General features: G+C 65.0%; 50 protein-coding genes (2 of these 50 running past the window's edge). 28 read left to right on the forward strand and 22 right to left on the reverse strand.

What is annotated here, in order from left to right:
- Positions 1-111, reverse strand: partial view of an efflux RND transporter periplasmic adaptor subunit gene (locus FLQ03_RS07605; RefSeq protein WP_144371383.1) — the 5' end (the start) only. Its footprint begins 990 nt before the window's first position; 111 of the gene's 1,101 nt are visible here — the first part of the coding sequence; it begins with the start codon at positions 109-111; its stop codon lies beyond the left edge, outside the window.
- Positions 108-1,493 carry an efflux transporter outer membrane subunit gene (locus tag FLQ03_RS07610; protein WP_144371384.1) on the reverse strand — a complete coding sequence of 462 codons (1,386 nt, stop codon included), beginning with the start codon at positions 1,491-1,493 and terminating at the stop codon, positions 108-110. The genes FLQ03_RS07605 and FLQ03_RS07610 overlap by 4 nt, the downstream gene beginning before the upstream one ends.
- A 282-nt stretch (positions 1,494-1,775) precedes the next feature.
- Here FLQ03_RS07610 and FLQ03_RS07615 point away from each other — a divergent pair, with 282 nt between their 5' ends.
- On the forward strand, positions 1,776-2,522 hold the full coding sequence (locus FLQ03_RS07615) for a substrate-binding periplasmic protein (protein ID WP_144371385.1): 747 nt from the start codon (positions 1,776-1,778) through the stop codon (positions 2,520-2,522).
- A 35-nt stretch (positions 2,523-2,557) separates the two neighbouring features.
- Here FLQ03_RS07615 and FLQ03_RS07620 read toward each other — a convergent pair whose 3' ends face one another.
- Together FLQ03_RS07620 and FLQ03_RS07625 are read right to left on the reverse strand one after the other, a co-directional pair.
- A complete protein-coding gene (locus tag FLQ03_RS07620; RefSeq protein ID WP_144371386.1) occupies positions 2,558-3,130 on the reverse strand; it encodes a DNA-3-methyladenine glycosylase I in 573 nt (190 codons plus the stop codon).
- A complete protein-coding gene (locus tag FLQ03_RS07625) occupies positions 3,123-3,434 on the reverse strand; it encodes a TfoX/Sxy family protein (RefSeq protein ID WP_206210888.1) in 312 nt (103 codons plus the stop codon). Before FLQ03_RS07625 ends, FLQ03_RS07620 begins: the two co-directional genes overlap by 8 nt.
- A gap of 45 nt (positions 3,435-3,479) precedes the next feature.
- Between FLQ03_RS07625 and FLQ03_RS07630 the strand changes: the two genes are divergently transcribed.
- From FLQ03_RS07630 to katG, 11 genes are all read left to right on the forward strand, one after another.
- A complete protein-coding gene (locus tag FLQ03_RS07630) occupies positions 3,480-4,058 on the forward strand; it encodes an ANTAR domain-containing response regulator (protein ID WP_144371387.1) in 579 nt (192 codons plus the stop codon).
- 244 nt (positions 4,059-4,302) lie between these two features.
- The gene (locus FLQ03_RS07635) at positions 4,303-5,565 is read left to right on the forward strand and encodes a CmpA/NrtA family ABC transporter substrate-binding protein (protein ID WP_144371388.1); all 1,263 of its coding nucleotides are present in this window, start codon (positions 4,303-4,305) and stop codon (positions 5,563-5,565) included.
- 11 nt (positions 5,566-5,576) lie between these two features.
- Positions 5,577-6,455 (forward strand): nitrate ABC transporter permease, encoded by an 879-nt coding sequence (ntrB, locus tag FLQ03_RS07640; RefSeq protein ID WP_144371389.1) that lies wholly within the window; start codon positions 5,577-5,579, stop codon positions 6,453-6,455.
- 1 nt (position 6,456) lies between these two features.
- Positions 6,457-7,248, forward strand: coding sequence for an ABC transporter ATP-binding protein (locus FLQ03_RS07645; RefSeq protein ID WP_144371390.1), 792 nt, complete (start codon positions 6,457-6,459; stop codon positions 7,246-7,248).
- A 351-nt stretch (positions 7,249-7,599) separates the two neighbouring features.
- Positions 7,600-10,032, forward strand: coding sequence for a nitrite reductase large subunit NirB (gene nirB / locus FLQ03_RS07650; RefSeq protein WP_144371391.1), 2,433 nt, complete (start codon positions 7,600-7,602; stop codon positions 10,030-10,032).
- Between the two features lie 167 nt (positions 10,033-10,199).
- Positions 10,200-10,514 carry a nitrite reductase small subunit NirD gene (nirD, locus tag FLQ03_RS07655; protein WP_144371392.1) on the forward strand — a complete coding sequence of 105 codons (315 nt, stop codon included), beginning with the start codon at positions 10,200-10,202 and terminating at the stop codon, positions 10,512-10,514.
- A gap of 30 nt (positions 10,515-10,544) precedes the next feature.
- On the forward strand, positions 10,545-13,238 hold the full coding sequence (locus tag FLQ03_RS07660) for a nitrate reductase (RefSeq protein ID WP_144371393.1): 2,694 nt from the start codon (positions 10,545-10,547) through the stop codon (positions 13,236-13,238).
- Positions 13,239-13,348: 110 nt separating this feature from the next.
- Entirely contained in the window at positions 13,349-14,107 is a 759-nt protein-coding gene (gene cobA / locus FLQ03_RS07665; protein ID WP_144371394.1) for a uroporphyrinogen-III C-methyltransferase, read from the forward strand.
- A 119-nt stretch (positions 14,108-14,226) separates the two neighbouring features.
- The gene (locus FLQ03_RS07670) at positions 14,227-15,291 is read left to right on the forward strand and encodes a porin (protein WP_240802223.1); all 1,065 of its coding nucleotides are present in this window, start codon (positions 14,227-14,229) and stop codon (positions 15,289-15,291) included.
- 265 nt (positions 15,292-15,556) lie between these two features.
- On the forward strand, positions 15,557-16,753 hold the full coding sequence (locus tag FLQ03_RS07675) for an amino acid aminotransferase (RefSeq protein ID WP_144371395.1): 1,197 nt from the start codon (positions 15,557-15,559) through the stop codon (positions 16,751-16,753).
- Positions 16,754-16,942: 189 nt separating this feature from the next.
- Complete coding sequence (katG, locus tag FLQ03_RS07680) at positions 16,943-19,153, forward strand: catalase/peroxidase HPI (protein WP_144371396.1); 2,211 nt, start codon at positions 16,943-16,945, stop codon at positions 19,151-19,153.
- A gap of 132 nt (positions 19,154-19,285) precedes the next feature.
- On the opposite strand, the gene FLQ03_RS07685 is transcribed toward katG, so the two are convergent.
- From FLQ03_RS07685 to FLQ03_RS07695, 4 genes are all read right to left on the reverse strand, one after another.
- On the reverse strand, positions 19,286-19,555 hold the full coding sequence (locus FLQ03_RS07685; RefSeq protein WP_144371397.1) for a hypothetical protein: 270 nt from the start codon (positions 19,553-19,555) through the stop codon (positions 19,286-19,288).
- Positions 19,556-19,564: 9 nt separating this feature from the next.
- On the reverse strand, positions 19,565-19,942 hold the full coding sequence (locus FLQ03_RS19550) for an aldehyde dehydrogenase family protein (protein WP_276607762.1): 378 nt from the start codon (positions 19,940-19,942) through the stop codon (positions 19,565-19,567).
- Positions 19,834-20,958, reverse strand: a complete 1,125-nt coding sequence (locus tag FLQ03_RS07690) for an aldehyde dehydrogenase family protein (RefSeq protein ID WP_206210889.1) — start codon at positions 20,956-20,958, stop codon at positions 19,834-19,836. The genes FLQ03_RS19550 and FLQ03_RS07690 overlap by 109 nt, the downstream gene beginning before the upstream one ends.
- Positions 20,959-21,020: 62 nt before the next feature.
- On the reverse strand, positions 21,021-21,797 hold the full coding sequence (locus FLQ03_RS07695; protein ID WP_144371398.1) for an SDR family oxidoreductase: 777 nt from the start codon (positions 21,795-21,797) through the stop codon (positions 21,021-21,023).
- Positions 21,798-21,901: 104 nt separating this feature from the next.
- On the opposite strand from FLQ03_RS07695, the gene FLQ03_RS07700 reads away from it, so the two are divergent.
- Positions 21,902-22,825 (forward strand): LysR family transcriptional regulator, encoded by a 924-nt coding sequence (locus FLQ03_RS07700; protein WP_144371399.1) that lies wholly within the window; start codon positions 21,902-21,904, stop codon positions 22,823-22,825.
- 106 nt (positions 22,826-22,931) lie between these two features.
- On the opposite strand, the gene FLQ03_RS07705 is transcribed toward FLQ03_RS07700, so the two are convergent.
- From FLQ03_RS07705 to FLQ03_RS07715, 3 genes are all read right to left on the reverse strand, one after another.
- The gene (locus FLQ03_RS07705) at positions 22,932-24,059 is read right to left on the reverse strand and encodes a branched-chain amino acid ABC transporter substrate-binding protein (protein ID WP_144371400.1); all 1,128 of its coding nucleotides are present in this window, start codon (positions 24,057-24,059) and stop codon (positions 22,932-22,934) included.
- 259 nt (positions 24,060-24,318) lie between these two features.
- Entirely contained in the window at positions 24,319-25,572 is a 1,254-nt protein-coding gene (locus tag FLQ03_RS07710) for an FAD-dependent oxidoreductase (protein WP_144371401.1), read from the reverse strand.
- Between the two features lie 2 nt (positions 25,573-25,574).
- The gene (locus tag FLQ03_RS07715; protein WP_144371402.1) at positions 25,575-26,576 is read right to left on the reverse strand and encodes a 4-hydroxyproline epimerase; all 1,002 of its coding nucleotides are present in this window, start codon (positions 26,574-26,576) and stop codon (positions 25,575-25,577) included.
- Between the two features lie 314 nt (positions 26,577-26,890).
- Between FLQ03_RS07715 and FLQ03_RS07720 the strand changes: the two genes are divergently transcribed.
- The 4 genes from FLQ03_RS07720 (at position 26,891) to FLQ03_RS07735 (ending at position 31,605) form a co-directional block, all read left to right on the forward strand.
- Positions 26,891-27,793, forward strand: coding sequence for a dihydrodipicolinate synthase family protein (locus FLQ03_RS07720; RefSeq protein ID WP_144371403.1), 903 nt, complete (start codon positions 26,891-26,893; stop codon positions 27,791-27,793).
- Positions 27,794-27,873: 80 nt separating this feature from the next.
- Positions 27,874-29,301, forward strand: coding sequence for an aldehyde dehydrogenase family protein (locus FLQ03_RS07725; protein WP_144371404.1), 1,428 nt, complete (start codon positions 27,874-27,876; stop codon positions 29,299-29,301).
- Positions 29,302-29,462: 161 nt separating this feature from the next.
- Complete coding sequence (locus FLQ03_RS07730) at positions 29,463-30,176, forward strand: GntR family transcriptional regulator (RefSeq protein WP_144371405.1); 714 nt, start codon at positions 29,463-29,465, stop codon at positions 30,174-30,176.
- 181 nt (positions 30,177-30,357) lie between these two features.
- Complete coding sequence (locus FLQ03_RS07735) at positions 30,358-31,605, forward strand: GGDEF domain-containing protein (RefSeq protein ID WP_144371406.1); 1,248 nt, start codon at positions 30,358-30,360, stop codon at positions 31,603-31,605.
- 145 nt (positions 31,606-31,750) lie between these two features.
- On the opposite strand, the gene FLQ03_RS07740 is transcribed toward FLQ03_RS07735, so the two are convergent.
- The 5 genes from FLQ03_RS07740 to fliW form a co-directional block, all read right to left on the reverse strand.
- A complete protein-coding gene (locus FLQ03_RS07740; protein ID WP_144371407.1) occupies positions 31,751-33,955 on the reverse strand; it encodes a TonB-dependent receptor in 2,205 nt (734 codons plus the stop codon).
- 282 nt (positions 33,956-34,237) lie between these two features.
- Positions 34,238-34,666 carry a BLUF domain-containing protein gene (locus FLQ03_RS07745; RefSeq protein ID WP_144371408.1) on the reverse strand — a complete coding sequence of 143 codons (429 nt, stop codon included), beginning with the start codon at positions 34,664-34,666 and terminating at the stop codon, positions 34,238-34,240.
- A gap of 8 nt (positions 34,667-34,674) precedes the next feature.
- Positions 34,675-35,391 (reverse strand): GTP cyclohydrolase I, encoded by a 717-nt coding sequence (gene folE / locus FLQ03_RS07750; RefSeq protein ID WP_144371409.1) that lies wholly within the window; start codon positions 35,389-35,391, stop codon positions 34,675-34,677.
- Between the two features lie 137 nt (positions 35,392-35,528).
- Positions 35,529-37,631 carry a methyl-accepting chemotaxis protein gene (locus tag FLQ03_RS07755; protein ID WP_144371410.1) on the reverse strand — a complete coding sequence of 701 codons (2,103 nt, stop codon included), beginning with the start codon at positions 37,629-37,631 and terminating at the stop codon, positions 35,529-35,531.
- Between the two features lie 284 nt (positions 37,632-37,915).
- Complete coding sequence (gene fliW / locus FLQ03_RS07760; protein ID WP_144371411.1) at positions 37,916-38,356, reverse strand: flagellar assembly protein FliW; 441 nt, start codon at positions 38,354-38,356, stop codon at positions 37,916-37,918.
- A 109-nt stretch (positions 38,357-38,465) separates the two neighbouring features.
- On the opposite strand from fliW, the gene FLQ03_RS07765 reads away from it, so the two are divergent.
- From FLQ03_RS07765 to argS, 6 genes are all read left to right on the forward strand, one after another.
- Positions 38,466-39,317, forward strand: coding sequence for a ferritin-like domain-containing protein (locus tag FLQ03_RS07765; RefSeq protein WP_144371412.1), 852 nt, complete (start codon positions 38,466-38,468; stop codon positions 39,315-39,317).
- Entirely contained in the window at positions 39,301-39,510 is a 210-nt protein-coding gene (locus FLQ03_RS07770) for a hypothetical protein (protein WP_144371413.1), read from the forward strand. Before FLQ03_RS07765 ends, FLQ03_RS07770 begins: the two co-directional genes overlap by 17 nt.
- 158 nt (positions 39,511-39,668) lie before the next feature.
- Positions 39,669-40,088 (forward strand): hypothetical protein, encoded by a 420-nt coding sequence (locus tag FLQ03_RS07775; RefSeq protein WP_144371414.1) that lies wholly within the window; start codon positions 39,669-39,671, stop codon positions 40,086-40,088.
- Positions 40,089-40,103: 15 nt separating this feature from the next.
- Complete coding sequence (gene trhP, locus FLQ03_RS07780; RefSeq protein WP_144371415.1) at positions 40,104-41,453, forward strand: prephenate-dependent tRNA uridine(34) hydroxylase TrhP; 1,350 nt, start codon at positions 40,104-40,106, stop codon at positions 41,451-41,453.
- A gap of 84 nt (positions 41,454-41,537) precedes the next feature.
- Positions 41,538-42,578 carry an MBL fold metallo-hydrolase gene (locus FLQ03_RS07785; protein WP_170252345.1) on the forward strand — a complete coding sequence of 347 codons (1,041 nt, stop codon included), beginning with the start codon at positions 41,538-41,540 and terminating at the stop codon, positions 42,576-42,578.
- Positions 42,579-42,693: 115 nt separating this feature from the next.
- Positions 42,694-44,412, forward strand: coding sequence for an arginine--tRNA ligase (gene argS / locus FLQ03_RS07790; protein ID WP_144371417.1), 1,719 nt, complete (start codon positions 42,694-42,696; stop codon positions 44,410-44,412).
- A gap of 51 nt (positions 44,413-44,463) precedes the next feature.
- On the opposite strand, the gene FLQ03_RS07795 is transcribed toward argS, so the two are convergent.
- The 6 genes from FLQ03_RS07795 to FLQ03_RS07820 form a co-directional block, all read right to left on the reverse strand.
- A complete protein-coding gene (locus tag FLQ03_RS07795) occupies positions 44,464-45,318 on the reverse strand; it encodes a substrate-binding periplasmic protein (protein WP_170252346.1) in 855 nt (284 codons plus the stop codon).
- Positions 45,319-45,364: 46 nt separating this feature from the next.
- Positions 45,365-46,132 carry a substrate-binding periplasmic protein gene (locus tag FLQ03_RS07800; protein WP_144371419.1) on the reverse strand — a complete coding sequence of 256 codons (768 nt, stop codon included), beginning with the start codon at positions 46,130-46,132 and terminating at the stop codon, positions 45,365-45,367.
- A gap of 224 nt (positions 46,133-46,356) precedes the next feature.
- Positions 46,357-48,156: an aminopeptidase P family protein gene (locus tag FLQ03_RS07805; RefSeq protein WP_144371420.1), complete on the reverse strand. Its 1,800-nt coding sequence runs from the start codon at positions 48,154-48,156 to the stop codon at positions 46,357-46,359.
- Between the two features lie 206 nt (positions 48,157-48,362).
- Positions 48,363-49,544 carry an acetyl-CoA C-acetyltransferase gene (locus FLQ03_RS07810; RefSeq protein ID WP_144371421.1) on the reverse strand — a complete coding sequence of 394 codons (1,182 nt, stop codon included), beginning with the start codon at positions 49,542-49,544 and terminating at the stop codon, positions 48,363-48,365.
- 73 nt (positions 49,545-49,617) lie between these two features.
- The gene (locus tag FLQ03_RS07815) at positions 49,618-51,387 is read right to left on the reverse strand and encodes a PHA/PHB synthase family protein (protein ID WP_144371422.1); all 1,770 of its coding nucleotides are present in this window, start codon (positions 51,385-51,387) and stop codon (positions 49,618-49,620) included.
- A gap of 298 nt (positions 51,388-51,685) precedes the next feature.
- A complete protein-coding gene (locus FLQ03_RS07820; RefSeq protein ID WP_144371423.1) occupies positions 51,686-53,296 on the reverse strand; it encodes a methyl-accepting chemotaxis protein in 1,611 nt (536 codons plus the stop codon).
- Between the two features lie 115 nt (positions 53,297-53,411).
- Between FLQ03_RS07820 and FLQ03_RS07825 the strand changes: the two genes are divergently transcribed.
- The 5 genes from FLQ03_RS07825 to FLQ03_RS07845 form a co-directional block, all read left to right on the forward strand.
- Positions 53,412-54,056 carry a fumarylacetoacetate hydrolase family protein gene (locus tag FLQ03_RS07825; RefSeq protein ID WP_144371424.1) on the forward strand — a complete coding sequence of 215 codons (645 nt, stop codon included), beginning with the start codon at positions 53,412-53,414 and terminating at the stop codon, positions 54,054-54,056.
- Positions 54,053-54,460 carry an RNA-binding S4 domain-containing protein gene (locus tag FLQ03_RS07830; RefSeq protein ID WP_144371425.1) on the forward strand — a complete coding sequence of 136 codons (408 nt, stop codon included), beginning with the start codon at positions 54,053-54,055 and terminating at the stop codon, positions 54,458-54,460. Before FLQ03_RS07825 ends, FLQ03_RS07830 begins: the two co-directional genes overlap by 4 nt.
- Positions 54,461-54,624: 164 nt before the next feature.
- Positions 54,625-55,788 (forward strand): MFS transporter, encoded by a 1,164-nt coding sequence (locus FLQ03_RS07835; protein WP_144371426.1) that lies wholly within the window; start codon positions 54,625-54,627, stop codon positions 55,786-55,788.
- Complete coding sequence (locus FLQ03_RS07840; RefSeq protein ID WP_144371427.1) at positions 55,785-56,207, forward strand: VOC family protein; 423 nt, start codon at positions 55,785-55,787, stop codon at positions 56,205-56,207. Before FLQ03_RS07835 ends, FLQ03_RS07840 begins: the two co-directional genes overlap by 4 nt.
- A 3-nt stretch (positions 56,208-56,210) precedes the next feature.
- On the forward strand, positions 56,211-56,473 hold the 5' portion of the coding sequence (locus FLQ03_RS07845; RefSeq protein ID WP_144371428.1) for a nuclear transport factor 2 family protein. 115 nt of this gene lie beyond the right edge of the window; the window shows 263 of its 378 coding nt (coding positions 1-263); it begins with the start codon at positions 56,211-56,213; the stop codon falls past the right edge of the window.

Consider the following 56,473-nt stretch of genomic DNA (forward strand, 5'->3'; position numbering starts at 1 on the left):
GGCGCGTGCCGGCGTAGCCTGGGCGGCACGCGCCGGGGTTTGCCACAGGGCGACGGGCAGGAGCAGGGCGGCGCCGACCAGACCGGCGAGGGCGAGATGCTGCTTTTTCATGAGGCTTGGCTTTCACTTGGGGTGGTCCAGCCGCCGCCCAGCGCCTTGTACAAGGCCAGGGTATACAGCAGGCGGTCGCGCTGGAGGGTAATCAGGTCTTGCTGGCTGCTGATGCTGCTGCGCAGGGCGCTGCCCAGCTCCAGCACGCTGGCGCTGCCGGCTTGCCACTGGCGGTTGACGGCCGTCAGCTGGCCGCTGGCCAGGCGATAGCGGGCGGCCAGCGCACTTTCACGCTGCCGGCTGCTGTCTACGCGTACCAGTGCTTGTTCTACTTCTTGTACCGCGCTGCGGACGCTGCTCTGGTAGCTGGCCAGCGCCTGGCGGTAACTGGCCTGTGCCTGGGTGACGGCGGCCTGACTGCTGCCACCATCGAACAGGGGCAGGCTAAGGCCGGGGCCCATCTGCCAGCTGCTGTGTTGCTTGCCCTGGCTGCGGCTGACGCTGAGCGTGCCGCTGAGGCTGAGCTGCGGGTAGCGGGCGGCCTCGGCCACGCCGATGTCGGCGCTGGCGGCGGCCAACTGGCGCTCGGCGGCTTGCAGGTCGGGGCGCTGGCGCAGCAGGTCGGTCGGCACGCTGTCTACCTGCAGGTTGGCCGCAGCGGGTAGCCGTGCCGGTTCGCTGGCCAGCAGCGCGCGCAGTTCGGCTTCCGGCATGCCGCTGATGGCGACCAGCGCTTTCAGGTACACCTCGGTCTCGGCTTGCTGCGCCAGCAGGGTGTTGTCGGCGCTGGCCAGCGCGGCTTCGGCATCGGCACCGTCTACCGCCGAGGTAAAGCCGGCGCTTACCAGTCCGCGGGTCGCCTCGGTGCTGGCCTGTTGCGACTGCCGCGCCAGCTGGGCCAGTTCCGCCAGTAGCTGGCTGGCACGGTAGTTCACGTAGTAGTTGGCCAGCTCGGCCGCCAGGCTGGCGCGGGCGTCGTGCCAATCGGCCTCGCTGGCTTGCAGGCGGGCGCTGGCCGCTTCGCGGTTGCGCTGCAGCTTGCCCCACAGGTCGATTTCCCAGCTGGCGTCCAGCGCGCTGCTGCGGGTAGTGCCGCTGCCGCGCTGGCGGGTAGCACTGGCACTAAGGCTGGCCGTCGGCACGCCGGCCAGCGCCGCACTGTCGACGTCGGCACGGGCGCTGTCGATGGCGGCCAACGCGCTCTGCAGCGACGGATGCTGTTGTTCGGTGACGGTCAGCAGGCGGTGCAGTACCGGGTCGTCCAGTTGCTGCCACCAGTCCAGCAGGCTGGCCAGCTTGCCGTCGTGGGCTTGCGGTGCTTGCCACTGGCTGGCCAGCGGCGGGGTTGGGGCGGTATAGGCCGGGCCAACCGTGGCGCAGCCGCCCAGCAGGGTGAGTGCAGCCAGTAGCGGCAACAGCCGGTAGCAGGCGGGTATGGTCATGCAGTGCTCCTTGGCGTGCGGCAGGGGGAAGCCCTGCGCGCGACGAAGGCGCCAGTGTGCATGGCCGGTTTATGGCGTTTACGTCGGCTTTGTATCGGTATTGAAACATGCCGGCAGTGCCGCCGGCATGGCGCGTGCCAGCGGGTTTGAGCATGACATGCTGCACTGGCACAGCTGTCAGCCACTGGTGGACTAGTATTATCGAAAGCGGCGCGCCATCTGGCGGACGCGTGGCCGGCGGGGGTATACCGGCTACAGCATGTCGTGAACGGGGGGCAGATCATGAACAAGCCAAGGCCGCTTTGGCGGTGCATCATCTTGCTGGCCGGTTTGCTGGCGGTTTGTCTGCCAGCTGCACAGGCGGTGGAAGCGCCGCCGCCGCTGCGCATCCTGCTGCGCGAAAAGCCGGCAGCGGAGGGGCAGACGCCGCAAGGGGAAGGCTTCCAGCCAGCGCTGGGCCGTTTGCTGGCGGACCGGCTGGGCTACGCGCCGGTACTGCTGTCGCTGCCGCGCAAGCGGCTGGCCACCGCGTTGGAAAGTGGCGAAGGCGACCTGCTGTGCGGCTATATGCCGGACTGGTTGCCGGGGCCGTTTCGCTGGAGCCAGGGCTTTATCGATGTCAGCGATCTGCTGGTGAGCACCACGCGAACCCGGGCGCCAGCGCAGCTCCGCCAACTGGCCGGCAAGCCGGTGGGCACGCTCAGCGGCTATCGTTACCCGTTGCTGGAGCAGCAACTGGGCCGCCACTTCGTACGCAGCGACAGTACGTCGGTGAAGACCAGCCTGCAGCGGCTGCTGGCCGGTCGTTACGATTACGCGGTGGTGGGCGAGGCGGCGTTGCGCTACTACCTGCAGCACGACTTTCCGCGCCTGCCGCTGAACCCGCCACAGGTGATACAGCGGGTGCAGGCGCGCTGTGCCTTGTCGCCGCAGGCGCCGTTGCAGTTGGCGGAACTGGAACAGGCGATCGAGCGCATCCAGCGCGACGGCAGCTACGCGGCGCTACTGGCGGCCAACCCCTGGCATTAGGGCTGGCGCATGCACGGTGCCGCTTGGGGGCTGCCCTAGCGGCGGTTGGCCGGGTGTTCGGGGCAGCTGAGCAGGTGGTCGTTCACCACGCCGGTAGCCTGCAGGAAAGCGTAGATCACGGTGCTGCCGACAAAATTCATGCCGGCTTTTTTCAATGCCTTGCTGATGCTGTCCGATAGCGGCGTGCTGGCCGGGCAGTCTTTCAGTGTGGCCCAGTGGTTCTGTACCGGCTGGCCGTCCACCTGCGCCCACAGCCAGGCGGCAAAGCTGCCGTGCTCGCGCTGCATGGCCAGAAACACCCGTGCGTTGCGGATGGCGCTGTTCACTTTCAGTCGGTTGCGCACGATGCCCGGGTCCTGCAACAGGCGCTCGACGTCGGTGTCGGTCATCGCCGCCACCTTCACCGGGTCGAAGTCATGGAACACGCGGCGGTAATGCTCGCGCTTGCGCAGGATGGTGATCCACGACAGCCCGGCCTGCGCGCCTTCCAGTATCAGCATCTCGAACAGCTTGTGGTCGTCGTGTACCGGCTTACCCCATTCGTGGTCGTGGTAGGCCATGTATAGCGGGTCGTCGCCGCACCAGCCGCAGCGTGTCAGTTCAGTCATGCATTTTCTCCAGGTCTTCCAGTGCCAGCAGCAAGCGCAGGCGGTCGTCGCGCGCTACCTGCTGCCAGTGGCGGCCGCTCAGCGCGCCTTCCAGCGCCCATAGCAGGTTCAGGCTGGCGTGTTGCCCGCTGCGCTTCACTTGCAGGTAAGCAGCAACGGCGCCCAGCTGGCGCAAGGCGGCAAGGTCGGCAATGCCGGCGGCCTGCAACAGCCGCCACGAGGCCGGGCCGAGGTTGGCGGTAGCGTTCATGCCGCCAGTGTAACGCGGCGCTGCTGCCAGCGTGCTGTCAGTGGCATGGCACAAACCTTGCTGCGTGTGTGGCCAATCCACCCGAAGGACAGGTTACCCATGTTAAGCGTCATGCTGGTCAACGATGGCTCCGGCAAGGCCGCCGCGCTGAAGGAAGCGCTGGCGGCAGCAGGCGTGCGCGTGGTGGCCGAGGTGGCGGCCAACCTGCAGCTGGCCGACATGCTGGCTGCCGCCCGGCCCGACGTAGTGCTGATCGACAGCGACGCGCCGTCGCGCGACATGCTGGAGCAGGTGTGCGTGATGGGCGCCCGCCACGGCCAGCCGGTGGTGATGTTCACCGACGACAGCCGCCGCGACACCATCCGCGCTGCGCTGTCGGCCGGCGTGGCCGCCTACGTGGTGGGCAGCGTGGAAGCGGCACGCATCCAGCCCTTGCTGGAGGTGGCCATCGAGCGTCACCAGCTGGAGCAGACACGGCGTAGCGAGCTGGCCAGCGCGCAGCAGCAGCTGGCCGAGCGCAAGGTGATCGAAAAAGCCAAGGGCCTGCTGATGCAGATGAAAGGCCTGGACGAGCAGACTGCCTACAAGCAGCTGCGCGAACGCGCGATGCAGCAGCAAAAGCGGCTGGCCGACGTGGCGCAGGAGATCATCAGCCTGGCCGAATGGCTGCAAGGCTGAGCTGCGCTGGTGCGTGGCCGCGCTATTGCGGTGCACAAACTACGCCGGCAGGCAGCAAAACACGGTTTCAAGGCTGGCACGGCACTTGCTGACGTGACAGCAGGCGCAAGGTAGCGCCAACACATTCAACAGGAAGGTGCCAACGGCGGCGCAAGCCTGGGAGTACGGACAACGGCGTCCGTTGCCCTTTCTGACGAGAGGGCGACGGACGCTTTTCTTTTGTGGCTACCGCTTAGGAGCAAACATGAAAACGCGTCAGCAACCCGATACCCAAACCCTGGCGGCCGCCCGCCGCGACTTTCTCAAGGGAGCCTTGTCACTGATGGCCTCTACCGCCTTGCCCGCCGGCTTTGCCCTGCAAGCGCTGGCTGCCCCTGTGGGCAAACCGGAAAAAACCGAAGTCAAGGTGGGGTTCATCCCGCTGACCGACTGTGCTTCGGTGATCGTGGCCTCGAAGATGGGCTTCGACAAGAAATACGGCATCACCATCGTGCCGTCCAAGGAAGCCAGCTGGGCGGCAGTACGCGACAAGCTGGTCAACGGCGAGCTCGACGCCTCGCACGCGCTGTACGGCATGATCTACGGCGTGCACCTGGGCGTGGGCGGCCCCAAGAAAGACATGGCGGTGCTGATGACGCTGAACCAGAACGGCCAGGGCATCACGCTTTCCAACCAGCTGAAAGAGAAGGGCGCCACCACCGGCCCGGCGCTGGCCAAACTGATCAAGGCCGAGCCGCGCGAGTACACCTTCGCCCAGACCTTCCCCACCGGTACCCACGCCATGTGGCTGTATTACTGGTTGGCCGCGCACGGCGTCAACCCGCTGACCGACGTGAAAACCATCGTGGTGCCGCCGCCGCAGATGGTGGCCAATATGCGCGTAGACAATATGGACGGCTACTGCGTGGGCGAGCCGTGGAACGCCCGCGCCATCGCCGACGGCATCGGCTTCAGCGTGGCCACCACGCAGCAGATCTGGCCCGATCACCCTGAAAAAGTGCTGGGCACCACCGGCGACTGGGTGAAACAGAACCCCAATACCGCCCGCGCGCTCGTGGCAGCGCTGCTGGAAGCCTCGCGCTACATCGACGACGTGAAAAACCGCGCTGCAGTAGCCAAGCTGATTTCCGACAAGGCCTATGTCAACGCGCCGGAGCCGGTGATCGAAGGCCGCTTCCTGGGCGCCTACGAAGATGGCCTGGGCAAGAAATGGCAAGACCCCAAGCTGATGAAGTTTTTCGACGGCGGCAAGGTCAACTTCCCCTACCTGTCCGACGGCATGTGGTTCCTGACCCAGCACAAGCGCTGGGGCCTGCTGAAAGCCGACCCCGACTACCTGGCGGTGGCCAGGCAGATCAACCAGATTGCGGTCTACAAGGACGCCGCCACCATGGCCCGCGTGCCGGTGCCGGCCAGTGACATGCGCAGCAGCAAGCTGATCGACGGCGTGGTGTGGGACGGCAAGAATCCGGCGGCCTACGCCGCCAGCTTCAAGATCAAGGCCTGAGGAGGTGTGACATGACCGTTGCCAAACCCGTTGCGGCCAACCTGGCATTGCCGCGCCGCCGCAAGCCGGCGTCGCCGGTAGCCCGCCTGGCCGCCACCCCGCTGGTGGCACCGCTGGTGCCGCTGCTGCGCGCCGTGGTGCCGCCCTTGCTGGGCCTGCTGGCCTTTCTGTTGCTGTGGACGCTGGTGTCGCAACTGAGCAAGGGCAGCCTGCCCGGCCCGGTCAGCACCTGGGCCTCGGCACGCGAACTGTTTGCCGACCCGTTCTACCAGAACGGCCCCAACGACCAGGGCATAGGCTGGAACATCCTGATGTCGCTGGGCCGTGTCGGCGCCGGTTTCGGCATGGCGGCGCTGGTGGGCATTCCGCTGGGCTTCATGATCGGCCGCTTCGATTTTCTGGCGCGCATGACGGCGCCGGTGATCAGCCTGCTGCGCCCGGTCAGCCCGCTGGCCTGGCTGCCGATCGGCCTGCTGGTGTTCAAGGCCGCCAGCCCGGCATCGATCTGGGTGATCTTCATCTCCAGCATCTGGCCGATGATCCTCAACACCGCCGCCGGCGTGCGCGCCGTACCGCAGGACTACCTGAACGTGGCGCGCGTGCTGCGGCTGTCGGAGTGGAAGGTGTTCAGCGTCATCCTGCTGCCGGCCACGCTACCGCACATGCTGACCGGGGTGCGGCTGGCGGTGGGCACGGCCTGGCTGGTGATCGTGGCCGCCGAAATGCTCACCGGCGGCGTGGGGCTGGGCTTCTGGGTGTGGGACGAATGGAACAACCTGAACGTGGAGCACATCCTGATCGCCATCTTCGTGGTGGGGCTGGTGGGCTTGTTGCTGGAACAAGCCCTGGTATGGCTGGCGCGCAAGGCCAGCTTCGGGCAGGAGAACTGACATGGACCGCTTTGTCGAGCTGGAAAACATCCACAAGCACTTTGATACCAAAAAAGGCCGCTTCGTCGCGCTGCAGGACGTCAACCTCACCATCCGCCAGGGCGAGTTCGTGTCGCTGATCGGTCACTCCGGTTGCGGCAAGTCCACGGTGCTCAACATCATCGCCGGCCTGCTGGACCCGAGCGACGGCATTGCGCTGTGCAACGGCCGCGAAATCGACGGCCCCGGCCCCGAGCGCGCGGTAGTGTTCCAGAACCACAGCCTGCTGCCATGGCTCACTTGCTACGGCAACATCCTGCTGGCGGTGGAGCGCGTGTTCGGCAGCAAGGAAAGCAAGGCACAGTTGGCCGCACGCACCGATGAGGCGCTGGCGCTGGTGGGCCTGCAGCATGCCCGCGAGAAGCACCCGCACGAGATCTCCGGCGGCATGAAGCAGCGGGTGGGCATTGCCAGGGCGCTGGCGATGGAGCCCAAGGTGCTGCTGATGGATGAGCCGTTCGGCGCGCTGGACGCGCTGACCCGTGCCAACCTGCAGGACGAGATGGTGAAGATCGTCGACAAGACCGGCAGCACGGTGGTGATGGTGACGCACGACGTGGACGAGGCGGTGCTGCTGTCCGACCGTATCGTGATGATGACCAACGGCCCGGCCGCCACCGTGGGCGACATCCTGCACGTCGACCTGCCACGGCCGCGCAACCGGTTGGCACTGGCCAGCGACCCGGCCTACCACGCCTGCCGCAGCGCGGTGCTGGACTTCCTGTACCAGAAGCACAAACGGGAAGCGGCCTAGCCGGTAATAGTTTGTCCCGCCAAGCGCGTTGATACCGGGCCCTGTGCCCGGTTTTTTCATTGGCGTGTCTGGCTGCGCCGCCTCGGGGCAAGCAGGGTGGCATGCCGCAAACTGGTGCGGCCGTGCACCAGCCACAGGCCAGGTTGGCCGCAAAAGCGGCGGAAACGGACCTGCCAGGCTGGCACGGCAGTTGCTGTAGCAATAATACGCAAAGGTCTCTTGCGCCAATGGCGGCGCAGGAGCGGGACAAGGAAGTCCGCTGCCGTGGGGGTGCCCACGGTAGCGGGCTTTTTTTTTGGCCTGTGCCGCAGCAAAGCCGCGGTGGCGCAGCCGGCTGGAAAGGACGCAACAATGGACAAACCCAAACTGGTCATGGTGGGCAACGGCATGGCCGGCGTGCGCACGCTGGAAGAGCTGCTGCGGCTGGCGCCCGACGCCTACGACATCACCGTGTTCGGCGCCGAGCCGCACCCCAACTACAACCGCATCATGCTGTCGCCGGTGCTGACCGGCGAACAGACGCTGCCCGATATCGTGCTGAACGACCTGGACTGGTACGCCGGGCACGGCGTCACGCTGCACCTAGGCCAGCCGGTGGTGGCCATCGACCGTGCCCGCCGTGTGGTGCACGCCGCCGACGGCCACAGCGTGCCGTACGACCGGCTGCTGCTGGCTACCGGTTCCAGCCCGTTCATCCTGCCGGTGCCGGGCAAAGACCTGCCCGGCGTGGTGACCTTCCGCGATATTGCCGACGTGGAAACCATGATCGCCGCTGCGGCCAATCATCGCCACGCGGTGGTGATCGGCGGCGGCCTGCTGGGGCTGGAAGCCGCCAACGGCCTGCTGGCGCGCGGCATGCAGGTAACGGTAGTGCACCTGGGCGAATGGCTGCTGGAGCGGCAGCTGGACCGCACGGCGGCCAACTTGCTGCAACAAAGCCTGGAAGCCAAAGGCCTGCGCTTTTTGCTGCAAACGCAGACCGCAGCACTAGTGGCCGGCGCCGACGGCCGTGTGGCCGAGGTGCAGTTCCGCGACGGCAGCAGCGTGCCGGCCGAGCTGGTGGTGATGGCGGTGGGCATCCGCCCCAACTACGCACTGGCCGAAGCCAGCGGCCTGTACTGCGACCGTGGTGTGGTGGTGAACGACCACCTGCAAACCTTCGACCCGCGCATCTACGCGGTGGGCGAGTGCGTCAGCCACCGTGGCGTCAGCTACGGCCTGGTGGCGCCGCTGTTCGACATGGCCAAGGTGGCGGCCAACCATCTGGCGCGCTTCGGCATTGCCCGCTACGTACCGGCGGCCACCAGTACCAAGCTGAAGGTCACCGGCATGGACGTGTTTTCGGCCGGCGATTTCATGGGCGGCGACGGTTGCGAGGACATCACGCTGTCTGACCCGGTAGGCGGCATCTACAAGCGGCTGGTGGTGAAGGACGACAAGCTGGTCGGCGCCTGCCTGTTCGGCGACACCGCCGACGGCGCCTGGTACTTCCGCCTGATCCGCGAGCAGCAGCCGGTACACGCCATCCGCGAACAACTGATGCTGGGCGAGGGCGCGGTGGGCGACACCGGCCACCAGGGCCAGAACCGTGCCGCTGGCCTGCCGGACGACGCCGAAGTGTGCGGCTGCAACGGCGTGTGCAAAGGCACCATCGTCAAGGCCATCCAGGAAAAAGGCCTGTTTACCGTCGACGACGTGAAGAAGCACACCAAGGCGGCCAGCTCCTGCGGCTCGTGCAGCGGGCTGGTGGAGCAGATCCTGATCAGTTGCGTCGGCGGCGCCGCCGACGTGAAGCCCAAGTCGGAAAAGCCGGTCTGCGGCTGCAGCGACATCACCCACGGCCAGCTGCGGACCGCCATCCGCGAACAGCATCTGACCAGCCTGGCCGACACCTTCCGCGTACTGGGCTGGCGCAGCCCGGACGGCTGTGCCACGTGCCGCCCGGCGGTGAACTACTACCTGATTTCCAGCTGGCCCGGCGAGGCGCGCGACGACCCGCAGGCGCGTTTCATCAACGAGCGCGTGCACGCCAACATCCAGAAGGACGGCACCTACTCGGTGGTGCCGCGCATGTGGGGCGGCGTCACCAACCCGGCCGAATTACGGCGTATTGCCGACGTGGCCGACAAGTACGCCATTCCACTGGTGAAGGTGACCGGCGGCCAGCGCATCGACCTGCTGGGCGTGAAGAAGGAGGACCTGCCGGCGGTGTGGCGCGAGCTGGACATGCCGTCCGGCCACGCCTACGGCAAGAGCCTGCGCACGGTGAAAACCTGCGTCGGCAGCGAGTTCTGCCGCTTTGGCACCCAGGATTCCACCCAGATGGGCATCGACCTGGAAAAAGACCTGTTCGGCATGTGGAGCCCGGCCAAGGTGAAACTGGCGGTGTCCGGCTGCCCGCGCAACTGCGCCGAATCCGGCATCAAGGACGTGGGCATCATCGGCGTGGACTCCGGCTGGGAGCTGTACATCGGCGGCAACGGCGGCATCAAGACCGAGGTGGCCGAGTTCTTCTGCAAGGTGAAAACGCACGACCAGGTGATGCAGTACAGCGGTGCTTTCCTGCAGCTGTACCGCGAGGAAGCGTTCTACCTGGAGCGCACCGTGCACTTTTTGCAGCGGGTAGGCATGGACTACATCAAGCAGCGCGTGCTGGACGATGCGGTCAACCGCAGCGAGCTGTACGCGCGGCTGAAGTTTGCGCTGTCGTTCGAGCAAGACCCGTGGGCCGAACGCTACCAAGGCGGCGTGGCGCAGCACGAGTTTGCGCCGCTGACGGTGTAGAAAATCTGATGTCGCCACGGAAGCACACCGACAGCACGGAAAAAAGCACAGGCCTGTTGCTGCGCTAGGGGAAACGGCTGCCATGCCTGCCTCGTCACCATTGACATCAGTGGTGCCGTTTTCGTGTTCTTTCGTGTGTTTCCGTGGCCAAAAAAAGGAAAGCAAACATGAGCAACTGGAAAGCCGTCTGCCGCCTGGCAGACATCCCGCCGCAGGGCGCGCGGGTACTGAAACGGGCAGGGCAGGTCGATATCGCCGTGTTCCGCACCGTGGACGACCAGGCCTTTGCGCTGCTGGACCGCTGCCCGCACAAGGGCGGGCCGTTGTCGCAGGGCATCGTGTCCGGCCATCGCGTGGCCTGCCCGCTGCACAACTGGCACATCGATCTGGCCACTGGCCAGGCCTGCGCGCCGGACGAAGGCTGTAGCGGCCACATCCCGCTGAAGCTGGAAGACGGCACCGTCTATCTGGCGCTGGACTGAGCACGGCAAGGTTGGCCGCAAGGAGCGAGCATGAATGACACAAGCGCATCGGATGGCGACATCGCCACTGTCTGCTGTTACTGCGGTACCGGTTGTGGCGTGCGGGTAAGCCCGCAGCCGGATGGCAGTCTCCGGGTGGTGGGCGATGCGCAGCACCCGGCCAACTTCGGCCGCCTGTGCAGCAAGGGCCGTACGCTGGGGCAGAGCGTGGGCGTGGCCGGCAGCCGCCTGCTGCAGCCACAGCTGCGCACCGGCAAGGACGAAGCGCGCCAGCCGCTAAGCTGGGACAGCGCGCTGGACGCGGTCAGCAGCCGGCTCGCCACCACCCTTGCCGAGCATGGCCCGGACGCGGTGGGCTTTTACCTGTCCGGCCAGCTGCTGACCGAAGACTACTACCTGTTCAACAAGCTGGCGCGGGCGCTGGTGGGCACCAATAACGTCGATACCAACTCGCGGCTGTGCATGTCCAGTGCGGTCAGCGGTTATAAGCGCACGCTGGGCGCCGACGCGCCACCGGCTTGCTACGAAGACTTCGACCACGCCGGCTGCGTGTTCATCGCCGGCGCCAATATGGCGGTGGCGCACCCGGTGCTGTTCCGCCGGCTGGAGGCGGCGCGTGCGGCCAACCCGGCCATGAAAATCATCGTGGCCGACCCGCGCCGTACCGACACCGCCAGCCTGGCCGACCTGCACCTGCCGGTGTTGCCGGGCACCGACGTGGCGCTGTTCCACGCCATGCTCAACGTGATGATCTGGGAAGACCTGATAGACCGTGACTACATCGCGCAGCACACCGCGGGCTTTGCCGCGCTGCGGGCGCGCTTGCGTGAGTACACGCCGCGCGCCGCCAGCCAGCTGTGCGGCGTGCACGAAGACGACATCGTCACCGCCGCGCGCTGGTTTGCCGCCAGCCCGGCCACGCTGTCCTGCTACACCATGGGGCTGAACCAGTACAGCAACGGCAGCGACAAGAACGCGGCGCTGATCCACCTGCACCTGGCCACCGGCCACATCGGCCGCCCCGGCGCCGGGCCGTTTTCGCTGACCGGCCAGCCCAACGCCATGGGCGGGCGCGAGGTAGGCGCGCTGGCCACGCTGCTGCCAGGGCACCGCGACCCGGCCAGTGCTGCCGACCGTGCCGAGTTGGCCGCGTTGTGGGGTGTGCCGGCGCTGCCGGCCAACCCCGGTCTGCCGGCCGTGGCGCTGTTCGAGGCTGCCGCCGCCGGGCGTATCAAGGTGTTGTGGATCGCCTGCACCGACCCGGCGTTTTCGCTGCCGGACCAGGCGCTGGTGCGTGCCGCCTTGCAGAAAGTGGAGTGCGTCATCGTGCAGGAAGCGTTTGCCAGCAGCCACACCCTACCGTTTGCCGACATCGTGCTACCGGCCGCCACCTGGCCGGAAAAAGACGGCACCGTCACCAACAGCGAGCGCCGCATCAGCCGCGTGCGTGCCGCGCTGCCACCGGCGGGGCAGGCGCGCGAGGACTGGCGCATCGTGGCCGACGTGGCGCAGCGCCTGGCTGCCTGCATTGCCCCGGAGCGGGCGGGCTTGTTTAGGTTTGCCGACGTGGCCGCCGTGTTTGCCGAGCACGCTGCCACCACCGCCGGGCGTGACCTCGACTACAGCCGGCTGGACTACGCGCTGCTGGACCGGCTGGGGCCGCAGCAATGGCCGTTTGACGGCCAGCTTGGCCGCAGCAGGCTGTACGGCGATGGCGTCTACCCCACGCCCGATGGCCGCGCCCGCTTTGCCGACATCGGCTGGCAGCCGCCGGCCGACAAGGTGTCGGCGCACTTCCCGCTGCGCTTGACTACCGGCCGCCTGCGCGACCACTGGCACAGCATGAGCCGTACTGCACTGGTGCCGGGTCTGACCCGCCACCAAACGTTGCCGCAGCTGGCGATGCACCCGCGGGACATGGCCCGCCACGGTGTGCAGGCCGGCATGCTGGCCACGCTGCGCAACAAGCGCGGCAGCGCGGTACTGCCGGTGGTAGCCGACGAGGGCCTGCGCCCCGGCGTGGTATTCGTGCCGATGCATTGGGGCAGCGCCACGCTGGGCGGCCATGGCATCAATGCGCTGACCAGCCGCGCGGTGGACCCGCATTCGCAGCAGCCGGAGCTGAAGTTGGCCGCGGTCAGTGTGGCCCCGGCACGGCTGCCGTGGCGGGCTTCTTTGCAGCTATTGGGCGATGCGGCCAACTTGCGGCCGCGGCTGGACACGCTGCGCGCGGCGTTCCCTTACGCGGTGGCGGTGGCCATCAGCCTGGACGGCAAGCCCGGCCTGCAGCTGGAGCTGGCCGCGGCCGAGGCGCCGCCACCAGACGTATTGCAGCAGCTGGCCAGCGTGCTGCAGCCAGCCGGCGCCGTGCTGGCCGCGTTCGACGACCCGGCGCGCGGGGTGCTGCGCCGTGTGTGGCTGGCCGGGCGTACGCCGCTGGGCTATCTGCTGGCCGGCGACACGGCCACCGCCCCGGCCTTGGGGGCGTGGCTGGATGGCGGCGCCGCGCCGGCCAGCCTGGCGGCGCTGCTGCAGGGCAGGGCGGGCGGGCCGGCGCTGGCACGGGTGGTGTGCAGCTGCGAGGGCGTGCGTGAAGACGCCATCGTGGCCGGCGCGGCGCGCGGGCTGGACGTGGCCGGCCTGCAGCGCGAGCTGCGTTGCGGCACTGGCTGCGGCAGCTGCGTACCGGAGCTGAAGCGCTTGTGTCAGCGTGCGACGGTGTAAGTACCGGATATGGCTATTTGGTTATAAGAAAACGGTCTGGCAGAACTTTTGGCTTGATGTATCGTGCAAAGCGGCCCGCGCCCCGGGCCCGATGCAGAAAGGAAAGCAGCATGAGTGGCAAAGTATGGTTGATCGGCGCCGGCCCCGGCGATGCGGAATTGCTGACGCTGAAGGCGTTGCGCGTGCTGCAGGCCTGTGACGTCTGGCTGGTGGACGACCTGGTGGGGCGCGACATTCTGGATTTTGCCCGCCCCGGCACGCGTATTGTGCCGGTGGGCAAGCGCGGGGGCTGCAAGTCCACGCCGCAGGCCTTCATACTGCGGCTGATGGCGCGCTACGCCCGCCAAGGGCGGCAGGTGGCGCGGCTGAAAGGCGGCGACCCGTTCATCTTCGGCCGTGGCGGGGAGGAATGGGCATGGCTGGCCGAGCGCGGCGTGGCGGTAGAGGCCGTCAACGGTATTACCGCCGGTTTTGCCGCCGGTGCCGACCTGGGCCTGCCGCTGACCCACCGTGGTGTGGCGCGGGGCGTGGCGCTGGTCACCGCACACACGCAGGACGGCAGCCAGCCGGATTGGGTGGCCCTGGCGCACAGCCGGCTGACTGTGGTCTGTTACATGGGCATGGCCGGCTTGCCGCAGCTGGTGCCGCAGCTGCTGGCCGCCGGTTTTGCGGCCAACTTGCCGGTGGCGGTGGTGCACCGCGCCGGCTGCCGTGAGCAGCAGCACCTAGTCACCACACTGGCGCATCTGCAAGCCGACGTGGCCGCCAGCGGCCTGGCCAGCCCGGCGGTGATCATTCTGGGCGAGGTGGTGGCGCACGCGATGCAGCTGGCGTTGCCGGCTGCGGAGGCGGGTAGTGCGGTAGCGTGACGGCAGAGATGGGGCATTCAATTCATGATTGTTGGCCGCAGGTAACAGTGTTTACATAATTGGCAGGTAAATTGCCGGCTTGTGTTTGAAACCACTTCATCATCAACCGGAGTTTTACCGTGCTGAATAAAAAACTGCTTGCTGCTGCTGTTGCTTCTACCCTGATCGCCCCGTTTGCCCTGGCGGACGTTACCATCTACGGCACCATGAACGCTTCCGTGGAAAACGTGAAGGCTGATGGCGCCACCAATGCAGCCAACAACCTGGGTTCGGTTAACCGCCTGAGCTCCAACACCACCAAGCTGGGCTTCAAGGGTACTGACGATCTGGGCGACGGCATGAAGGCGCTGTGGCAGATCGAGCAAGAAGTCTCCATCGACGACGGCGGTACCCGCAAAGGCACTTTTGCCACCCGTAACAGCTTTGTTGGCGTGGAAGGCGGTTTTGGCCGCATCCTGCTGGGTAACAACGACACCGTTTACAAGTCGATCGCCAAGGCTGGCATGGTCAACACCATGGGTGACACCATCGCCGACGTATGCTCTGACAAAGCGGTGTTCTGCCGTGGCGACGCCCGTCTGCAGAACTCCATCCACTACTACACCAAGAACTACAGCGGCTTCCAGGGCGGCGCTTCCTACGGTTTTGACGAAGTCCGTACCACGGTTGGCGGTGCGCGCACCAACAAGGCGCGCTGGAGCCTGGCTGCCAGCTATACCGATGGTGGTCTGAGCGCCGGTTTCGGTTACGACGTTCAGCAGCAAAAGAACGCCGTTGCCGGTAACACCAATCTGGACCAGACCTTCATGAAGCTGTCGCTGGGTTACAAGTTTGGCGATACCAAACTGGGCCTGGGTTACGAGCACGAGAAGAACGAAAAATCCACCGGTGACCTGAAGCAGTCTGCCTGGGCTGTAGGCGCCGAGCAGAAATTCGGCAAAGTAGCCGTTGGCCTGATCTACGCCACCATGGGTGAGTCCAAGTCGGGCGCCAAGGATGGCGCCGACCAGCTGACCCTGGGCGCTACCTACGATCTGTCCAAGCGCACCCAGACTTACGCTTACTACACTCGCATCACCAACGAAGACGCCGCAACCCGTACCTTCGGCGGTGCCGGCCTGAGCGGTGTGGGCGCCGGCTCCAACCCGACCGGCCTGGGTATCGGTATGAAGGTAAACTTCTAAGCCAAACCTTGCCAATAAGGCAAGCCAGCCTTCGGGCTGGCTTTTTTATTGAGACTGGTTAGCAGGCAGGTTTGGTCCGGGTGATTGGGTGTTGATGGCAATCCTGTGGCTGGTTTTGGTTGTTATGGATAGTTTTATTGCACATTTTTGTATCTTTGCTGCCGTGGTCTGGCGCTGCGGCGCCAATGTGTTACTTTTATCGACGGATACCCCGTGTACTGCACCTTGCGCAGTGCCAGACGTTAGAGAGAGAAACCACAAGATCATGTTTGCACACGTTGAAGCCTATGCAGGCGACCCCATCCTCACCCTGGTGGAAACCTTCAACAAGGACAGCCGCAGCCCGAAAGTGAACCTGGGCATCGGCCTGTACTACGACGAGGAAGGCCGCATTCCGCTGCTGCCGTCGGTGCAGAAAGCCGAAGCGCGCCGCGTGGCCGAAGCCGGCCCGCGCAGCTACCAGCCGATGGAAGGTGCGGCCAACTACCGCACCGCCGTACAGCAGCTGCTGTGGGGTGCCGAGCACGAAGCTGTGCAGGCTGGCCGCATTGCCACCATCCAGACCATTGGCGGCTCCGGCGCGCTGAAAATCGGTGCCGATCTGCTGAAGCGCTACTTCCCGCAAGCGGAAGTCTGGGTGAGTGCCCCCACTTGGGATAACCACCGCGCCATGTTTGAAGGCGCCGGTTTCACCGTGCACGACTACCCGTACTACGACGCTGCCACGGGCGGTGTGAAGTTTGACGACATGATCGCCTGCTTCAACCAGCTGCCGGCCAAAACCATCGTGCTGCTGCACCCGTGCTGCCACAACCCTACCGGCGTGGATCTGGACAATGACCAGTGGCGCAAGGTGATTGAGGTAGTCAAAGTACGCGACCTGCTGCCGTTCATGGACATCGCCTACCAGGGCTTTGGCGATAGCCTGGACGACGACGCCTTTGCCATCCGCGCCATGACCGAAGCCGGCGTCAGCTTTGTGGTGAGCAACTCGTTCTCCAAAAACCTGTCGTTCTACGGCGAGCGCTGTGGCGGCCTGTCGGTGGTGTGCGGCACGGCCGAAGAAGCCGGCCGTGTACTGGGCCAGATGAAGGCCACCGTACGCCGCAACTATTCCAGCCCGCCGACGCACGGTGGCCAGGTGACTGCCATCGTGATGAACGACGCCGCGCTGCGTGCCGAATGGGAAGGCGAAGTGACCGAAATGCGCGTGCGCATCAAGGCTATGCGCCAGAAGCTGTACGAAGTGCTCACCGCCAAGGTGCCGGGGCGCGATTTCAGCTACTTCATCAAACAGCGCGGCATGTTCAGCTACACCGGCTTGAGCCCGGAGCAGGTAGACCGCCTGCGTGAAGAGTTTGCCGTGTACCTGGTGCGCTCCGGCCGCATGTGCGTGGCCGGCCTGAACAGCCGCAACGTCGAGTACGTGGCCGATGCGATGGCCGAGGTGCTGAAGGGCTGAGCCCGCCGTTAGCCTGGCCAAGGAACCCCGCCGCAGAGGCGGGGTTTTTTGTGTTTTTATTATTGCTATTTGCTATGCGATAGTAAATTTCCATTGCTTCCATTAAATCAATTCAATAGTCATGGCGGCCGCAGGCAACTATGCTGATCTCACCAAGTCAGACCGATACCCCAAGCAAGGAGAGACAGCATGAGCAACGAACAGAAATGCCCCTTCCACCGCGCCTCTGCCACCAAAGCCACCTTCGGCGCCCGCGCCAACCGTGACTGGTGGCCCAACCAGCTCAACCTGGGCATCCTGCATCAGCACGCGCCGGCGTCCAACCCGCTTGGCGACGATTTCGATTACGCCGAGGCCTTCCAGCAGCTGGACCTGGCCGCAGTGAAGAAGGACCTGTACGCGCTGATGACCACCTCGCAAGCGTGGTGGCCGGCCGACTGGGGCCACTACGGCGGCTTGTTCATCCGCATGGCCTGGCATAGTGCCGGCACCTACCGCACGGCAGACGGTCGCGGTGGTGGTGGCACCGGCAACCAGCGTTTTGCCCCGCTGAACAGCTGGCCCGATAACGGCAACCTGGACAAAGCCCGCCGCCTGCTGTGGCCGATCAAGCAAAAGTACGGCAACCAGCTGTCGTGGGCCGATTTGATGATTCTGGCCGGCAACTGTGCGCTGGAATCGATGGGCTTCAAGACCTTCGGCTTCGGCGGCGGCCGTGCCGACATCTGGCAGCCGGAAGAAGACATCTACTGGGGCAGCGAAAAAGCATGGCTGGCCACCAGCGACAAGGAAAACAGCCGCTACAGCGGTAACCGCGAGCTGGATAACCCGTTGGCCGCCGTGCAGATGGGCCTGATCTACGTTAACCCGGAAGGCCCGGACGGCAACCCCGACCCGGTAGCCAGTGGCCGCGACGTACGCGAAACCTTTGCCCGTATGGCGATGAACGACGAAGAAACCGTGGCGCTGGTGGCCGGCGGCCACACCTTCGGCAAGGCGCACGGTGCTGGCGACCCCAGCCTGGTGGGCCCGGAGCCGGAAGCCGCCCCGCTGGAAGCGATGGGCCTGGGCTGGATCAACCAGTTCGGCAGCGGCAAGGGCGTGCATACCACCACCAGCGGCATCGAAGGTGCGTGGAAACCCAACCCCACCACCTGGGATAACGGCTACTTCGACATGCTGTTCGGCTACGAGTGGGAGCTGACCAAGAGCCCGGCCGGTGCCCACCAGTGGGTTGCCAAGGACGTGAAGCCGGAGCACATGATTCCGGACGCGCACGACCCGAGCAAAAATCACCCGCCGATGATGACCACGGCCGACCTGAGCCTGCGCTTCGACCCGGTCTACGAGCCGATTTCGCGCCGCTTCCATCAGGACCCGCAAGCGTTTGCCGATGCCTTTGCCCGCGCCTGGTTCAAGCTGACGCACCGCGACATGGGCCCGAAAGCGCTGTACCTGGGGCCGGACGTGCCGGCAGAAGACCTGATCTGGCAAGACCCGATCCCGGCAGTAGACCACGTGCTGGTGGATGACGCCGACGTGGCCGCGCTGAAAGCCGAGGTGCTGGCCAGTGGCCTGAGTGTGGCCGAGCTGGTGGCTACCGCCTGGGCGTCGGCTTCTACCTTCCGCGGTTCCGACAAGCGCGGCGGTGCCAACGGTGCCCGCATCCGCCTGGCGCCGCAGAAAGACTGGGAGGTGAACCAGCCGGCACAACTGGCCCGCGTGCTGGCCGTGCTGGAAGGCATCCAGCAGCGCTTTAACGCGGCACAGCAGGGCGGCAAGAAAGTGTCGCTGGCCGACCTGATCGTGCTGGCCGGTGGTGCCGCCGTCGAGCAGGCTGCCGCTGCCGCCGGCCACGCGGTAACGGTACCGTTTGCTGCAGGCCGTATGGATGCGCTGGCCGAGCAGACCGACGTGGAATCGTTTGCCGTACTGGAGCCGCAGGCCGATGGCTTCCGCAACTACCAGCAGCAGGCGTTCCGCGTGCCGGCCGAGCAGTTGCTGGTAGACAAGGCCCAGCTGCTGAAGCTGAGTGCGCCGGAAATGACAGTACTGGTGGGCGGCCTGCGGGTACTGGGCGCCAACGCCGGTGGTGTGCAGGACGGCGTGTTCACCCAGCGCCCGGGTGTGCTGAGCAACGACTTCTTCGTCAACGTGCTGGACATCGGCACCGTATGGGCGCCGACGTCGGAAGAAGCCAGCCGCTTTGAAGGCCGCGACCGTGATACGGGCGCCGTGAAATGGACTGCCAGCCGCGTTGATCTGGTATTCGGCTCCAACTCGCAGCTGCGGGCGCTGGCCGAGGTGTACGCCCAGCAGGACGGTGAGGCCCGCTTCGTGCGCGACTTCGTCCGCGCCTGGAACAAGGTGATGACGCTGGACCGTTTCGACCTGAAGTAAGCGCTGCTACGCTGCCGCCTGTAGCAACAGGTGGCAGCATTGCCAACAGCAAGGCCCCGCCAGCGGCGGGGCCTTGTGCTTTGCCATGCGGCCAACCTTGGCGGTGATAGGCCAAGGTTGGCCGCCGCCGCGCTAGCTGCGGGTCAGCAGATACACCGCTACGGCGGCTAACACTGCCGGCACCGCAAACACCAGCAGCATGATGGGCAGCTCCTCGCGCAGCGTGTAGCCGGCGTGGCTGACGCCTACCCACATATTCACCAGCGCCAAGATTAGCCAGGCTGGCACAAAAGCTTTCGCCGCCAGCGCCATGGCGGCCGTACTGGCGCCCCATAACCAGCCAAACAGCACAAACAGGCCCAGCAGCCCGAAGCCGCCGGCGATGACCAGAATGACGTGCATGTTTTCTCCTTAATCACTTGTGCCGGCTGGCCAGCTGAACACCGACAGGTTGGCCGCAATGTCCTTGCCGGCGTAGGGCGGGAACACGTCTATTTCGGCGTCGCTGCGGCCCAGCAATATCCCCTTGCGGTTGGAGAGGGCTTCGAAACCAGCCTTGCCGTAGTACTTGCCCATACCGGAATAACCCACGCCGCCAAACGGCAGGCTGTCTATCCAGCAGTGCAGATTGGTCTGGTTGATGCAGCCGCCGCCAAACGACAACGTGCCCAGAAAGCTTTCTACGGTAGGGGCGTGCTCGCTGAACAAGTAGGCCGCCAGTGGTTTGGGTTTGCGCGCAATCTGCGCCAGCACGCTGTCCAGCTCGTCGTACACCAGTACCGGCAGCACCGGGCCGAAGATTTCCTGCTGCATGGCCGGGTCGTCCCAGCTGGCGGGTACAGCACCGTCGGCTCCACGTAGCGCGCCGCCACGTCGTAACGGCCGCCGTGCACCACCTTGTCTGGCTGGATGTAGCCAGCCACGCGTTCGGTGTCGTGTTCGGAGATCATGCGGGCGAAGTCCGGGCTGTGCTGCGGGTCGTTGCCGTACATGCGCACGATGGCGGCTTTCAGCTCCGGGATGAAGGCGTCGGCCACGCTGCGCTGCACGCACACATAGCCGGGCGCGATGCACCATTGGCCGGAGATGGCGTTGTGGCCCCAGGCAATGCGCTCCGCGGCGATGCGCAAATTGGCGGTTTCGTCCACGATGGTGGGGTTCTGGCCGCCCAGCTCCAGTATGACCGGCGTCAGGTGCTCGGCGGCGGCGCGCATCACCACCTTGCCGACGCTGGCGCTGCCGGTAAAGAAAATGAAGTCGAAGGGCAGGGCGAGCAGTGCGCCGATTTCCTCGCGCCCGCCGGTGACGATGCTGACCGCCTCCGGCGCAAAGTACTGCGCTATCAGCGTGGCCAGCAGTGCGGCGACAGTGGGTGTGGTGTTGGCCGGCTTCAGGATCACGGTATTGCCTGCTGCCAGCGCGGCGATGGCCGGGTCCAGCAGTAGCAGGATGGGTGCGTTGAACGGGCCGATCACCAGGCAGCTGCCATAGGGTTCCTTGTAGATCATGCCGCGGTGGCCGCTGGCTGCCAGCCCCGGCGGTATGGCTACCGGTTCGGGTGCCATCAGCGTGGCCAGGTGGGTGCGGTAGTAGTCGATTACCCCCAGCGGCACGCTGATTTCAAACTGTTGCTCGAATGGTGGCTTGTGAAAGTCCTGGTATAACGCATCGCACAGCGCTGCCTGGTTGTCTTGCAGCAGGCGGGTCATGCGGTCCAGTTGATCCAGCCGCCAGGCGGCGCTCTTGCTGCCGTCGCTGGCAAAAAAGGCTTGCTGGGTATCCAGCATAGGTTGGTACGGGTTCATGGCGGGCTCCAGAGTGGGCCCGGCCCTCGCGGGCCGGGGAGGTGCGTGCCGTGGGGCGGGGCTTACTTGGTGGTGTAGCCGCCATTGATCAGGATGGTCTGCCCGGTGACCCACCAGCCGTCGCTAACCAGGTGGCGGATGAACGGCACCACGTCGTGGATGTCGGTCAGCCCGGTTGGCGAAAACGGCGATAGCGCGGCGGCAGTCTTGTGGTACGCCACCGCCTCTTCGCCTTCTGCCGGGTAGAAGAACGGGGTGTCCATCGGGCCGGGGCCGACCGCCGTCACCGAAATACCACGGGCGCCAAACTCTTTGGCGGCGGCGCGGGTGAAGTGCTCTACCGGCGCCTTGGTGCCAGCGTACGAGGCATAGAACGGCGTGAAGGCGCCCAATAGTGAGGTGACGATGGTGCACACCTTACCGTTGTCGTTCAGCTGCTTGCCGGCTTCTTTCAGAAAGAAGAACGCCGACTTGGCGTTGACGGCACTCATCTCGTCGTACTCGGCCTCGCTGATGTCCACCAACGGCTTTTTCAGTACCTTGCCTACGGTATTGATGGCAATGTCGGGGCGGCCAACGGCGGCTACGGTGTCAGCAAACAGCTTTTCGATCGCTGCGGCGCTGGTCAGGTCGCCCTGCAGGGTGACGGCCTGGGCGCCGGCGGCACGTACCGCGCTGGCCGTGGCTTCGGCGTCGGCAGCGCTGGCGGGCGAGTTGTAATGGATGGCAACGGCCTTGGCACCGTGTGCAGCCAGGTCGCGGGCCAGCAGGCCGCCCAGGTTTTTGGCGCCGCCGGCGATCAGGACAACCTTGCCGTGAATACTGTGCAGATCTGACATGTGAAGCTCCTTGTGACGCTGTGGTGGGAGCTCTCAGTATCAATTGATTGCAATAGCACAATAAACAAGTAGTATCGGATTTGTTTATCCGCAAATCACAAACAATGGACCGTATTGATCAATTACGCGTGTTCTTGCGTATCAAGGAAAGTGGCAGTTTTGCCCTGGCGGCAGACCAATTGGGTATGCCGCGTGCTACGGTGTCGCAAGCGCTGCGCCAGTTGGAAGAACGGCTTGGGGTGCGTCTGTTTCATCGCACCACGCGCCAGGTAAGCCTCACCGCCGATGGCGAGGCGTTGGCCGAGCGGGCCGCCGCGCTGGTGGTGGACATGGCCGAGCTGGAGCAGCAGTTTCGCCCGCAGGATGAACTGGTCTCCGGTCGCTTGCGGGTGGACGTGCCCAGCCGCATTGCCCGGCGCTTGCTGGCGCCGGCACTACCGGGTTTTCTGGCGCGCTACCCGCAGTTGCAGGTGGAGCTGGGCAGCAGTGACCGCATGGTCGATCTGGTGCGCGAAGGCGTGGACTGCGCGCTGCGGGTGGGTGAGGTGCAGAACGATAGCCTGGTAGCGCGGCCGCTGGGCTATTTTGCGATGGTGAACTGCGCCAGCCCGGCCTACCTGGCCGAGCATGGCGTGCCGCACAGCGTGGCCGATCTGGCCGGGCAGGTGATGGTGGGTTATGTGTCGCGCAGCAGTGGCCGCCAGGCGCCGTGGTGCTGGCAGGAAGGGGATGTCGAACGCAGCATGCTGCTGTCGGTACGCGCCAGCGCCGATAACGCCGAGACCTATATCGCCTGCGCGCTGGCGGGGCTGGGGCTGATCCAGGTGCCGCGCTACGATGTGGCGCACCATCTGGCCAGCGGCGCCTTGCAGGAAGTGTTGCCGCAGGCGCGCCCGGCGCCGTTGCCGGTGCACCTGGTTTACCCGCACCGTCGTCAGTTGTCGCGCCGGGTGCAGCTGTTTCACGGCTGGGTGCAGTCGGTGCTACAGCAGCGTACCGACGCGATGCGGCCACCGGCACAGCCGTAGCGCTTGTTAACGCAGCAAGGCCCCGCTAATGGCGGGGCCTTGTGCTGTGCCATGCGGCCAGCCTTGGGGTGATACGCCAAGGTTGGCCGCAGCGCGGCGGCCGGTGTTATTGCACCACCGACTTCACTTTCCAGTCGTTGCCTTCCACTTGCGAGATGGTGACCGGCGCGTTTTTCAGGTTGCCGGCGGCGTCAAAGCTGAAGTCGGCAGTCGCGCCTTTGTAAGCGGTCTTGGCAATCAGCGGCAGGAACTTGGCCGGCTCGGTGCTGTTGGCGCGTTTCATCGCGTCGGCCACGATCATCACCCCGTCGTAGAACTGCGGCCCCAGCAGTACCACATCCTGCTTGAAGCGCGCCTTGTAGCGGCTTTCAAAGTCCTTGCCCGCCGGGCGGCTACCCAGTTCGCCACCAGCCACGGCCGAGTAGTGGCCCACGGCATCCGCGCCGGCCAGCTGGATGAAGGTGGGCGTATTCAGCATGTCGCCGCCCATCAGCCTGGCGTTGATGCCCAGGCGCTTCATCTGGCGCGCCATCGGGGCGGCCTGGGCGTCGGCGCCGCCGTAGAAGATCACGTCCGGGTTCTGCGCTTTCAGTGCCGTGAGGATGGCGGTGAAGTCGGTGGCCTTATCGTTGGTGTATTCACGCTTGAACGGTTTTTTGCCCATGCCGGCCAACGCTTTCACAAACTCGTCGGCAATGCCCTGGCCGTAGGCGGTGCGGTCGTCGATGACGGCAATGCGCTGCGCTTTCAGCTGCATCACTGCGTAGCGCCCCAGCGAGCCGCCGATCTGACTATCGCTGCCTACCAAGCGGAAGGTGGTTTTGTAGCCGCTAGTGGTGTAGGCCGGGTTGGTGGACACCGACAGCTGCGGGATGCCGGCGTCGGAATAAATGCGCGACGCGGGGATGGATACGCCGGAGTTGAAGTGGCCGATCACCGCCTTGACGCCAGCGTCTACCAGCCGCTGCGCCACCTGGGTGCCCACGCGCGGGTCGGCCTGGTCGTCTTCCGATACCAGCTCGAACTTCACCTTCTGGCCGGCCACGGTGATCGGCTTGGCATTGAGGTCGTCGATGGCCATGCGGGTGGCGTTTTCGTTGTCCTTGCCGTAATGCGCCTGCGGGCCGGACATCGGCGAGGCAAAGCCGATTTTCACCACGGTGTCGGCAAATGCCGGAGACGACATGGCCAGGACTGCGCCGGCTACCCATACCGCCAGTTGTTGCTGCTTCATGTGTTTACTCCATTTCTCGTTGCAAGGTCCAGGTTGGCCGCAGCGCGGCCCTGTTGCCCGGCGGCTGCCGGGCGGGTGTTGCCGGTAAGACGGCGGTGGCATTGCACGGGGTGTGCCTGCTGGCCGGCTAGCCGGTGTTTTTTTAAAAAATCATTTCAGAACAATGGTTTGTGGTTGTGTGTTGGCGCCGGGTCGATTCTGGCCTTGCACCAATTGCATACAAACGATTGTCAATGATCGATCATCTCGGTGCGCGTGCTCAGAAACGGTTCAGCCGGTACGGCGCCATGTCGATGCCGCAGGGTTGGCCGCCAATCTGCGCGGCCAGTAGGGCGCCGGTGGTGGCCGCCAGCGTCAGGCCCAGGTGGCCGTGGCCGGTGGCAAAGTACAGCCCGGCCACGTCCGGCGCCGGGCCGATCACCGGCACGGTGTCGGGTAGCGACGGCCGGTTGCCCATCCATACGCTCATGTCTTCGTGGCTGAAGTCGCCGACGATGCGCCGCGCCTTGTCCAGCAGGATGTGGGCGCGGCGCCAGTCCGGCGCGGCGTCGCGGTGGGCTAGCTCTACGGTGCCGGCCAAGCGCAGGCCGCCATTGGCCATCGGCAGGATCACAAAGCTTTCGCTGGCGCACTGGATAAAGTGCTGCAGGGCCACGCCGGCCTTGGGCAGCGTGACGTGGTAGCCGCGCTCGCTTTCCAGTGGCAGTCGGTAACGGCCCTGGCGGGCGAAGCGGTCGCTCCACACGCCACAGGCAATCACCACCGCATCGCCGTGCAGCGTGCCGTGGTGTGCGGTGTCCACGCCCTGGCATTGCCCGCCGCCATGCCGTACTTGCAGCACCTCGTCTTGCACAAAGCGGCCGCCGTCACGCATGAAGGCATCAAACAGGCCGCGGCTGAAGGTGTACGGGTCGTCCACGTGCGACCACGCCGGCACGTGCACCGCGTATTGCCATTCGTCTGCGATGCCGGGCGACGCGGCCAACAGCGCGGCGCGGTCCAGGGCTTGCCACGCTACGCCGTGCGCGGCTTTGGCTTGCCAGGCGGGCAGGGCGGCGTGGAACTCGGCCTCGCTGCGGTACAGCGTCAGGTTGCCGTGGCGGCGCCACAGGTGTTGCAGGCCGGCGTGTTCGATCAGTGGCGCGTAGTCGTCGTTGACGCGGTTCAGCAGCGCCGCCAGTGCGCGGGTGAGTTCGGCCACGCGCTGCGGGCGGCTGGCGGCGACAAAGCGCGCCAGCCACGGTGCCAGCGTGGGCAGGTAGCGCCAGCGCACCGCCAGCGGCCCCAGCGGGTCCAGCATCCAACCGGGCACCTTGCGTAGCACGCCAGGCTCGGCCAGCGGGATGACGTCGCTCACTGCAAGTGCACCAGCGTTGCCGTAGCTGGTTTCGCGCGCTGGTTCGCCACGGTCCAGCAGCGTGACGCGGTGGCCGGCCCGCTGCAGTTGCAGCGCGGTGGCAATGCCGACAATGCCGGCACCAGCCACGAGGATGTGTTGGGCGGGCTTGCTCATGTTCAGCCCACCACAAAGCCGTGTACGTACGGGTCGGCATCGTCCAGCAGGATGCGGTTGTAGCCGGTGGTGATGGCCCAGCCGGCAATGCCGGGGATGATGGCCGGGATGCCGGCTACCTCGGTGACGGCCTCGATGGTGCCGGTGAACTGGCTGCCGATCAGGCTTTCGTGTACCAGCACGTCGCCCGGCTGCATCAGGCCGCGGCCAAAGCGCTGCGCCAGCCGCGCCGAGGTGCCGGTGCCGCACGGCGAGCGGTCCAGCGCGGCGGCACCGTACAGCACCGCGTTGGCCGCGTGCGAGCCGGGCTGCTTCGGGGCGCCGGTCCACTGCACGTGGCGCACGCCGCGAATAGTGGGGTCCAGCGGGTGCACGATGTCGTAGTGGGCGTTGATGTAGTCGCGCAGTTCGTTGCCCATCGCCACCAGCTGGCCGGGGGTGTAATCGGCCATGTCGCGGTAGTTTTGCTGCGCTTCCACGATGGGGTAGAAGTTGCCGCCGTAGGCGATATCCACCTGCAGCCGGCCCAGCGCGGCGATTTCCACCTCAACATCGCGCAGCAGCAGGAAGGACGGCACGTTGGTCAGCTTCACCGATTGCACCTTGCGGCCAACCTGGGTGTATTCGGCCACCACCTTGCCGGCGGGGGTGTCCAGATTCAGCACGCCCGGCGTACGCGGCGTCACCAGCTGGTGTTCGATGGCCATGGTGACCACGCCGATGGTGCCGTGGCCGCACATCGGCAGGCAGCCGCTGGTTTCGATGTACAGCACGGCCACGTCGCAGTCGCCGCGGGTGGGCGGGTACAGGAAGGCGCCGGACATCTGGGCGTGGCCGCGTGGCTCGAACATCAGCCCGGTGCGCATCCAGTCGAAGCGGGCCAGGAAGTCCTGCCGCCGCTCGGCCTGGGTGTTGCCTGCCAGTGCCGGCGCGCCCTTGGTCACCAGCCGTACCGGGTTGCCACAGGTGTGGCCATCTATGCATTCAAACTCCGTCACTGCCATTGCCATGCTCCTTTGCTTGCGGTGGCTTCACTGTATGCAGTGGCAGTTTTGAATACAATATTGACGGTAATATTTGTCAAAATGCCACAGCGCTTATGCTGAGCTTTGTTAAGCGATTTCTGTATAAAATAGTAATAAAAACAATGTATTGCTGTGTTGTTGTAAAAAATCCCTGTTGCGGTGCGGTAGCGTCGCCTCTGTGAATAAACGCTATTTTGTATACAAAAACGCTTGTTTTTTGGATGCAAAACTCCCTAGCATGAAATGGACCCGCAGCCACTGCGCTGCACCCACACCCTGCAAGGAGCACCCTGATGGCACACCTCTGGACTGGCGTTTTTCCCGCCGTTACCACCAAATTCCACGCCGACGAAAGCCTGGACCTGGCTGCCACTACCAGCCATATCCAGTGGCAGCTGGATTGCGGCGCCGACGGCATCATCGTCTGCGGCTCGCTGGGCGAAGCGTCCACCCTCACCGCTGACGAAAAGATCAGCATCCTGAAAGCCGCCAAGGAAGTGGCCGGCAACAAGCCGGTACTGCTGACCGTGGCCGAAGACAGCACCCGCGCTGCTGCCGCGCTGGCGCAGGCCGCGCACGCCGCCGGTGCCGACGGCATCATGCTGCTGCCGGCCATGCGCTACGTGTCCGACGAACGCGAAACGCTGAACCACTACCAGCGCGTGGCCGACGCCAGCCCGCTGCCGATCATGATCTACAACAACCCGGTGGCTTACGGCGTCAACATCACCCCCGAGATGTACGCGCAGATGGCGGCCGAACCGAAGTTCGTAGCGATCAAGGAATCCAGCGGCGACATCCGCACGCTGACCAATGTGATCAACGCGGTGGGCGACCGCTTTGCCATCTTCAGCGGCGTGGACGACCTGGCGCTGGAAAGCCTGCTGATGGGTGCCGACGGCTGGGTGGCCGGCCTGGTGGTGGCGTTCCCGAAAGAAACGGTGGCCATCTACCGGCTAGCGCGCGCCGGCCGCGTGGCAGAAGCCCGCGCCATCTACCGCTGGTTCGCGCCGCTGCTGCACCTGGACGTGTCGATGAAGCTGGTACAAAACCTGAAGCTGGCCGAGGCCATGGTGGGGGTGGGCAGCGAGCACGTGCGCGCGCCGCGTCTGCCGCTGGCTGGTGCCGAGCGTGAGCGGGTGCAGGCCATCATCGCTGCCGGCATTGCCAGCCGCCCGGCGCTGCCGGCCCTGTAACCCCGTGCGGCCAACCTTATGGGCGCAGGTTGGCCGCAACGCTATGCCAAGGGCGCGCTGTCGCCCCGAGGAACCAAGCCATGTTTTGCAACCTGATCGACGGGCAATGGCGCGGCAGCGGCCACGCCATCGTCAACCGTAACCCTTCCGACCTGCACGACGTGGTGGGCGAGTTTGCCACGGCCAGTGCCGACGATATGCGCGACGCGGTAGCCGCAGCGCGGGCGGCGCTGCCGGGCTGGCGTGCCACCACGGTGCAGCAGCGTGCCGACATCCTGGACGCGGCCGGTAGCGAAATCCTGGCGCGCAAGCAGGAGCTGGGCACGCTGCTGGCGCGCGAAGAGGGCAAGACCCTGGCCGAGGCGGTGGGCGAGGTGGCCCGCGCCGGGCAGATCTTCAAGTTTTTTGCCGGCGAGGCGCTGCGTGGTCACGGCGAGTGGCTGGATTCGGTGCGCCCCGGCGTGGAAGTTACCGTCAGCCGCGAGCCGGTGGGTGTGGTGGGGCTGATTACGCCGTGGAATTTCCCCATTGCTATCCCCGCCTGGAAAGCCGCGCCTGCGCTGGCCTTCGGCAATGCCGTGGTGCTGAAGCCGGCCGAGCTGGTGCCGGCCAGTAGCTGGGCGTTGGCGGATATTTTGCAGCGCGCCGGCCTGCCGGACGGCGTGTTCAACCTGGTGATGGGCAGCGGCCGCGTGCTGGGCCCGGCCATGCTGGATGCTGGCATCGACGCGCTGAGCTTTACCGGTTCGCAAGCCACCGGCCAGGCGCTGGCCGCTGCCTGCGCCGCACGCGGCATCAAGCTGCAGCTGGAAATGGGCGGCAAGAACCCGCTGCTGGTGGCCGACGACGCCAGGCTGGAGCAAGCGGTGGAGTGCGCGATCAACGGCGCATTCTATTCCACCGGCCAGCGCTGTACTGCCAGCAGCCGGCTGATCGTCTGCGCCGGTATTTACGAGGCTTTCGTGGCGCGGTTGGCCGAGCGTACAGCGGCCTTGCGGGTGGGCAATGCGCTGGCGCCGGATACGCAAATCGGCCCGGTGGCCAGCGAGGCGCAACTGGCGGCCAACCTGCGCTATGTGGCGCAGGGGCAGGCCGAAGGCGCTAGCTTGCTGTGCGGCGGCGATGCCTTGCAGCTGGCCACGCCCGGCTACTACCAGCAGCCGGCGCTGTTTGCCGACTGCACGCCGCAGATGGCCATCAGCCGCGAAGAAATCTTCGGCCCGGTGGCGGCGGTATTGCGCGCCGACAGCTACGAGCACGCGTTGGCGCTGGCCAACGACACGCCGTACGGCCTGGCTGCTGGTATCTGCACCCAGTCGCTGGCGTTGGCCACCCATTTCCGCCGCCATGCCGAGGCCGGCATGGTAATGGTGAACCTGCCCACCGCCGGCGTGGATTACCACGTGCCGTTTGGCGGCCGCAAAGGCTCCAGCCTGGGGCCGCGCGAGCAGGGGCGCCACGCGGTGGAGTTTTACACCACGGTGAAAACCGCTTATCTCGGCCTGTAGGGTCGTTTCGCACCCCGCGAAACGCCCCTGGCTGGCGGTGCTGCCCCCGCGGCACCGCCGGCAGCAGGGTTTGCTCTGCCTTGTGCAGCCTGTCGCCCCCGCATGGGGGCGTTTTTTTTGCCGCTGTGTTAGGGTTGGCCATCTTCAACGGGTAATGCTTCATGAGTACACAGCAGGAAACAGGTAGCCAGAGCCTGGTGCAGGTGGCCACCGAGGCGATTCGCCAGCGCATTCTGGCGGGGGAATGGGCCGACGGCGGCCAACTGCGGCAAGAGGCGCTGTCGCGCCAGCTGGGCATGAGCCGGGTGCCGATCCGCGAGGCACTGCGCCAGCTGGAAGCCGAAGGGCTGGTCACCATCAACGAAAACCGTGGCGCCGTGGTGACGCAGCTGTCGCTGCCCGAGATCGTGGAACTGCTGCGCGTGCGCGTGCTGCTGGAGTGCGACGTGCTGCTGGAGGCGATTCCGCGCCAGACCAGCGCCGACCTGGCCGAAGCCGAAGCACTGCTGGGGCAGTTTGAAGTAGCACTGCGTAACAAGGACATCGGCGCCTGGGGCATTCTGAACGCGCAGTTTCACCTGGCGCTGTACCGCGCCGCCGGCCGAGGCCAGACGCTGGCCATCATCGAGCAGCTGCACAACCGCACCGACCGCTACACCCGCATGCAGATACTGCTGACCGGCTTCAGCGACCGCGCCCACCACGAGCACAGCCAGCTGCTGGCACTGTGCAAACAGAAAGACGCCATCAGCGCAGCGGCCTTCCTGCGCCAGCACATCCTGCACGCCGAAGAAGCACTGGAAGCGTGGTACCGCGCCCACGAAGCGGCGCCCAAACCACGGCGTGGCCGCAAGCCGGCTGCGTCGGCCACCTGAGGCCGGCGCTGCCATCGGCAGGGTCATGGTAACGGCAGTCCTGAGCTTCTGCGGGGTGGCTGCTGTACAGCGTGTTCTGTTTGTTGACCTAGTTGATAACTTCTATTTATTGAAACAGGCCGGTATCGTTTCTAGTATGGAAAATGATATCTACATGGCAGTGCTTCGGCACTGAAGCCGCATGCCTGTTTATGAAACCCTGAACGCGCTGAGTACGCCGGTGTGGATCGTGGCGCCACAAACCGAGGCCACACTGTTTGCCAACCAGGTAGCGCTGGCGCTGGCGGACGGGCTGTCGGTGGCCGAGCTGCGCAGCGGTGCGCTGTCGGCGCACCCGGAGCAAACGCTGGCAGCGTACACCCCGTCGGTGCTGGCGCGCGATCAGGTAGTGGAGGTGTGGACCTTCCGCCGCCATGGCCAGTGGCTGCCCATCCCGTGCCGGCTGACGCTGTTGCAGCTTGGCCAGCATGCCGGGGCCATCTTGGTGGAGGCGATGGTGCCCGGCGATGCCATGCTGCATGCGTGGCCGGCACGGCTGGGTACCGAGGCCCCAGGCGAAGAAGACGCCGAGGTGCGCCGCTTCTACGAAGCGCTGTTCCGTACCAATTCCGCCCCGATGTTGCTGATCGACCCCGTCGATGATGGCCGGATTGTCGATGCCAACGAAGCCGCCAGCCGCTTTTACGGCTATACGCGCGAAGAATTTGCCCGCAAGCACACCTGGGAAATCAATGCCGCCGGTCGCAGCATCCTGCCGGTGATGCAGGCCGTGGCGCGCTTGCCTGGCGGGCACCGGCCGCTGAATTTCGTGCACCGGCTGGCCGACGGCAGCCTGCGCAACGTGCAGACCTACGCCGGCCCCATCATGTTGGCCGGGCGCCGCATGATGTTGTGCGTGATCCACGACGTGACCGAACAGGAACGGCTGCGCCGCGACCTGGAGCAAGCCGCGCTGCGCGACCCGCTGACCGGCTTGTGGAACCGGCGTCACATGATGCAGCAGCTGGAGCAGGCGCTGGCTGGCAAGCGGGCGCAAGATACCGATTTTTGCCTGGTGCTGCTGGATGTCGACCACTTCAAGGAGGTAAACGACGGCTACGGCCACCTGACCGGCGACCAGGTGCTGGTGGCGCTGGCGCGGCTGCTGGCGTCCCGCCTGCGCGAAAGCGACACCCTGTGCCGCTGGGGCGGCGAGGAGTTCATGCTGTTGTTACCCGGCACCCAGCTGGATAACGCACTGCAGCTGGCCGACAGCCTGCGCCTGACCGTGGCCGGGGTGGAGGGCGGCGGCGCGCTGCCGGCCATTACGGTCAGTCAGGGCGTGGTGCAGTACCTGCCGGGTGAGAGCATGAACAGCCTGGTCAGCCGCGTGGATGGCGCCTTGTATCAGGCCAAGGCTGCCGGCCGCAATGTGGTGGTGGCCGGTTAGGCAGCAGGCCGTCCTCCGGGGCGCTCGCCATGCGGGGCACGGTGTTGCCAAGCCGTGCAGGCAGGGATCGCCTGGCTGCGTCCGGTTTTCGCACATTGCCGCCGCTTGACTAGCGCTGGCGCATCAGGAATGGCATCTGCAGGCCCTAAAAACGGTAGCGCAGCGCGGTATAGAACGACCGCGCCGGGCCAGGCAGGCCCACGCCCCAAGCCACGCCGTTCTTGCTCATGGTCATGCCCTGGCCGATGTAGACCCCGCCCAGCGGCTGTACGTAGTAGCGGTTGAACACGTTGTCCACCCCCACATCCACCGTGTAGTGCTTGCCCTGGTAACGGCTATGCAGGTTCAGCAGGCTGTAGCCCGGCGTATGCAGTTCGTTGCGTGCCGCCGAGGCGTGGGTTTTGGCGCTGACGGCCAGCCATTCCGCCCCGTGTTGCCAGCTACCTTGCTCGGCCGTCAGGCTGAGGCGGCTGTTGAGCGGCATGATGTTGTACAGGTCGCCGCCGGTACTCAGGTTTTTACCGCGTGTGTAGTTGACCACGGCGGCCAACTTCAACTGGCCAAGGGCGCTGTGCTCGGCCAGTCGATAGCTGCTGCTGAGGTCGGCACCGTACAGCTGGGCGCGCTGGTTGACGTACTGCAGCGTGACGAAACTGCTGGTGCTGGTGAGGTTGCTGCTGCCGCCGCACAGTGTGGTGCCGCAGCGCTGCGCGTCGATATAGTTTTCCACGTAGCTGTAGTAAGGCGTCAGCCGCAGTTGCCAGCGGGTGTTGGCCGCATCCTGCCAGCTGCCGCCCAGGCTGACGGTGTGGGCCACTTCCGGCTTGAGGTCGGGGTTGCCGACGTAGCCGTTACCGTCGCCGGCGGTGTTGTTCATGATGGCCGCCATGCCCATGCTGGCCCAGGTGTAGCGTTCGTACAGGTTGGGCGAGCGGGTCTTGCGGGCGTAGGCCAGCTCCCATTGCTGGCCGGCCTGCGGGGTATAGCGGGCGAGGGCGCTCAAATCCAGGTTATGGTCCTGGCGGCGGTGTTCGCGTGCATTGAAGGCAGCGGCGTCGGTGGCGTACGACGCCATGCTGTTATACCCCGCCACGTTGCCGGTGTCGGTGGTGACCTCGCTCAGGCGCGCACCCAGCACCGTCTGCCACGCCGTCTGCCAGTCGGCCTGCCATTCGGCAAACATATCCTGGCGCTTGCGGCTGCCATGGTGGATGTTCCAGAAGGTGTTGGGGCTCATCATGCCGCTACCGGTGCCTGCTGGCGGCCACCAGTCGTCCAGGCTGAATTGTTGCAGCTCGGCGCCCAGGTTCAGCTGATGTTGCCGGCTTAGCGCAAGGTTGGCCGCCACGCTGCCACCCTTGGTGTGGCTGGCGGTTTCCATCGGCATGCCGCTGTAGCTGCCATACACGTACTGGCGGTCGTCGCCGAACTGCATGCTGTGGCGCACGTATTGTGCGTACAGCCGGGCGTCCAGCGTGCCCCAGTCGTACTGCCCCTGGTAATGCAGGCGGCCCTGGTTGCCGTGGTTGCCTGTCATGTCCATGCGCTGGTTGGCATAGCCCTGGTACGGGCTGCGCTGGATGCCGGCTTCGGCTTCCAGCAGGTGATTGTCGTTTTGCCAGGCCAGGCCGATGCTGTGGTTCTCGCTACGGTAGGCGCTGGAGCCCACTTCGTCGCCTTCCAGCCAGCCACGGCCGCTGGCCGCATTGCCGGCGGCCTTGAAGTCGCGGGCGGCCTGGTAGTTGCCGGCGCGGGCAGTATCGCCACGGTAGCGCAGGCTGAGGTGATCGTTGGCCACGGTGGCGCTGGCGTCGATGGCGGCGGCGTGGCCGTTGCTGCGGTAGCTGGCGCCGATCTCGCCGCTGCGCAGCGTTTCACCGCTGGCGGCAAAGCGCGGTGCCGGCTGGCTGGCTTCGATGACGCCGCCGATATGGTCGCTCCCGGTGCTGACCGGGGCGGTAGCGCTGTGGACGACGAGCTTGCCCACCTTGCTGCTATCTAGGTAAGACAGCGGACTGTTCATGTGGTTGGGGCAGGCGGCAAGCAGCGCCATGCCGTCGGTCAGCACCAGCAGGCGATCGTCGGCCAAGCCGTGCAGCACGGGCAGGGCAGACAGGCCGCCGGCAGCGCGCAGGCTGATGCCGGGCAGGGTTTCCAGCAGGCGGGCGCTGTCGTTGCTGCGCGCTTGTTGGCTGGCGAGCGTGCTGGCGTCGGCTTGGACGGCACGGCTGGCGGTGCTGCTGCCGTGCACCACTACCTCTGGCAGGGTCTGGGTGTTGGCGGCGTGGGTGGCGAGGCTCATCAGCGCCAGGCTGATGGAGAGGGTCAGGCGATGGGGACGGGCGGGCATGATGTCGACCTGCGGTTATCAACGATTTCGCAAAGTCGAAAGTGTAATGACCCTGCCTGCAGCATGGGTGCGGCATAGTGTCGCAGCCGTGGCGGCGCTGAAAGCGAATTGACAGCTTGCGGCGCTACACTGGCGGCAGCTTCTCGGAAATTGTTGCTCCTTTAGATTGCTTGGCCCGTTTGCCGCGCCCGTCCCTTGCCGGACGGGTTTTTCTTTTGCTGCTTGCCACAAGCAAAACGCCCGGTCAGCAAGCTGGCCGGGCGTCGTAGCGGGGGGGACGGATTACTTGTTGCGGCCAACAATGGCGGCAGTGGCAATCAGCTCTTCCAGCAGCGCCAGCGAGCTGGCGCCACCCAGTGCAAACGGGTTCAGCTCCGGCTTTTCCGAGTAGCGCAGCAGCAGGCTGGGGTTGGCCTTGGCCAGGTTTACCTGCCCCATGGTCCAGCTGGCGAAACGGCGTTCGGTGATTTCTTCCAGCAGCAGCAGCTCCACATCGTGGTGACGCGGGTCTTTGGCAATGCTGTTGTACAGCGCGCTGACTTCGCTGCGGCTGCCTTCCAGCACCTGCATGAAGATGTCACCGCTGTAGCACAGGATGCCGGTAATGCCGCGCGACGGATTGTGGGTGTGGGATTGCGTCAGGATGCTTTCCAGCAGCGCGGCGGTATGCGGCTGGCTGCTGCGGCTGGCGTAGAGCAGGCGGACAAGCATGGTTGGCCTCAGGCTTTCTTGTTGGGCAACAGGGACAGGAACTCGCGGCGCAGGTCCGGGTTGGTCAGGAACACGCCCCGCATCACACTATTGATCATCTTGGAATCCATGTCCTTGACGCCGCGCCAGTGCATGCAGAAGTGGTCGGCTTCCATCACGATGGCCAGGCCGTCCGGGTTCATTTTTTCCATCAGCAGGTTGGCCAGCTGGATGACGGCTTCTTCCTGGATCTGCGGGCGGCTCATGGTCCATTCCGCCAGACGGGCGTACTTGGACAGGCCGATCAGGTTGCTGTGCTCGTTCGGCATCACGCCGATCCACAGGCGGCCGATGATGGGGCAGAAGTGGTGCGAGCAGGCGCTGCGCACGGTGATCGGGCCCACGATCATCAGCTCGTTCAGGCGTTCGGCGTTGGGGAACTCGGTCACCGCCGGTTGCGGCACGTAACGGCCCTTGAACACTTCGTTCAGGTACATTTTGGCCACGCGGCGCGCGGTGTCCTGCGTGTTGTGATCGCTGTCGGTATCGATGACCAGGCTGTCCAGCACGTCCTTCATGCGGGACTGTACCTCGTCCAGCAGCTCGTCCATCTCGCCGGGCTGGATGAACTCGGCAATGTTGTCGTTGGCATGGAAACGGCGTTTTGCGCCGCGAATGCGCTCGCGGATGCGCGCGGATACGGGTACGTACTGGGTGGCAGTGTGCTTCTGGCTCTCTTGGCTCACGCGGTTATGCTCCTCACCGTGCGGGTAGCACGCTTGGTTTCTATGGTGTCAAGCGCTTGGAAGATAGCCTTGCGGCGGGGGAAAGGCAACACTTTGCCCAGTAGGGGCATCGCCGGCGGCGACTCGCCCCTGCCGGATCAGCCAGTCTTGAACTGTGCCATCAGTGTGGCCAGGCGCTGGCTGGCCAGTGCCGTCTGCTCGGAGCACTGGCTGCCGTGGTCCAGTACCTGGCCGATGCTGGCAGCGGTTTCGGCAGCCTGCTGCATGCTTGCCGTACAGGCCTGGCTGGCCTGGGCCATGTCGGCAATGCCGGTCACCAGCCGTGCCAGCAGTTGCTGCGCGTCACCGCTATCGCTGGCGGCAGCCTCTGCCAGGCGCAGGCCTTCTTCCATTTCCTGCATGCCGTTGGCCATGCTGTTGACGGCGCCGTCGGTTTGCTGGCGGATGTCGACGATCATGCCGTCAATCTGCACCGTGGCGCTGGCGGTGCGCTCGGCCAGCTTGCGTACTTCGTCGGCCACCACGGCAAAGCCGCGCCCGGCCTCGCCGGCGCGGGCTGCCTCGATCGCTGCGTTCAGCGCCAGCAGGTTGGTCTGGTCGGCGATGTCGTGGATCACGCTGACGATCTGCCCGATCTGGCGGGCGCTGTCTTGCAGTTGTTGCAGTGTATGCGAAGAGGCGCCGACCGAGTCGCGGATGCCGCGGCTGCGCTCGCGCACCAGGCTTAGCTGGCGGCCGGCGTCTTGCGCCATGTCGGCCATGCGCTGGCGGATGCTGGCGGCGTCGTCGCTCGTGCGGCCAACCGTGTCCTGCTGGCGGGCCAGTTCGGCTTGCACGCTGTGCATTTGGGCCAGCACGGCCCGCACGCTGTGGTCGGTGTCCTGCTGGCTTTGCTGCAGCTGCAGGTTGGCCACGCCGATGTCGCGCGACGAGTGCAGTACCAGCCGCAGCGTGCACTCCAGGTTATCAATGAAGCTGTCTATCCAGCGCGATAGTGTGGACAGCTCGTCCGGCTGGCTGTCGTTGCGCTGCAGGCGTCGGGTGAGGTCGCCATCGCCTTCGGCCAGGCTGCGTACCGCCTGGATCAGCCCCATCACCCGTTGGGTGACGTGACGGGCGCCCAGCCAGTAAAAGCCGGCCACGCCCAGCCCTTGCAGTAGCCAGAACAGCAGTAGCGATACTGGCGCCGGCAGCCCACCGTACTGGCTGATGCCCCAGCCGGCCAGCCCGGCCGGGATGGCGGTCAACAGGTAGAGCCGGGTCAGGCGGTAGCCCAGTGGCCGGCTGCGATAAACCTCTTCCAGGTCGGCCTCGCACATCATGCCCCACAGGTCGGGCGAGCCGGGCAGGCGGAAGGTAATGCCGCTGCCGATCACCGGGATGTGCCGGTAGTCGGCGTAGCCGGGGTAGTGCACGAAAGTGTTGCTGCCGTGGCGGATGGTTTCGCGCACACCAGGGTGCAGCTGGCCGCTGGCAGGGTTGTTGAATACCAGTTCCAGCTCGGTGTGCTGTTGCACGCGCACGGTGCCGTAGGCGGTGTGCACGCCGTCTTTCAGGTTGTCGCCCAGGCTGAACGTCTTGTCCTCGAAGCGCGAGCGCGACAGCGCGGTACCGGGGGCGATGCCGGGGTCGAAGCCGGGCTTGGCCATGAACAGGTAGTTGTCGCCCGATTCGTGAAAGATATGCCCGGCTTCTCGCTGGATCAGGTCGCCCAGCACGTCGTTGGGCACGCGGCCGCACAGTGCGTGGCGGCCATCGCTGCCCAGCGGCAGGTAGAACATCAGCGTTACCGCGTCGTGAAAGCGCGAGCTGGACGGGCCGATGCTGGCGGTGAGCGGGTCGCGGTAGGGGCCGTGCAGGAAGCGGCTGCGCAGCCCGGCCTGCAGTGCGTCAGCAAAGTCGTGGCGGCGCGGTGTGCCGTGGGTGGAGGCCACCACCTGGCCGTCGGCTGCTACCACGAACAGCTCGGAAAAGTCGCCGGCCAGCTGCTTGCGCCGTTGCAGCAGCGCGGGGTCAAAGCGGCCTGCCGTGTCGAGCTGGCTGGCCAGTGCGGCCAGGTGTGCCCATTGCTCGTTGGCCCAGCGCAGCAGGATGTCGCGCCGGGTGGTGGCCAGGCTGGCGAATACCTGCTCCAGCGCCTCGTAACGGTGCCGGTTCAGCAGGCTGCTCCAGCGTAGTGCCAGTTTGCCATTACGCCCGCGCCACGGTAGCCAGCGCCGCTCATCGGGTGCAAGTGCCATGTCCTTGCTGGTTCTTATCATGCTATGTGTGCCCTGTTGTTGGTTTGTTTTTTGTCTGGCACAGCAAGAATCAAGCCAAATATCGATAAATACTTGGTTAAAATGGCGGGTGAGTGAGATGGATTGGTGTGGAATCGAAAAAAGTTGTTTCAGTTTCGATACTTGCTCGCCAGGGTGATGTGCGCTGGATGTCATGTCCAACCCGCCGCCCACGCGGCGCACCTGCCGCCGCGGCCATGAAAAAACGCACCACGGGGGTGCGTTTTGCCTTGAAATGGTGCGGCTTAGTGGTTGTGGAACACGATGTCGCAGTTCAGGTTGTTCTTTTGCATGCCGCGCTGATTGCTGAGGTTGAGGATCAGCGGGTTGCGCACGTTGGCGCGCAGCTGGGCGATCACCGGGTTGGCCTCTTCGGTATCCAGTTCGCGGTAGATGATCAGCAGCACGGCGGCGTCTTCCGGGCGGGTAAGACCCAGGCTGGCGACTTCCTCGTCGCTGAGGCTCACTTCGTAACGGATGCCCAGGCGGCTGGGGTCGGTCACGCTGAACAGCACGTCGGGGGTGTCCAGCGATTGCAGCCAGTACACGCGCGGGTTGGCACGGTCGGCGTCGTGGAACAGCTTGAAGCGGGTGCAGTGTTCGAACGCCGGCAGGCCGTGTTCGAAGGTAATTATGGTGTTTTCGTCGACCTCGACTTCGCCCAGCAGGCTGGAGTTGAACAGCATGGCATCCTCCTTGGTGTTGTGTACTTCCTCATTATGCACAAGGTATGGCCGCCGGCACTGACTTTTGTCAGCTTTGTGGCACCGTGCCGGCACGGTACAATGCCGCGCCATGAGTACGCCGATTTCCCTTTATCCCGCCATCGAGGCGGTGCTGATGTGCGATGACGTGGCTGCCAAACCGCAGCAGGCGCTGGCGTTATACGCCAGCTGGCAGGCAGGTGCCTGCGTGCGAAACGGTGGCGCCCTGTACCGCGTGCCGGCGCCGGGCCGCCCGGCAAAGCCGCCGCTGGTGGCGCCAGGCAAGGTGCCGCGCCGGGGCTTGGGCACGCCGGCCGGGCAGGCAGCCTTGCTGCACGCCATTGCCCATATCGAATTCAACGCCATCAACCTGGCGCTGGACGCGGCCTGGCGCTTTCGCGACATGCCGGACGCTTTTGTGGAGGATTGGCTGCGCATTGCTGCCGAAGAGGCCATGCACTTCGGCCTGCTGCAGCAAAGGTTGGCCGCATTGGGGCACACCTACGGCGATTTCCCGGCGCACAACGCGCTGTGGGAGATGGCGGTGGATACCGACCACGACGTGCTGACGCGCATGGCGCTGGTGCCGCGGGTGATGGAGGCGCGCGGGCTGGACGCCACGCCGCCGATCCAGCGCAAGCTGGCGCAAATCGGCGACCACGACTCGGTGGCGGTGCTGGACATCATCCTGCGCGACGAGATCGGCCACGTGCGGGTAGGCAACTACTGGTTCACCACCCTGTGCGATGCGCGCGGGCTGGACCCGCTGCCCACCTTCCGCCGCCTGCTGGCCGATTACCGCGTGGGCTTGCTGCGCGGCGAGATCAACCTGGACGCCCGCCTGGCGGCCGGCTTCAGCCAATTCGAACTGGACATGCTGGAAGACTTTGCCGTGACGCGGCAGCACCCCGGCGAAAGGACACCCGATGCAAAAACTGTTTGATACCCTGCGCCACAAGCGCCGTCTGGCGATGGCGGTGACCGTTGGCGGCACCTTGCTGTTTACCGTGGCCTCCGCCGTGCGCGCCGCGTCGCCAGATAGCTGGGAGGCCGCGCTGGCCTCGGTGCTGATGCTGGTTGGCATCGTCGGCCAGTTCATGGGACTGCTGGCGCTGATGAAAAAACCCCGTCGCTAAAAGGGTGTTGAAAAACAGGGGTTTAATGTCGCTTAACCGACCGTTTGCCGGCTTGACGCTATCGGGGGGCACGCGCATAATCGCGCCGCACAAAACCCTTATGACCGACAAGGCTCCTACCCGGAGCCTTTTGCTTTGTCTTGTATCCGGAGACACCCATGGATTACCAGGCATTCCTGCGCGAGCTGGAAACACACGCGCTGCCTGCCGCCGATTTCGATCACCGCGCGCACCTGCTGGCCGCGTGGGCCTACCGCAGCCGCTACCCGGCGCGCGAGGCCGCGGCCCGCTGTGCCCACACCCTGTCACGCTATGCCATGGCGCACGGCGCGGCAGAAAAATACCATCACACGCTGACCATGGCGCTGCTGGCCATCATGTACAGCCGGCTGGATGCGCAGCCGGGCCAGCAGGCGAGCTGGGACGATTTCCTGGCCGCCAACGCCGACCTGATGGCCGACAGCCGCGCCATCGTGGCACGCCATTATTCCGAACAAAGACTGCAGCATCATGACGCGCGGCGTGCCTTCGTGGCGCCCGACCTGGCGCCCCTGCCGATGTCCTGTCTGCTGCACTGACACCACGAGATTCCGATGAAAGCACCCGAACTGCTCCTGCCCGCCGGCACGCTGGACAAGATGCGCGCGGCCTACGACTTTGGCGCCGACGCGGTTTACGCCGGCCAGCCGCGCTACTCGCTGCGCGCCCGCAATAACGACTTCAAGCTGGAAGAGCTGCGCATCGGCATCGAAGAAGCGCACGCCCGCGGCAAAAAACTGTTTGTGGCCAGCAACATCCTGCCGCACAACAGCAAGATCAAGACTTACATGTCCGACATGGAGCCGGTGATCGAGATGAACCCGGACGCACTGATCATGGCCGACCCGGGCCTGATCATGATGGTGCGCGAACGTTGGCCGCACGTGCCCATCCACCTGTCGGTACAGGCCAACACCACCAACTACATGGGGGTGAAGTTCTGGCAGAAGATGGGCGTGGAGCGCATCATCCTGTCGCGCGAGCTGAGCCTGGACGAGATCGCCGAGATCCGCCAGGAATGCCCGGACATGGAGCTGGAAGTGTTCGTGCACGGCGCGCTGTGCATTGCCTACTCCGGCCGCTGCCTGCTGTCCGGTTACTTCAACCACCGCGACCCCAACCAGGGTACCTGTACCAACGCCTGCCGCTGGGACTACAAGGTGCACGACACCCAAGGCGACGACGCCGGTGACGTGAAGCCGCAGAAGATCGACTTCGACTTCGGCAAGGCGCTGGAAGAAGCCAACCAGAGCTTCTCGTCCTGCGGCAGCCAGCAACGCCACCCGCTGGCCGACAAGGTATACCTGATCGAAGAGGGCAACCGCCCCGGCGAAATGATGCCGATCATGGAAGACGAGCACGGCACCTACATCATGAACTCCAAAGACCTGCGCGCCATCGAGCAGGTGGAGAAGCTGGTGAAGATCGGCGTGGATTCGCTGAAGATCGAAGGCCGCACCAAGAGCCTGTACTACGTGGCGCGTACCGCACAGACCTACCGTCGCGCCATCGACGACGCCGTGGCCGGCCGCCCGTTCGACTTCAGCCTGCTGGCCGAGCTGGAAGGCCTGGCCAACCGTGGCTACACCCCGGGCTTCCTGGAACGCCACCAGACGCAGGAGTACCAGAACTACCTGACCGGCCACTCCATCGCCAAGCAGAGCCAGTACGTCGGCGATGTGCTGGAAGTGGACGCCGACGGCTGGGCGCTGATCGACGTGAAGAACCGCTTTGCCGTGGGCGACCGCGTGGAAATCATCCACCCCAGCGGCAACCGCACGGTGGAACTGACCGAAATGACCCGCAACGGCGAAGCCACCAGCGTGGCACCGGGCAACGGCGTGAAGGTGAAGATTCCGGGCATGGCCGGCATGGAAAAAGCGCTGCTGGCACGCCTGCTGTAAGCTGCCACCGCGTTTGTCGTATCGAAAGGCCGCCCGTTGAGGCGGCCTTTTGTCATAATGCATTTTTTTGCGCAGGAAGCAGGCATGAAGCATGGTATTGCCGCGGCACTGGCCGCCTTGACGTTGGCCGCGTGCGGTAGCAGCCAGCCCCCCGCGGGCAGCCCGCCGCACCACACCGCCGATGGCTACCAGAACCTGTACCCGTTCCATCAGCCGGGGCTGGGCGACATCCTGCGCTGGCGCTGGGAGGAATGGACCGGCCCCGAGGTGGTGCAGCGCCCCGAGCGCATACCGCGCGTGCAGCCGGATCTGGCGTGGCTGGCGGCCAACCGCAGCACGGCCAGCTATACCTGGCTGGGGCACGCCAGCGGCCTGCTGCAGCTGGGCGGCCAGAACGTGCTGATCGACCCGATTTTCTCCGAGCGCGTGTCGCCGGTGCAGTGGCTGGGGCCGCGCCGCTACCTGCCGGTGCCGGCCACGCTGGCGCAGCTGCCACGTATCGACGTGGTGCTGATCTCGCATAATCACTTCGACCATCTGGACCGTGACAGCATCGACGCCTTGCTGGCGCAGCCGGGCGGCCAGCCGCAGTTCGTGGTGCCGCTGGGTATCGATGCCTGGCTGCGCGACCGTGGCGCTACCCGCATCACCGCGCTGGACTGGTGGCAAAGCGCCGACCTTGGCGGCCTGCAGTACACCGCCACGCCGGCGCAGCACTGGAGCAAGCGCAGCCTGACCGATACCAACGAAACCCTGTGGGCCGGATGGGCGGTGAAAGGGCAGGGCAAGACGGTGTGGTACTCGGGCGATACCGGCTACCAGCAGGCGCTGTTTACCGACATCGGCCGCCGCCTGGGCAGCATCGACCTGGCGCTGTTGCCGGTGGGCGCCTACCTGCCGCGCTGGTTCATGGCGTCACAGCACGTGGACCCGCTGCAGTCGGTGCAGATGTTCCGCGACGTGAAGGCGCGGCAGGCGGTGGGTATTCACTGGGGCGTGTTCGCGCTGGCCAGCGAGGCGGTGGATGCGCCACTGGACGACCTGCCGGCGGCGCGGCGCCAGTTGGGCGTAAGCGAGCAGGCGTTCCGTCTGCTGCCCTTGGGCGGCACCTTGCGCCTGCCATAAAGTGCGTGCCGCTTGCGGCAAAGGTTGGCCGCAGGGCGCTTTGGTCGTAAAATTGCTGCATTGCATTCGTGCCGGGCGCTTTGTCGCCCGGCCTTTGATTTTATAAAGGCCCACCATGACTATCCAGCAACTGATCAGCGCCCGTGTCGCCGCTGCCCTGGCCGCCGCCGGCGCGCCCGATGCCCCCGCCGTCGTGCAACCTGCTTCCAAACCGGAGTTTGGCGACTACCAGGCCAACGGTGTGATGGGTGCCGCCAAGGCGCTGAAGACCAACCCGCGCGCGCTGGCCGAGCAGGTGATTGCCAAGCTGGACCTGGCCGGCATTGCCAGCAAGGTGGAAATCGCCGGCCCCGGCTTCATCAACATCCACCTCGACCCGGCCTTCATCGCCGGCCGCGTGGCCAACGCACTGGCCGACGACAGCCTGGGCATCGCCAAGGCCGACGCCCGTCGCGTGATGGTGGAGTACTCGTCGGTGAACCTGGCCAAGGAGATGCACATCGGCCACCTGCGTGGCGGCATCATCGGTGATGCACTGGTGCGCGTGAACAGCTTTATCGGTCACGACGTGATCCGCCAGAACCACGTGGGCGACTGGGGTACCCAGTTCGGCATGCTGGTGGCCTATATGGTGGAAACCCAGAAGGCGGGCGATGCGGCGGTTGAGCTGAAGGACCTGGACACCTTCTACAAGCAGTCCAAAAAGCGTTTTGACGAAGACGAAGCCTTTGCCGACCTGGCGCGCGATTACGTGGTGAAGCTGCAATCCGGCGACGACGAGGTGCTGGCGCTGTGGCAGCAGTTCGTCAAGCTGTCGCTGACCCACTGCAACGCCATCTACCAGAAGCTGGGCTTGCTGCTGAACGACGACGACGTGCGCGGCGAGAGCTTCTATAACGCCGACCTGCCGGTACTGGTGAACGAGCTGCGCGAGAAAGGCCTGCTTACCGAAGACCAGGGCGCGCAAGTGGTGTTCCTGGACGAGTTCAAGAACAAGGAAGGCGAGCCGGCAGCGTTTATCGTGCAAAAACAGGGCGGCGGTTACCTGTACGCCACCACCGACCTGGGTGCCATCCGCTTCCGTATCGGCACCTTGAAGCTGGACCGCGCGCTGTACGTGGTTGACTCGCGCCAGAGCCTGCACTTCCAGCAGCTGTTTACTACCGCCCGCAAGGCCGGCTGGCTGCCGGAGGGTGCCGACTTCGAGCACATCGGCCACGGCACCATCATGGGCCCGGATGGCAAGCCGCTGAAAACCCGCTCTGGCGAGAACATCAAGCTGGTCGAGCTGCTGGACGAAGCGATCGAGCGTGCCTACCAGCTGGTAAGCAGCAAGAACGCCGAGCTGCCGGAAGCCGAGCGCCGCAGCATTGCGCAGGCGGTGGGCATTGGCGCGCTGAAGTACGCCGACCTCAGCAAGAGCCGCAACACCGACTACATCTTCGACTGGGACGCGATGCTGAGCTTTGAAGGCAACACCGCGCCGTACCTGCAGTACGCCTACACCCGCGTGCAGAGCGTGCTGCGCAAGGCCGAAGACTTCGATCCGGCAGCCGCCATCGTGATTACCGAAGCGGCCGAGAAGCAGCTGGCGGTGGCGCTGACGCAGTTTGAAGACGTGGTGTACACCGTGGCCGAAGGCAGCCAGCCGCACCACCTGTGCGGCTACCTGTACAACGTGGCCACGCTGTTCTCGCGCTTCTACGAAGCCTGCCCGATCCTGAAGAGCGAGGGCGAGGTACGCCAGAGCCGTCTGCAGTTGGCCGCAGCCACCGCCAAGACGCTGAAGGCCGGTCTGGGCCTGCTGGGCATTGCCGTGCTGGAAACCATGTAACGCAGCCAGCCGCCCTTCGGGCACAACAAACCCGCCAGCAGGCGGGTTTTTTCATGGCGCAGCGCTGGGCGCGCTACTGGCCGTGGCCGCCTCGGCTGCCGGAGCGCTGGCCGCATCGGGCGGCAAGGGCGGCGTGGCATCCGGGTCTGGCTGGCCGGGCTGCAGCAAGTGGATACGCGTGACCGGCGCCTCCAGTGGCAGCCAGCGCTGGTGGATGTCGCGGTAGCTGCCGTCTTGCAGCATGCCTTGCAGCGCTTGCTGCCAGCGCGTCACGGTGTCGGCCGGGGTGCCCACCGAGAAGGTAAGGTAGAGCGGCAGGCTGCTGAGCGTGCGCACGCTGGCCACGCTGTTGGCCGGTTGCCCCAGGAAGCGCAGCTGTGCCGCTACGGTGGTATTGGCTTCCACCCAAAGCCGGGTGCGGTTGGCCAGCAGCAGGCGCAGGCCCTGCTCGCCGTCGCGGGTGGGGTAGGTTTTTAGCCCGGCGTCTTGCGCTGCGGCAGCAGCCATGCTGCCGGCCGTGGCGGTGGCGGGTTCGCGGTACAGCTGCGGGTCGGGCAGGGCGGCCAGTGCCCTGGCCTGGTTGGCTTGGGCATAAGCCTGCACGCTGGCCACCATGATGGGACCCAGCTGTACATAGCGGCGGCGGTGGTCGTCGGTGGCGCCCAGCGTGAACATCATGTGGTGCGGCTGGCTATCCATGATGGCCAGGGCGCTATCCCAGCTGTGCACTGCAATCGGCGCGATGTCGCCGGTGCGCTGCTGGATGGCCTCGACGATTTCCACGGCCATACCGGCCGGCCGGTCGATAGCATTCAGGAACACAAAGGGCGGCCACTCTTCGGCCAGGATGGTCAGCGGGGCGGCATGGCTGGTCTGGGCGAGCAGCAGGGCCGTCAAAATGGGCAATCGCGATAGCATGGCCGGCATGATAGCACTGCCCTGTCCGACAATCTTACTTCTGGATGCCCAGCCGTTCGACGGTGAGCGGCACTGGGTCTAGCGGAAACCAGTGCTGGTGGATGGCGGCAAAGCTGCCATCCTGCTTGATATCGCTGAGTGCCTTTTCCCAGCGCAGGATGGTGTCGCGCGGCACATTGGGTGAAAACGCCAGGTACAGGCTGAGCTTGTCCAGCGTGGCGACCCGCTCCACCGTGGCGGGTGGCAAGCCTTGTTCGCGCAACACATTGCCCACCACCACATTGCCTTCCGCCCACAGTTTTACCCGGCCTGCCACCAGCATGCGTGCCGAATGCGCCGGGTCGGTGGTAGGGAATACCTGGAAGCCGCGCGCCTTGGCCGTGGATTCGAAAATGCTGCCGCGGTACGCCGCCGTCTGCAGCTGCTGCATGGCGCCGGGCGGCAGTTTGCGGATGCTTTCGGCGTACTGCTTCAGCGCAAAAACATCGGTGCTGGAGATCAGGATCGGCCCCAGCAGCGTCATCAGTCGTTCACGTTCGGCGCTGCGGCCAACCGTGAACAGCATGACGTCCTTGTCGTTGATCAGGCTGTTGTAGGCGCGTGCCCACGGCTGCACCTGGATCGCGCTGTTGTCTTTCAGCCGGTCTTGCAGTAGGCGCACGACGGCAACCGCCATGCCGTCCGGCTGGCCTTTGTCGTTGGCAAAGCTGACGGGGGGCCAGTCCTCGGTGAGGATGGTCAGGGCATGGGCGGGCAGGGCGAAAGTGGCCAGTAGCAAGGTGGCAATCAGCGAGGCTTTCATGTGGCGTCCGGCTGCGGTGCGTTTTTTCACTATGGCACATTCTGATCTTTTAATGCCATTTATTGCCACAGTGTGGGCTTTGCAAGGTGCTCGCCATTACCCATGCTGATTTGTGCGGAATTAAATGACATGACGCTGGGGCGCCGCGCAGGGGTGGCCTGCGGGCTGGCATGTGCAGCGGCTGCCGGCCCGGGGGCGCGCGCGGCAGCCGCTGTCTGGCGGCGTTACGCCGACAACGGGCGTGTGGCGTGTTGCAGCCAAGCCAAGGCGTCGCCGCTCACCAGCGGGCTGACGCGGGCGAATACCTCGGCGTGGTAGGCGTTGAGCCAGGCCAGCTCGGCCGGGGTCAGCAAGCTGGGCACGATGCAGCGGCTGTCGATCGGGCACAGCGTCAGGGTTTCGAAACGCAGGAAATCACCGAACTCGCTGCTGCCGGCGTCCACGTTCAGCAGCAGGTTTTCGATGCGCACGCCCCAGCGGCCCGGGCGGTAGATGCCGGGTTCGTTGGAGGTGATCATGCCGGCTTCCATCGCCATATGCGGTTCGGGGATGGCGCGCGAGATGCTTTGCGGGCCTTCGTGCACGTTAAGGAAGTAACCCACGCCGTGGCCCACACCATGGCCGAAGTCGATGTTGGCTTGCCAGATCGGCGCGCGCGCCAGCGCGTCCAGCATCGGTGACAGCGTACCTTGCGGGAAGTGCGCCAGGCTCAGCTGGATCATGCCTTTCAGCACCAGGGTGAAATCGTGCTTCTGCGCGTCGCTGGGGGTGCCCACCGCCAGCACGCGGGTGATGTCGGTGGTGCCGCCGTGGTACTGGCCGCCGCTGTCGATCAGCAGCAGGCCGTCGCCGGCGATCTCGCTATGGCTGTCTTCGGTGGCGCGGTAGTGCGGCAGCGCGCCGTTGGCGTTGAAGCCGGCGATGGTGGCAAAGCTGGGGCAGACAAAGCCGGGGCGGCGGGCGCGGGCGGCAGTGATCTGTTCGTCGATGGTCAGTTCGGTGATGCGGCTGCGGCCAACGTTGGCCTCGAACCAGGCGAAGAACTCGGCCAGTGCGGCGCCGTCCTGCGCCATCGCTTCGCGCACGTGTGCCACTTCGTCGGCGGTCTTGCGCGATTTCTGCTGCGTGGACGGGTTGATCGCTTCTACCACTTGTACGCCATCGGCCACCGCCTGGCGCAGGCCCAGCGTGATGCGGCGCGGGTCCAGCAGCAGGCGGCTGCCGGCGGGCAGGGCAGCCAGTGCCGGCTTGGCAGCGTGGTAGTCGGCCACGGTGATGCCATCGGCGGCCAGCGTGGCGGCCAGCGTGGCGTCGATTTTGCCGGCGCCGACAAACAGCGTAGCGCCGTCGTGGCGCAGCAGCGCGTGCGAGATGAACACCGGGTTGTAGTTGACGTCGGCGCCGCGCAGGTTGAACAGCCAGGCGATGTCGTCCAGCGTGGAGAGGAAATGCGCGTCGGCGCCGTGTTGCTGCATGGCGGCGCGCACGGCGGCCAGCTTGGCCCGGCGCGGGGTGCTGGCAAACGGCGGCAAGTGTTCGTAGACGGCGGCCGCCGGCAGTGCCGGGCGCTCGGCCCAGATGGCAGCCAGCGGGTCGAGGTCGGTACGCAAGCGAGCGCCAGCCTTGTCCAGTGCGGCTTGTAGTGCGCGTGCGGCGGCCAGGCCCAGTACGTCGCCGTCCACCACCAGTACGTCGCCGCTAGCCAAGTTGGCCGCCAGCCATTCCAGGTGCAGCGGGCTGGCCACGGTCTGGATCTTCATCAGCTGGATCTCGCTGCCGGCCAGTTCGGTCTCGGCCTGTACCCAGTAGCGGCTATCGGCCCACAGGCCGGCAAAGCCCTGGGTCACGATCAGCGTGCCCACCGAGCCGTGAAAGCCGGACAGCCAGCGGCGGCCCTGCCAGTAGCCGGGCAGGTATTCGGACAAGTGCGGGTCGGACGACGGAATCAGACAGGCGGCAATGCCGTGTTGCTGCATGTGTTGGCGCAGGGCGGCCAGGCGGGCGGAAACAGGGGTGGCGGTCATGATGGTTCTCGCTGGAATATTGTATTCATTTTGCGGCGCGAGACAGGGGCTGGCAAGACGGCCAATCGGACAGGACGCAATGTTCTGTAAACAGGACGCTGCGGTAGTGCGTGTTCATGCCAAACGGCTTGCTGCGCGCCTTACCCCGGCGCAGCAACGAAAAAACCCCGCCGTAGCGGGGTTGGGCATGCCGGAGCGGGCCGGGTTTACGGACGCTCAACCGCCAGTGCCACACCCATGCCACCGCCGATGCACAGCGTGGCCAGGCCTTTTTTGGCGTCGCGGCGCTGCATTTCGTGCAGCAGGGTCACCAGTACGCGGCAACCGGAGGCGCCGATCGGGTGGCCCAGCGCAATGGCACCACCGTTAACGTTCACCTTGTCGGCGCCCCAGCCCAGTTCGCGGGCTACGCCCAGTGCCTGTGCGGCAAACGCTTCGTTGGCTTCCACCAGGTCCAGGTCTTCCACTTTCCAGCCGGCTTTGTCCAGCGCTTTGCGGGTGGCGGCAACCGGGCCGATGCCCATGATTTCCGGTTCGCAGCCGGTGAGGGCGTACGATTTGATCACGGCCAGCGGTTTCAGACCCAGCTGGTCGGCCTTGGTGGCGGTCATCAGCATCACGGCAGCGGCGCCGTCGTTGATGCCGGACGCGTTACCGGCGGTAACCGAGCCGTCTTTCTTGAACGCCGGGCGCAGTTTTGCCAGGCTGTCGGCCGAGGTGCCGGCCTTGATGTATTCGTCTTTGGCAAAGGCTACCGGGTCGCCTTTGCGCTGCGGCACCAGTACCGGCACGATTTCGGCGTCGAACTTGCCGGCAGCCTGGGCGGCTTCGGCACGGTTCTGCGAGGCCAGGGCCAGCGCGTCTTGCTCTTCGCGGCTGATGCCGTACTTGGCAGCCACGTTTTCGGCGGTAATGCCCATGTGGTACTGGTTGTACACGTCGGTCAGGCCGTCGGCCACCATGGTGTCTACCAGCTGGGTGTTGCCCATGCGGAAGCCGTCACGCGAGCCCGGCAGGATGTGCGGGGACAGCGACATGTTTTCCTGGCCGCCGGCAATCACGATCTCGGCGTCGCCGCTGGCGATGGCCTGGGCAGCCAGATGCACAGCACGCAGGCCGGAGCCGCATACCACGTTCAGGGTGGAGGCCGGGGTGGATACCGGCAGGCCGGCTTTGATGACTGCCTGGCGCGCCGGGTTCTGGCCAACGCCAGCGGTCAGTACCTGACCCAGAATCACTTCGCTTACGTCTTCCGGCTTCACGCCGGTTTGTGCCAGCAGGCCTTTAATCACGGTGGCGCCCAGTTCCGGGGCCGGGATCTTGGCGAGGGAGCCGCCGAAGCTGCCAACGGCGGTACGCAGTGCTGCAACGATAACGATGTCTTGCATGGTTTTCTCCAGGTTGTTCTGTTCTGTGCCAGATACGGGTGAAACCGCAATCTAGCACAGAAGTCTTTGCAGATTATTGCAGGGTGGCCAGCTGGGCCGGCATGGCTTTGGCTTGCACGTATTCGCCCGGGGCGTCGCACAGCGCCGGCAGTTCCTTGCTGCCAAACACCTTGGGTGCGGCAACCTTGTCACCGGACTGCGGTGCCAGCCAGGCGTCCCAGTCTTTCCACCAGCTGCCGGGGCGGCTTTCGGCGCCGTCCAGCCAGGCATCGGCACTGGCGACCAGATTGTCATTCACCCAGTAGTTGCGCTTGTCTTTGGTCACCGGGTTGATGGAGCCGGCAATGTGGCCGGAGGCGCCCAGCACGTAGCGGCGCGAGGCGGCACCGCTGAGGTATTGCACGCCGTCGTAGGCCGATTTCCACGGTACGATGTGGTCTTCGCGGGCGGCAAAGATGTACAGCGGGATGTCGATCTGCGACACGTCGATCTTCACGCCGCACAGCTCGATGCTGCCCGGCTTGGTCAGCGCGTTATTGATGTAGAACTCCTTCAGGAAGAAGGTGTGCATCGGCAGCGGCAGGTCGACGGCGTCGTTGTTCCAGTACAGCAGGTCGAACGGCGGCGGGGTCTTGCCCAGCAGGTAGTTGTTGACCACGTAGTTCCACACCAGGTCGTTGGCGCGCAGGCTGGCGAAGGTGCGGCCCAGTTCCTTGCCGCTGACGATGCCGCCACTGCCGGTGGCCAGCTTGGCTTCGCGGGCCTGGATCAGCTTGTCGTCGATGAAGACCTTGATCTCGCCCGGGTCGGTATGGTCTACCAGCGAGGTCATGAAGGTGGCGCTGTCGATGTAGTTCAGCTTGCGGTGCTTCATCACGCACAGCGCGGTGTTGAGGATGACGCCGCCAATGCAGAAGCCCAGCGCGTTCATCGACGGCTGTTTGGTGATCTTGCGTATCGCTTCGGCAGCGGCGATCACGCCTTCCTCGATGTAGTTGTCCCACTTGTAGTGCTTCATGTCCGGGGTGGCGGAGCGCCAGCTCACCAGGAACACGCGGTAACCCTGGGCCACGAAGTGGCGCACCATCGAGTTATCCTGCTGCAGGTCCATCAGGTAGTACTTGTTCACGCACGGCGGTACGATCAGCAGCGGCTTCTCGTAGACCTGCTCGGTGGTGGGGGTGTACTGGATCAGCTCGATCAGGTTGTTGCGGAACACCACCTTGCCCGGGGTGCAGGCAATGTTCTTGCCGATCTCGAACTTGCTCTCGTCGGACATGGAGATGTGACCCTTCTGCAGGTCTTCCACCATGTTCTTCATGCCTTCCACCAGGCTTTCGCCCTTGGTTTCCAGCGCACGCTTCACCACTTCCGGGTTGGTCAGCATGAAGTTGGTCGGGGCCATCGCGTCGATGTACTGGCGGGTGGCAAAAGCCAGGCGCTCTTTGTCTTCGCCTTCCAGCTGGGTTTTGTCTACCAGCTCGGTCATCCATTTGCTGGTCAGCAGATAGCTTTGCTTGAGGAAGCTGTAGAACGGATGGTCGTTCCATTCCGGTGCCGAAAAGCGGCGGTCGCCGGCGGCCGGCTGTGCCTGGGCGGCGGCGGGTTGGCCGAGGAAGTTCAGCCAGATGTTCATCTGTTGCTGGTACAGGTTGTTCTGCAGGGCGATGAACTGGTTGGCGTTTTCCATCATCTGGTTCCACGCGCCGGCCATCGGGTTGGCCGCATCTTGCGGCGACAGGCCGTTACCCAGCGAATTCACGAACTGCTGCATCCACTTCTGATTGGCTTCGGACAGGCTGGCAAAAAAGCTGTCCAGCGAAGTAGGGGTTTCCTGACTCATTGAGATCTCCTTCAAACGGGGGAAGACAAACAGGCCGTGCTGCCGTGCGCGACAGGATGATTGTTCTTGTTTTGGCGCAATCTGCTGAGTAAAGACTTTACCATTGCTTTATGACAAAACACAGCGAGGGCTTGTTGCACTGCGATAAACGCAGCCGCAACGGTTGCATCGGCAACAGCTGGGCGGGATCTGGCGGAGGATTATGACATGTTTATTGAATTGGCATGCGGTTTTCGTGCGTGCATGTCAGGCTGATGCCTGCCGCAGGGCAGGCCGGCGGCAGGCGTGGGGTGGGGGCTTAAACGATGAAATTGCGGACCTTGTTTTCCAGGTGGTCGGCCTTGTCTTCCAGCTGGTCGGCGTAGCTGTCCAGGTTGACCGCGCTGTCGGCGTTGCTTTCCGATAGCTGGGCAATCTGTTCCACGCGCCGCGCCATGTCGTTGCTGGCGGTGCGTTGTTCGGCCAGTGCGTCGGCAATTTCACTGGCCGACTGTGATACCTCGCGAATGGTGTGCTGGATGCGGGAAATGGCATCCTGGATTTCGGCGGTGAGCGCCTCGCCCTTGCTGACGCGGTTGACGCTTTGTTGCATGGCCAGGTTGGCCGCCTGTGCCGACTGGGTAATCTCGCGCACCATCTGGTCGATCTGGACGGTGGATTGTGCCGAGCGCTCGGCCAGTTTGCGCACTTCGTCGGCCACCACGGCAAAACCGCGGCCCAGGTCGCCGGCGCGCGCGGCTTCGATGGCTGCGTTCAGCGCCAGCAGGTTGGTCTGGTCGGCCACGTCACGGATCACGTCCAGCACGCTGACAATGGTCTGGCTCTGCTGCGCCAGGGCGGCCACTTGCTGTTCACTGTTGCGGATGGCCTGGCCGATGGCGTTGATCTCCTGCAGCGTGGCGTCGATGACGCGCGAGCTTTCGGTGGATACCGTGCCGGCCTGGCTGGCGCGCTGCTGGGCCACCTCGGCGCTATCGGCAATGTGGGTGATGCTGACGGCAAACTGCTCCACCGTGCTGGCAATCGACGAGGTGGCTTCGCTTTGCTGGCGCGAGCTGCCGCTAATGCTGTCGGAGGTCTGACCGATCTGCCGTGCCATCTGGTTGATATTGTCGCTGCTGTGGCGCACGTCCTGGATGATGGTGCCCATGCTGTCCAGCAAACCGTTGAGCTGGCTGGCGATGATGGCCAGCTCGTCCTTGCCGCGTACCGGAATGCGCAGGCTGAGGTCGTGCTTTTGCGTGATGGCCTGGCAGGTGTCGGCCAGTTCGCGCACGCTGCTGTTCAGCCGGCTGGCCAGGCGCCAGGCCATGATGCTGCCGATCAGCAGACTGACCAGCAGCGCGCCGCTGGCAAACAGCAGGCTGGCGTGCAGGTTCTGCTCGCTGCTTTGGTAGTTCTTTTCCGCCTCGGCCAGTTGCAGGTCGATCAGTTGGCTGATGTTGGCGCTAAGCGGGTCCACCGCCGGGTACAGTTTTTTCTCGGCCAGCGTGTGCAGCGCCTCTTTTTGCCCGGCCTGCATCAGCTGGCGGGCTTCGCGTGCTACCCCCAGCGCTTCGCCCAGCCTGGCCTTGGCTTGCTCTACCAGGCGTGCTTCTTCTTCGGTCAGCCGCGTGGCGGTGTAGGCGTCCCACTGGCGCTGGAATTCTTTTTCTGCGGTATTGATGGCGGCGACGCCGTCGCTACTGCTCAGTGTGCCGGCGTTGGTCTTGTGAATGGCATCCACCACATTGACGGCAAACATGTCCGCCACTACCTTCAGCTGCTTGAGCGGAATGACCCGGTCTTGATAGGTGGAAGCGAACGCGTCATTGCTTTTTTGCAGCAACACAAACAGGCTGCCGCACAGCATCATCATCAGTACCAGCAGGCTGCCGGCCAGCCAGAAAACCCGTGCCTTGATGCTCATGCTTACCTCCCAGTAATGTGCACACGCCCTATGCGGATATTTCTGGTTTTAGTGTATTTTTGAATTTGTTGCAGTTCTTTGAATCAATGCGCTTTGTTTTAATAAAGGTTTGTTTATGAATATCCGACTTCAGGGTGAGGATCATCGCGTCGGTACTATTTTCTGTATCGGCCGCAATTACGCCGACCATGCTGCCGAGCTGGGAAATGCCATGGAAGAAGAGCCGGTGGTGTTCCTGAAGCCCGCCGCGGCGTTGCAGGCAGAAGGCAAACCACTCGTCTTGCCGGCCTTTTCACAAGACGTGCATTTCGAGTGCGAGCTGCTGGTGCTGATCGGGCGCGACGCCGACAACGTTGGCGTGGCAGAGGCGCTGGATTACGTGGCCGGCTACGGTATCGGCCTCGACCTCACCGCCCGCGACGTACAGAGCGAGGTAAAAGCCAAAGGCTTGCCGTGGACCAAGGCCAAAGGCTTCCGTGGCGCTGCCTGCGTATCGGACTTTGTGCCGGCCAGCGCGCTGGACCCGTTGGCCGCACGCTTTACCCTGCACGTTAACGACGTGTTGCGTCAGCAGGGCGATACCACGCTGATGCGCTTTTCGGTGCCGTTCCTGGTGAGCTACCTGTCGCAGCTTTACGGCCTGCGCGCCGGAGATCTGATCTATACCGGCACGCCAGCCGGGGTGGGGCAGTTGCAGCCGGGTGACCGGCTAGCGCTGGACCTGGGTGTGGTGCAGGCACAGTGGCAGGTGGCAGCATGAGCAAGGCAAGGTTGGCCGCAGACGACGACAAGGTGCGGCTGGATAAATGGCTGTGGGCGGCGCGCTTCTTCAAAACCCGGCAGCTGGCGCACGAGGCGCTGGAGCTGGGCCGCGTGCTGGTGAATGGCGAACGGGTGAAGGCGTCCCGCGTGGCGCGCGAAGGCGAGTTGCTGCAGATCCGCATCGACCAGCTGGTCTACAACGTTACCATTCTGGCACTGGCCACCCAGCGCCGGCCAGCCGCCGAGGCACGTTTGCTGTACAGCGAAAGCGAGGCATCGGTTGCCGCCCGCGAACACCAGATCGGCTTGCAGAAGGCCGAGCACGCGAGCTTTCCGTACGGAGAGGGGCGGCCTACCAAAAAGGCGCGCCGCGATATCCTGCGCTTCAAGGACAGCTGGTAAGCTGCCGCTGGGCGGGCGACGCAACAAGCCTTGCGATCGCCCGTCTTGTGCAGCAGGAAACAGTCTGTTTGCCATCGGGGCGGGCATGCAGGTTTCATGGTGGCGGGCTTTTGCGCTATAGTATCGCCCCGGTGCGCTGCACCCGCTTCCCTGTGTTACACGCGATGTCTGCTTCTGCCCCTCTCGCTGCGCTGGCAGCGTTCTACTTCAGCTATTTTGCCTTCCAGGGTCTGTTCGGCCCGTTCTGGTCGCTGTATCTCGAGTCGCTGTCGTTCAATACCGTACAAATCTCCATCCTGATGGCGCTGTCCACGCTGGCGCGGATTGTGGCGCCGATGTTCTGGGGCTGGCTGGCCGACCGGCGCGGCAAGCGCCGCAGCATCATGCTGTGGACGTCGCTGGTGTCACTGGCCAGCTTCGTGATGGTGGCGCTGCAACACAGCTTCTGGGGCATGTTTACCTGGCTGGCAGTCAATCACTTCTTCTGGGCCGCCGCCCTGCCGCTGGGCGAGGCGTCCACCGCGCACCTCACGCGCAGCCAGCCCGGCCGCTATAGCCGGGTGCGGGTATGGGGCTCCATCGGCTTTGTCTGCTTTGCCGCCAGCGGCGGTTACTTGCTGAATCTGGTGACCATGGCCAACCTGCCGTGGCTGATCGTCGGCCTGCTGGGCTTGATCGTACTGGCCTGCTGGCGCGTGCCGGAAGTGGCCATCGAGCGCGCCAAGGCGCGACCGGAGCCGATCTGGGCTACCGTGCGCCAACCGCACGTGGTGGCGCTGTTTGCCTGCTGCTTCTTGCTGTCGTTTGCCATGGGCCCGTACTACAACTTCTACTCTATCGGTTTGAAGGAAGCGGGTTATAGCGCCAGCACCACCGGCTTGCTGTGGGCTACCGGCGTGATGGCCGAGATCGTGGTGTTCTGGCAGATGCCGCGCCTGATGGCGCGCTTCACGCTGGAACGCCTGATGCTGGCGTCGCTGCTGGTGTCGGCGCTGCGCTTTGCGCTGATGGCGACACTGCTGCCGGTTGGCGTGGTGGCCTTTGTGGCGCAGCTGGGCCATGCCTTTACCTTTGGTGTGCACCACGCCGCCGCCGTGGGGCTGATTCACCGCAACTTTGCCGAGCAGCACCAGGCGCGTGGCCAGGGCTTGTACACGGTGGCGTCGTTCGGTGTCGGTGGCAGTATCGGCGGCCTGTTGGGCGGCGTGCTGTGGCAGCACGGCGGCGTGGGGCTGACCTTTGGCGTATCGACTTTTGCCTTGCTGCTGGGGGTGGGCGTGTGCCTGAAGTGGTTGCGGCCAACCCCGGCTACGGTGCCGGTGGCATGAGGTCGCGTCTTAATCTGATTTTGCTAGGTGTGGCTGATGTGGCACGCAGTGCTGAATTTTACTCGGCACTAGGCTGGCAGCGTTCGCCACGAGGCTCGGCCGCGTTTGTGTTGTTTGACCTGGGCGGCGTGGCAGTGGCGTTGCAATCGCGCGAGGCGATGGCTTGCGATGCCGGTTACCCCGATGCGGCCGGTAATGGCTTTACCGGTATGGCGCTGGCCTACATTGCCCGGAATGCCGACGATGTTTACCGGGTGCTGGACAAAGCGGTTGCCCTGGGCGCTACGCTTGCCGTGCCGGCTCGGGCAACTGCATGGGGGCATAGCGGCTATTTTCGCGATCTGGATGGTCATCTGATCGAGGTGTTGTACGAAGATGGCTGGCAGTTTGATGCGCATGACAATCTGGTGCTGGACTGAGCAATGCACGCAACGCCACAACTGGCGCTGGCAGCTTATGAAGAAGCGCTGGCCAGCTACGACTGGGAACAGATTGCCCCGCTCATTCACCCGGATGCCTGCTTTTTGTTTTCCACCGGTAGTCACCATGGCAAAGAGGCTATCGGTGAGGCGATGCGTCGCGTTTTCTCGCGGATCCGCGATGAGCGGTATTGCATTAGCGCTTTGCATTGGGGGCATATCGGTGCGGATATTGCCTGTGCCAGCTACCGTTTCGATTGGCAGGG

Origin of the sequence: Vogesella urethralis (assembly GCF_007644045.2) — a bacterium.
Classification (GTDB): domain Bacteria; phylum Pseudomonadota; class Gammaproteobacteria; order Burkholderiales; family Chromobacteriaceae; genus Vogesella; species Vogesella urethralis.

Bases quoted from the DNA above. Each gene is read 5' to 3' on its own strand.
- FLQ03_RS07610 (WP_144371384.1), bottom strand. From the start codon at position 1,493: ATGACCATACCCGCCTGCTACCGGCTGTTGCCGCTACTGGCTGCACTC.
- FLQ03_RS07615 (WP_144371385.1), top strand. From the start codon at position 1,776: ATGAACAAGCCAAGGCCGCTTTGGCGGTGCATCATCTTGCTGGCCGGT.
- FLQ03_RS07620 (WP_144371386.1), bottom strand. From the start codon at position 3,130: ATGACTGAACTGACACGCTGCGGCTGGTGCGGCGACGACCCGCTATAC.
- FLQ03_RS07630 (WP_144371387.1), top strand. From the start codon at position 3,480: ATGTTAAGCGTCATGCTGGTCAACGATGGCTCCGGCAAGGCCGCCGCG.
- FLQ03_RS07635 (WP_144371388.1), top strand. From the start codon at position 4,303: ATGAAAACGCGTCAGCAACCCGATACCCAAACCCTGGCGGCCGCCCGC.
- ntrB (WP_144371389.1), top strand. From the start codon at position 5,577: ATGACCGTTGCCAAACCCGTTGCGGCCAACCTGGCATTGCCGCGCCGC.
- FLQ03_RS07645 (WP_144371390.1), top strand. From the start codon at position 6,457: ATGGACCGCTTTGTCGAGCTGGAAAACATCCACAAGCACTTTGATACC.
- nirB (WP_144371391.1), top strand. From the start codon at position 7,600: ATGGACAAACCCAAACTGGTCATGGTGGGCAACGGCATGGCCGGCGTG.
- nirD (WP_144371392.1), top strand. From the start codon at position 10,200: ATGAGCAACTGGAAAGCCGTCTGCCGCCTGGCAGACATCCCGCCGCAG.
- FLQ03_RS07660 (WP_144371393.1), top strand. From the start codon at position 10,545: ATGAATGACACAAGCGCATCGGATGGCGACATCGCCACTGTCTGCTGT.
- cobA (WP_144371394.1), top strand. From the start codon at position 13,349: ATGAGTGGCAAAGTATGGTTGATCGGCGCCGGCCCCGGCGATGCGGAA.
- FLQ03_RS07675 (WP_144371395.1), top strand. From the start codon at position 15,557: ATGTTTGCACACGTTGAAGCCTATGCAGGCGACCCCATCCTCACCCTG.
- katG (WP_144371396.1), top strand. From the start codon at position 16,943: ATGAGCAACGAACAGAAATGCCCCTTCCACCGCGCCTCTGCCACCAAA.
- FLQ03_RS07685 (WP_144371397.1), bottom strand. From the start codon at position 19,555: ATGCACGTCATTCTGGTCATCGCCGGCGGCTTCGGGCTGCTGGGCCTG.
- FLQ03_RS07690 (WP_206210889.1), bottom strand. From the start codon at position 20,958: ATGAACCCGTACCAACCTATGCTGGATACCCAGCAAGCCTTTTTTGCC.
- FLQ03_RS07695 (WP_144371398.1), bottom strand. From the start codon at position 21,797: ATGTCAGATCTGCACAGTATTCACGGCAAGGTTGTCCTGATCGCCGGC.
- FLQ03_RS07700 (WP_144371399.1), top strand. From the start codon at position 21,902: ATGGACCGTATTGATCAATTACGCGTGTTCTTGCGTATCAAGGAAAGT.
- FLQ03_RS07705 (WP_144371400.1), bottom strand. From the start codon at position 24,059: ATGAAGCAGCAACAACTGGCGGTATGGGTAGCCGGCGCAGTCCTGGCC.
- FLQ03_RS07710 (WP_144371401.1), bottom strand. From the start codon at position 25,572: ATGAGCAAGCCCGCCCAACACATCCTCGTGGCTGGTGCCGGCATTGTC.
- FLQ03_RS07715 (WP_144371402.1), bottom strand. From the start codon at position 26,576: ATGGCAGTGACGGAGTTTGAATGCATAGATGGCCACACCTGTGGCAAC.
- FLQ03_RS07720 (WP_144371403.1), top strand. From the start codon at position 26,891: ATGGCACACCTCTGGACTGGCGTTTTTCCCGCCGTTACCACCAAATTC.
- FLQ03_RS07725 (WP_144371404.1), top strand. From the start codon at position 27,874: ATGTTTTGCAACCTGATCGACGGGCAATGGCGCGGCAGCGGCCACGCC.
- FLQ03_RS07730 (WP_144371405.1), top strand. From the start codon at position 29,463: ATGAGTACACAGCAGGAAACAGGTAGCCAGAGCCTGGTGCAGGTGGCC.
- FLQ03_RS07735 (WP_144371406.1), top strand. From the start codon at position 30,358: ATGCCTGTTTATGAAACCCTGAACGCGCTGAGTACGCCGGTGTGGATC.
- FLQ03_RS07740 (WP_144371407.1), bottom strand. From the start codon at position 33,955: ATGCCCGCCCGTCCCCATCGCCTGACCCTCTCCATCAGCCTGGCGCTG.
- FLQ03_RS07745 (WP_144371408.1), bottom strand. From the start codon at position 34,666: ATGCTTGTCCGCCTGCTCTACGCCAGCCGCAGCAGCCAGCCGCATACC.
- FLQ03_RS07755 (WP_144371410.1), bottom strand. From the start codon at position 37,631: ATGGCACTTGCACCCGATGAGCGGCGCTGGCTACCGTGGCGCGGGCGT.
- fliW (WP_144371411.1), bottom strand. From the start codon at position 38,356: ATGCTGTTCAACTCCAGCCTGCTGGGCGAAGTCGAGGTCGACGAAAAC.
- FLQ03_RS07765 (WP_144371412.1), top strand. From the start codon at position 38,466: ATGAGTACGCCGATTTCCCTTTATCCCGCCATCGAGGCGGTGCTGATG.
- FLQ03_RS07770 (WP_144371413.1), top strand. From the start codon at position 39,301: ATGCAAAAACTGTTTGATACCCTGCGCCACAAGCGCCGTCTGGCGATG.
- FLQ03_RS07775 (WP_144371414.1), top strand. From the start codon at position 39,669: ATGGATTACCAGGCATTCCTGCGCGAGCTGGAAACACACGCGCTGCCT.
- trhP (WP_144371415.1), top strand. From the start codon at position 40,104: ATGAAAGCACCCGAACTGCTCCTGCCCGCCGGCACGCTGGACAAGATG.
- FLQ03_RS07785 (WP_170252345.1), top strand. From the start codon at position 41,538: ATGAAGCATGGTATTGCCGCGGCACTGGCCGCCTTGACGTTGGCCGCG.
- argS (WP_144371417.1), top strand. From the start codon at position 42,694: ATGACTATCCAGCAACTGATCAGCGCCCGTGTCGCCGCTGCCCTGGCC.
- FLQ03_RS07800 (WP_144371419.1), bottom strand. From the start codon at position 46,132: ATGAAAGCCTCGCTGATTGCCACCTTGCTACTGGCCACTTTCGCCCTG.
- FLQ03_RS07805 (WP_144371420.1), bottom strand. From the start codon at position 48,156: ATGACCGCCACCCCTGTTTCCGCCCGCCTGGCCGCCCTGCGCCAACAC.
- FLQ03_RS07810 (WP_144371421.1), bottom strand. From the start codon at position 49,544: ATGCAAGACATCGTTATCGTTGCAGCACTGCGTACCGCCGTTGGCAGC.
- FLQ03_RS07815 (WP_144371422.1), bottom strand. From the start codon at position 51,387: ATGAGTCAGGAAACCCCTACTTCGCTGGACAGCTTTTTTGCCAGCCTG.
- FLQ03_RS07820 (WP_144371423.1), bottom strand. From the start codon at position 53,296: ATGAGCATCAAGGCACGGGTTTTCTGGCTGGCCGGCAGCCTGCTGGTA.
- FLQ03_RS07825 (WP_144371424.1), top strand. From the start codon at position 53,412: ATGAATATCCGACTTCAGGGTGAGGATCATCGCGTCGGTACTATTTTC.
- FLQ03_RS07830 (WP_144371425.1), top strand. From the start codon at position 54,053: ATGAGCAAGGCAAGGTTGGCCGCAGACGACGACAAGGTGCGGCTGGAT.
- FLQ03_RS07835 (WP_144371426.1), top strand. From the start codon at position 54,625: ATGTCTGCTTCTGCCCCTCTCGCTGCGCTGGCAGCGTTCTACTTCAGC.
- FLQ03_RS07840 (WP_144371427.1), top strand. From the start codon at position 55,785: ATGAGGTCGCGTCTTAATCTGATTTTGCTAGGTGTGGCTGATGTGGCA.